The organism is Vibrio campbellii CAIM 519 = NBRC 15631 = ATCC 25920, assembly GCF_002163755.1.
GTDB classification, from domain to species: domain Bacteria; phylum Pseudomonadota; class Gammaproteobacteria; order Enterobacterales; family Vibrionaceae; genus Vibrio; species Vibrio campbellii.
Genome location: NZ_CP015863.1, coordinates 1,038,085 through 1,095,755, shown reverse-complemented (window position 1 = coordinate 1,095,755; position 57,671 = coordinate 1,038,085). Strand labels below are relative to the sequence as shown.

The 57,671-nt window shown below is 43.7% G+C and carries 43 protein-coding genes, 1 other RNA gene and 1 pseudogene (2 of these 45 only partly in view); 15 read left to right on the top strand and 30 right to left on the bottom strand.

Annotated features, from left to right (window positions below; all coding sequences use genetic code 11):
* A protein-coding gene (locus tag A8140_RS05280) for a COG3014 family protein (RefSeq protein ID WP_005532014.1) crosses the window boundary here: on the bottom strand, positions 1–176 show its beginning. It extends 1,219 nt beyond the left edge of the window; only the first 176 of its 1,395 coding nucleotides appear in the window; its start codon is at positions 174–176; its stop codon lies beyond the left edge, outside the window.
* Positions 177–246: 70 nt separating this feature from the next.
* A complete protein-coding gene (hinT, locus tag A8140_RS05275; protein ID WP_005431651.1) occupies positions 247–597 on the bottom strand; it encodes a purine nucleoside phosphoramidase in 351 nt (116 codons plus the stop codon).
* 235 nt (positions 598–832) lie between these two features.
* Here hinT and A8140_RS05270 point away from each other — a divergent pair, with 235 nt between their 5' ends.
* Both A8140_RS05270 and A8140_RS05265 read left to right on the top strand, forming a co-directional pair.
* Positions 833–2,824 carry a methyl-accepting chemotaxis protein gene (locus A8140_RS05270; protein ID WP_005532016.1) on the top strand — a complete coding sequence of 664 codons (1,992 nt, stop codon included), beginning with the start codon at positions 833–835 and terminating at the stop codon, positions 2,822–2,824.
* A gap of 166 nt (positions 2,825–2,990) precedes the next feature.
* Positions 2,991–4,151 (top strand): DUF1887 family protein, encoded by a 1,161-nt coding sequence (locus tag A8140_RS05265; RefSeq protein WP_005431680.1) that lies wholly within the window; start codon positions 2,991–2,993, stop codon positions 4,149–4,151.
* Positions 4,152–4,305: 154 nt separating this feature from the next.
* On the opposite strand, the gene udp is transcribed toward A8140_RS05265, so the two are convergent.
* From udp to A8140_RS05240, 5 genes are all read right to left on the bottom strand, one after another.
* The gene (gene udp, locus A8140_RS05260) at positions 4,306–5,064 is read right to left on the bottom strand and encodes a uridine phosphorylase (protein ID WP_005437517.1); all 759 of its coding nucleotides are present in this window, start codon (positions 5,062–5,064) and stop codon (positions 4,306–4,308) included.
* A 320-nt stretch (positions 5,065–5,384) separates the two neighbouring features.
* Positions 5,385–7,691 carry a zinc/cadmium/mercury/lead-transporting ATPase gene (locus A8140_RS05255; RefSeq protein WP_005532019.1) on the bottom strand — a complete coding sequence of 769 codons (2,307 nt, stop codon included), beginning with the start codon at positions 7,689–7,691 and terminating at the stop codon, positions 5,385–5,387.
* Positions 7,692–7,791: 100 nt separating this feature from the next.
* Positions 7,792–9,243, bottom strand: coding sequence for an MATE family efflux transporter (locus A8140_RS05250; protein WP_005532021.1), 1,452 nt, complete (start codon positions 9,241–9,243; stop codon positions 7,792–7,794).
* A 63-nt stretch (positions 9,244–9,306) separates the two neighbouring features.
* Positions 9,307–9,726 (bottom strand): CBS domain-containing protein, encoded by a 420-nt coding sequence (locus tag A8140_RS05245; protein ID WP_005431646.1) that lies wholly within the window; start codon positions 9,724–9,726, stop codon positions 9,307–9,309.
* Between the two features lie 342 nt (positions 9,727–10,068).
* A complete protein-coding gene (locus A8140_RS05240) occupies positions 10,069–11,688 on the bottom strand; it encodes an NAD(P)/FAD-dependent oxidoreductase (protein ID WP_005532023.1) in 1,620 nt (539 codons plus the stop codon).
* 230 nt (positions 11,689–11,918) lie between these two features.
* On the opposite strand from A8140_RS05240, the gene fdxA reads away from it, so the two are divergent.
* The gene (gene fdxA / locus A8140_RS05235; protein WP_005431654.1) at positions 11,919–12,242 is read left to right on the top strand and encodes a ferredoxin FdxA; all 324 of its coding nucleotides are present in this window, start codon (positions 11,919–11,921) and stop codon (positions 12,240–12,242) included.
* A 91-nt stretch (positions 12,243–12,333) separates the two neighbouring features.
* Here the strand turns inward: fdxA and A8140_RS05230 are convergent, their stop codons facing one another.
* Positions 12,334–13,068 carry an RNA methyltransferase gene (locus tag A8140_RS05230; protein ID WP_005532025.1) on the bottom strand — a complete coding sequence of 245 codons (735 nt, stop codon included), beginning with the start codon at positions 13,066–13,068 and terminating at the stop codon, positions 12,334–12,336.
* Between the two features lie 422 nt (positions 13,069–13,490).
* Here A8140_RS05230 and A8140_RS05225 point away from each other — a divergent pair.
* Positions 13,491–13,586 (top strand): annotated as a pseudogene (locus tag A8140_RS05225) (carboxypeptidase); the annotation flags it as partial.
* Positions 13,587–13,641: 55 nt separating this feature from the next.
* Here A8140_RS05225 and A8140_RS05220 read toward each other — a convergent pair.
* From A8140_RS05220 to A8140_RS05210, 3 genes are all read right to left on the bottom strand, one after another.
* Positions 13,642–15,150: a hypothetical protein gene (locus A8140_RS05220; RefSeq protein ID WP_152429125.1), complete on the bottom strand. Its 1,509-nt coding sequence runs from the start codon at positions 15,148–15,150 to the stop codon at positions 13,642–13,644.
* 1,168 nt (positions 15,151–16,318) lie between these two features.
* Positions 16,319–16,717 (bottom strand): AbrB/MazE/SpoVT family DNA-binding domain-containing protein, encoded by a 399-nt coding sequence (locus A8140_RS05215; RefSeq protein WP_005532031.1) that lies wholly within the window; start codon positions 16,715–16,717, stop codon positions 16,319–16,321.
* A 130-nt stretch (positions 16,718–16,847) separates the two neighbouring features.
* Positions 16,848–17,747 (bottom strand): LysR family transcriptional regulator, encoded by a 900-nt coding sequence (locus A8140_RS05210; protein WP_227740715.1) that lies wholly within the window; start codon positions 17,745–17,747, stop codon positions 16,848–16,850.
* A gap of 102 nt (positions 17,748–17,849) precedes the next feature.
* Here A8140_RS05210 and A8140_RS05205 point away from each other — a divergent pair, with 102 nt between their 5' ends.
* From A8140_RS05205 to A8140_RS05190, 4 genes are all read left to right on the top strand, one after another.
* Entirely contained in the window at positions 17,850–18,491 is a 642-nt protein-coding gene (locus A8140_RS05205; RefSeq protein WP_005532035.1) for a glutathione S-transferase family protein, read from the top strand.
* Between the two features lie 812 nt (positions 18,492–19,303).
* On the top strand, positions 19,304–21,019 hold the full coding sequence (locus A8140_RS05200; RefSeq protein WP_033000172.1) for a hypothetical protein: 1,716 nt from the start codon (positions 19,304–19,306) through the stop codon (positions 21,017–21,019).
* 2 nt (positions 21,020–21,021) lie between these two features.
* The gene (locus A8140_RS05195) at positions 21,022–22,101 is read left to right on the top strand and encodes a TolB-like translocation protein (protein ID WP_005532039.1); all 1,080 of its coding nucleotides are present in this window, start codon (positions 21,022–21,024) and stop codon (positions 22,099–22,101) included.
* Positions 22,101–26,843: an OmpA family protein gene (locus tag A8140_RS05190; RefSeq protein ID WP_005532041.1), complete on the top strand. Its 4,743-nt coding sequence runs from the start codon at positions 22,101–22,103 to the stop codon at positions 26,841–26,843. Before A8140_RS05195 ends, A8140_RS05190 begins: the two co-directional genes overlap by 1 nt.
* A 512-nt stretch (positions 26,844–27,355) precedes the next feature.
* Here the strand turns inward: A8140_RS05190 and cas6f are convergent.
* The 6 genes from cas6f to A8140_RS05160 all read right to left on the bottom strand — a co-directional run bounded on the left by cas6f (position 27,356) and on the right by A8140_RS05160 (position 35,671).
* Complete coding sequence (gene cas6f, locus A8140_RS05185) at positions 27,356–27,961, bottom strand: type I-F CRISPR-associated endoribonuclease Cas6/Csy4 (RefSeq protein ID WP_038863243.1); 606 nt, start codon at positions 27,959–27,961, stop codon at positions 27,356–27,358.
* Between the two features lie 9 nt (positions 27,962–27,970).
* Positions 27,971–29,002 (bottom strand): type I-F CRISPR-associated protein Csy3, encoded by a 1,032-nt coding sequence (csy3, locus tag A8140_RS05180; RefSeq protein ID WP_005535622.1) that lies wholly within the window; start codon positions 29,000–29,002, stop codon positions 27,971–27,973.
* Positions 29,003–29,008: 6 nt separating this feature from the next.
* Entirely contained in the window at positions 29,009–31,096 is a 2,088-nt protein-coding gene (locus A8140_RS05175; RefSeq protein ID WP_005535624.1) for a type I-F CRISPR-associated protein Csy2, read from the bottom strand.
* A gap of 2 nt (positions 31,097–31,098) precedes the next feature.
* Positions 31,099–32,310: a TniQ family protein gene (locus tag A8140_RS05170; protein WP_005535626.1), complete on the bottom strand. Its 1,212-nt coding sequence runs from the start codon at positions 32,308–32,310 to the stop codon at positions 31,099–31,101.
* A 290-nt stretch (positions 32,311–32,600) separates the two neighbouring features.
* Positions 32,601–33,977 (bottom strand): UvrD-helicase domain-containing protein, encoded by a 1,377-nt coding sequence (locus A8140_RS05165; RefSeq protein ID WP_005535628.1) that lies wholly within the window; start codon positions 33,975–33,977, stop codon positions 32,601–32,603.
* Complete coding sequence (locus tag A8140_RS05160) at positions 33,974–35,671, bottom strand: ATP-dependent nuclease (RefSeq protein WP_005535630.1); 1,698 nt, start codon at positions 35,669–35,671, stop codon at positions 33,974–33,976. Before A8140_RS05160 ends, A8140_RS05165 begins: the two co-directional genes overlap by 4 nt.
* A gap of 590 nt (positions 35,672–36,261) precedes the next feature.
* On the opposite strand from A8140_RS05160, the gene A8140_RS05155 reads away from it, so the two are divergent.
* Positions 36,262–36,828, top strand: coding sequence for an SLATT domain-containing protein (locus tag A8140_RS05155; protein ID WP_033000587.1), 567 nt, complete (start codon positions 36,262–36,264; stop codon positions 36,826–36,828).
* Positions 36,828–38,162 carry a reverse transcriptase/maturase family protein gene (locus tag A8140_RS05150; protein ID WP_005535635.1) on the top strand — a complete coding sequence of 445 codons (1,335 nt, stop codon included), beginning with the start codon at positions 36,828–36,830 and terminating at the stop codon, positions 38,160–38,162. The genes A8140_RS05155 and A8140_RS05150 overlap by 1 nt, the downstream gene beginning before the upstream one ends.
* Positions 38,163–39,232: 1,070 nt before the next feature.
* Here A8140_RS05150 and A8140_RS05145 read toward each other — a convergent pair.
* Complete coding sequence (locus A8140_RS05145; RefSeq protein WP_005535640.1) at positions 39,233–40,615, bottom strand: DEAD/DEAH box helicase; 1,383 nt, start codon at positions 40,613–40,615, stop codon at positions 39,233–39,235.
* On the bottom strand, positions 40,609–41,154 hold the full coding sequence (locus A8140_RS05140) for a hypothetical protein (protein WP_005535641.1): 546 nt from the start codon (positions 41,152–41,154) through the stop codon (positions 40,609–40,611). Before A8140_RS05140 ends, A8140_RS05145 begins: the two co-directional genes overlap by 7 nt.
* Before the next feature lie 101 nt (positions 41,155–41,255).
* On the opposite strand from A8140_RS05140, the gene A8140_RS05135 reads away from it, so the two are divergent.
* The gene (locus tag A8140_RS05135; RefSeq protein ID WP_005535642.1) at positions 41,256–41,564 is read left to right on the top strand and encodes a helix-turn-helix domain-containing protein; all 309 of its coding nucleotides are present in this window, start codon (positions 41,256–41,258) and stop codon (positions 41,562–41,564) included.
* Between the two features lie 3 nt (positions 41,565–41,567).
* Here the strand turns inward: A8140_RS05135 and A8140_RS05130 are convergent, their stop codons facing one another.
* The 6 genes from A8140_RS05130 to A8140_RS05105 all read right to left on the bottom strand — a co-directional run bounded on the left by A8140_RS05130 (position 41,568) and on the right by A8140_RS05105 (position 48,391).
* Complete coding sequence (locus tag A8140_RS05130) at positions 41,568–42,662, bottom strand: TniB family NTP-binding protein (protein WP_005535643.1); 1,095 nt, start codon at positions 42,660–42,662, stop codon at positions 41,568–41,570.
* Positions 42,631–44,496: a Mu transposase C-terminal domain-containing protein gene (locus A8140_RS05125; RefSeq protein WP_038863241.1), complete on the bottom strand. Its 1,866-nt coding sequence runs from the start codon at positions 44,494–44,496 to the stop codon at positions 42,631–42,633. The genes A8140_RS05130 and A8140_RS05125 overlap by 32 nt, the downstream gene beginning before the upstream one ends.
* A 2-nt stretch (positions 44,497–44,498) precedes the next feature.
* Complete coding sequence (locus A8140_RS05120; RefSeq protein ID WP_005529859.1) at positions 44,499–45,122, bottom strand: TnsA endonuclease N-terminal domain-containing protein; 624 nt, start codon at positions 45,120–45,122, stop codon at positions 44,499–44,501.
* Between the two features lie 119 nt (positions 45,123–45,241).
* Positions 45,242–45,338: signal recognition particle sRNA small type (ffs, locus tag A8140_RS05115), an RNA gene on the bottom strand.
* Positions 45,339–45,480: 142 nt separating this feature from the next.
* Entirely contained in the window at positions 45,481–47,478 is a 1,998-nt protein-coding gene (locus tag A8140_RS05110; RefSeq protein ID WP_005529861.1) for a GGDEF domain-containing protein, read from the bottom strand.
* 169 nt (positions 47,479–47,647) lie between these two features.
* Positions 47,648–48,391, bottom strand: coding sequence for a VP0952 family biofilm-associated protein (locus tag A8140_RS05105; protein WP_005529863.1), 744 nt, complete (start codon positions 48,389–48,391; stop codon positions 47,648–47,650).
* A 272-nt stretch (positions 48,392–48,663) separates the two neighbouring features.
* On the opposite strand from A8140_RS05105, the gene A8140_RS05100 reads away from it, so the two are divergent.
* Positions 48,664–48,966: a DNA base-flipping protein gene (locus tag A8140_RS05100; protein WP_005529865.1), complete on the top strand. Its 303-nt coding sequence runs from the start codon at positions 48,664–48,666 to the stop codon at positions 48,964–48,966.
* Positions 48,967–49,004: 38 nt separating this feature from the next.
* Here A8140_RS05100 and A8140_RS05095 read toward each other — a convergent pair whose 3' ends face one another.
* Positions 49,005–49,442, bottom strand: coding sequence for a YbaY family lipoprotein (locus tag A8140_RS05095; RefSeq protein ID WP_005529868.1), 438 nt, complete (start codon positions 49,440–49,442; stop codon positions 49,005–49,007).
* 167 nt (positions 49,443–49,609) lie between these two features.
* Here A8140_RS05095 and tesB point away from each other — a divergent pair, with 167 nt between their 5' ends.
* On the top strand, positions 49,610–50,470 hold the full coding sequence (gene tesB, locus A8140_RS05090; RefSeq protein WP_005529870.1) for an acyl-CoA thioesterase II: 861 nt from the start codon (positions 49,610–49,612) through the stop codon (positions 50,468–50,470).
* A 55-nt stretch (positions 50,471–50,525) separates the two neighbouring features.
* On the opposite strand, the gene A8140_RS05085 is transcribed toward tesB, so the two are convergent.
* Positions 50,526–50,993: an Lrp/AsnC family transcriptional regulator gene (locus A8140_RS05085; protein WP_005529872.1), complete on the bottom strand. Its 468-nt coding sequence runs from the start codon at positions 50,991–50,993 to the stop codon at positions 50,526–50,528.
* Between the two features lie 145 nt (positions 50,994–51,138).
* Here A8140_RS05085 and A8140_RS05080 point away from each other — a divergent pair, with 145 nt between their 5' ends.
* Positions 51,139–52,233: a PLP-dependent cysteine synthase family protein gene (locus A8140_RS05080; RefSeq protein WP_005529874.1), complete on the top strand. Its 1,095-nt coding sequence runs from the start codon at positions 51,139–51,141 to the stop codon at positions 52,231–52,233.
* Positions 52,234–52,311: 78 nt separating this feature from the next.
* Here A8140_RS05080 and A8140_RS05075 read toward each other — a convergent pair whose 3' ends face one another.
* On the bottom strand, positions 52,312–52,629 hold the full coding sequence (locus A8140_RS05075; RefSeq protein WP_005431642.1) for a DUF1244 domain-containing protein: 318 nt from the start codon (positions 52,627–52,629) through the stop codon (positions 52,312–52,314).
* 204 nt (positions 52,630–52,833) lie between these two features.
* Here A8140_RS05075 and A8140_RS05070 point away from each other — a divergent pair, with 204 nt between their 5' ends.
* Positions 52,834–53,409, top strand: coding sequence for a porin family protein (locus tag A8140_RS05070; RefSeq protein ID WP_005529876.1), 576 nt, complete (start codon positions 52,834–52,836; stop codon positions 53,407–53,409).
* Positions 53,410–53,499: 90 nt separating this feature from the next.
* On the opposite strand, the gene vmeF is transcribed toward A8140_RS05070, so the two are convergent.
* Both vmeF and A8140_RS05060 read right to left on the bottom strand, forming a co-directional pair.
* On the bottom strand, positions 53,500–56,613 hold the full coding sequence (gene vmeF, locus A8140_RS05065) for a multidrug efflux RND transporter permease subunit VmeF (RefSeq protein WP_005529878.1): 3,114 nt from the start codon (positions 56,611–56,613) through the stop codon (positions 53,500–53,502).
* Positions 56,613–57,671: the 3' portion of an efflux RND transporter periplasmic adaptor subunit gene (locus tag A8140_RS05060; RefSeq protein ID WP_005529880.1), read on the bottom strand. The gene runs 48 nt beyond the window's last position; 1,059 of the gene's 1,107 nt are visible here — the last part of the coding sequence; its start codon lies off the right edge, out of view; its stop codon occupies positions 56,613–56,615. The genes vmeF and A8140_RS05060 overlap by 1 nt, the downstream gene beginning before the upstream one ends.

Genomic DNA, 57,671 nt, shown 5'->3' with positions numbered 1-57,671 from the left:
ACATCACTCGATTGCAGTTGCTCAGCTTTGGCATATTCGCCTGCAACCACAGCTTGATAAACTTCTTTATTTTGGTCGCTATAATGACTGAACAGATTGCCAGCGGATAAGTTTGCACATCCTGTAGCAAGCAGGACCCAGCTCATCAATCCGAATAGCTTCACACCATGTTTCACATTTATCTCCACAAATGTGTTGTTCAAGGAAGGAAGAAGTGGATGAATCACCTCACCCACTCCTAAAAGATTAACTCAATACCATAGGGCCTAAAGGACGACCACCCACTAGGTGCATATGAATATGATAGACTTCCTGACCGCCATGTGAGTTACAGTTTACAATCAAACGGTAACCGTCTTCTGCAATGCCTTCTTCTTTAGCGAGCTTCTTCGCAACCGTGAACATACGGCCCATCATTGCCTCATCTTCCACTTCCACGTCATTGGTTGTCGGGATCAGTTTGTTCGGAATGATAAGGATATGGCTTGGCGCACGCGGATTGATATCACGAAATGCCGTTACTAAATCATCTTGGTAAAGGACATCTGCTGGGATTTCTTTGCGAATAATTTTGCTAAAGATGGTTTCTTCCGCCATGGGTACTCCATTTTATAAGGTGTGTAACCTATTTAGTATGCGCTAAGCCAAAAGCGAGCTCAATAAAAAACAGTGTTCACTTAACAATATCAATATAAGTCGTAACGTTGAAGCTTTTTTTGTCGTGTGCGTCATAAAACGTGCGTCGCAAACTCAATACAATCCGATGAATTTTGTTACTTTTTTAAGACAATTCTAATTTATGTTGTCTATTTTTGGGAGAGGAAGCTCACTTATGCGGGGTTCAGTAATTAAAAGGATGTATGCAGGCTTTGCGCTGATCATCGTCTTATTCGCAGTCACGATTGCCATTATGATGGGGGGCATGAATGATATTCACGGTAAGTTTGAGACTGTATCCAAGTCTTCTCTGCCGCTTGTCTCTTTATCTAACCAAACCAGTGTAGAGCTTCTTTCTGCCGACAAATCTTTTAAAGACTTCCTGACCACAGAGAATAAACAACGCATGGATCAGATGCGTCAGGAATTTGCCAAATCTCAACAAAGCTTCGAAGCAACATTGAGCCAACTTCAAGTTGCAAGCCAAATCTACCCTTCCCTTGCCGAACCTTTTTCTCAGCTTAAAGAACTTGAGCAGAGCTACTTTACCGAAGCAAAGGAAGCCATAGATAACTACGAAGCGATGTTCGCTGCACAAGAAGAAGTGCAAAAATCTTCTCGTCGCTTCCAACAACTCAATACTGAGCTATCTGTGGGTCTAAAAGAATACGTGGCGGATCAATCCAGCATCTCAGTTAAAGTAATGGCGAAAAGCTACTTTATTAAGCTGAAAGATGCAGAAGTAATTACGTCAGATGCGCTGGCAAGCTCAAATCCTGAGTTTGTAACGCAAGCCGTAGCAAAAAACCGCAAGGCGGTGACGCACCTGAATTACGCTTTCCGCGGTTTGGTGACTCAACTTCCTGAACTTAAAGAAGCCTTCGGCGAGTCTGTTGAACAATTTACCCGTGACGTAGGTATGCGTGGTGGTGTATTAGACCAACACAATAACTATCTATCGGCACGTGCGGCGCTTTACAACAACATCGCTAACCTTGCCACCAAAGTTGACTCAAGCATGTCGATTCTTGAGCAGTTCACTACAACCGCAACCAATAAGCTGAACGAATCTCTTGCAGACGCAGGCGACATCTACTCAGCAGGCGTTACCAAAGCGATTGTGATTGGCGTCATTGTGGTGTTGTTTGCAACGGCTATCGGTTACCACATTGCTCATAGTGTTCGTGAGCCACTGACTCGTATTCTGAAGGCATTAGAAGGTCTGACAGAAGGCGACATGACGCAACGCATTGATATTCGTTACAACAACGAATTCAGCCGTGTGAGTGGCCATATCAATACGCTGGCAGACAGCCTACATAACATCCTTGTTAAGCTGAACGACGCATCAGAAAACCTAGCGTCTACAGCCTCAACGAACGAGCAGACTTCTTCTCAAGCACAAGCTCAGTTGAACTCTCAGCGTGAGCAAACCGCAAACGTAGCCACGGCAATGACAGAGATGTCTCACTCAGTGCAAGAAGTCGCGCAAAGTGCTCAAGGCTCGTTAGAGATGGTACAGCGTGTTGAGACGGCTTCAGATCAAGGCCGTAACGTCATGAACAGCAACATCTCGACCATCAACCAGCTTGAGACACGCTTAAACGAATCCGTCTCTGCGGTTTCTGAGCTACAAAAAATGAGTGGCCAAATCGGCTCGATTCTGGATGTGATTCGTAATATTGCCGAACAAACCAACCTGCTTGCGCTGAATGCGGCGATCGAAGCGGCACGTGCTGGTGAACAGGGGCGCGGTTTTGCGGTAGTGGCAGATGAAGTTCGCGTGCTGGCTTCCAAGACCACACAATCGACAACTGAGATTGAAGCAATGATCAGTAACCTTCAATCCAGTTCTCAGTCTGCTAACCAAGTTATTCAAAGTTGTATGAGTGATATGGAAATGTCTGTTGAGCAAGCCTCTGAGGCAAACAGCTCAATGGAAGAAATCCAAGCGCTGATCATCGAAATCAGTCAGATGAGTACCCACATATCCCAAGCGGCGGCTGAGCAGAGCGAGACTTCCGCGGATATTGCGCGCAGCATTGAAGACATCAATAGCATTGCTGACCAGAGCTACCATGCGATGTCCAGCATCGCGCAAACCAGTGAATCTTTAACTCAACTGGCACATCAACAAAACGAACTGGTTCATCGATTTAAACTATAAAGTTTTATGTAAAAACTAGAAAATTAATTGCAACCAACTGTATAAGGGCGACTTTTTTATTAAAGTCGCCCTTGTTTTTTATGAGCTGTGTCTACATATGGTTTATATGGCCTGCTCATCCCTTTTCTTTTCTCTTTTCGAGCAAGCCAAATAAGAAGGAAAACCTATGGCTGTTCATGTTGGTATTATCGACCAAGATCCAGTGAGATTAGTCACTCCTCTTTTGGATAATCGCACTGTAAGTACACATATCGTCTTCATCGGCGACAAAAGCCAATCCGATATGTACGAGCGACTGAGCGCAGTATTAGAGCAGCGAGAAATTACGTCTGAATTCTTTGAAATTCCTTCTGCAGTAAACACTTCTCTGATCAAACAATCTGTCCATCAATTGGCAAAAGACCTCCATGACCGAGGTGAAGAAGTAAAACTCAATGCAAGCTGTGGCCTCCGTCACCGACTGCTTTCCGTGTACGAAGTCTTCCGTACGTACCGCTGGCCAATCTTCGTAGTAGAACCAAACAGCGACAAACTGTGCTGGCTTTACCCAGATGGCAAAGAAGACACGCAAGTGGAAGACCACATTACGATTTCTGATTACCTCACTATTTTCGGTGCGCGCGGTGAATTCCACCACGTAGACCTTCCACCTCAACTCGATCAAAAGCTTTACGAACTGGGTGAACGCTGGGCATCTAACGCGCTGGAGCTTGGCCCTGGCCTTGCAACACTGAACTACCTTGCAACTACTTGTCGTAAAGAACAAAAGCTGGATGTGGAGCTTTCTGAGAAGCAACAAGGCTACCGTGAGCTGAACATGCTACTGACCGATTTGGTTGAAGCGCAAATCGCCACTTACGAAAACGGTGTTCTAACCTTCGCTGACGAAGATGCTCGTCGTTTCTCTAACGGTGAATGGCTAGAAACGCTGGTGCACAGCACAGTGAAACAAATCCAAGACACCATGCCGACGATCCAAGACCGTTCGTTGAATGTGCAGGTTTACCGCAAACTCGGTGAAAGCGAAGTGCGCAATGAACTTGACGTAGCAACGGTGGTAAACAACAAGCTTCACATCATTGAATGTAAGACGAAAGGCATGCGTGATGATGGCGATGACACCCTGTACAAGCTGGAATCGTTACGTGACTTATTAGGTGGCCTGCAAGCGCGAGCGATGCTAGTTAGCTTCCGCCCACTGCGTCACAACGACATCACTCGTGCAGAGGACTTAGGTTTAGCATTGATCGGCCCTGATGAGCTGAAAGATCTCAAAACGCACCTAACCGCATGGTTTAAAGCCGCTGGCGGTTCTGACGAAATCTAATCATTAACATCCGATCAAAAAAAGCAGCCTCGAGCTGCTTTTTTATTGCGGCAGATTTGTTGTTTGAATACTCCGGCAACACTGCCAGATAGAAAAAGCCAGAGGCGAACCTCTGGCTTTTCCCGTTTGTTTAAATGCCAACTAAATGTTGTGCTTAAAGCATCTTACGCGCTGCTTCTACTACAACTTTAATTGAGCGAGCTTCCGTTTCTTTCAGCGTTGAATGATCTGGAATCTCTTTTTGTGTACGGTTGATGATTACACCCGCCACACAACCTGCTTTCAGGCCTGAGCTTGCACACATAGTTAGCAGTGTTGCTGACTCCATTTCGAAGTTCAGAACGCCCATGTCTTGCCACTCTTGCATAGAACCTTGGAAACGCTTAACAACACGGCCAGAGAAAGTGTCGTAACGCTCTTGACCTGGGTAGAAAGTGTCACTTGAAGCAGTCACACCCATATGAACTGTTGCACCAGACTCTTCAACCGCTGCCTTCATTGCTGTTGCGATTTCAAAATCTGCAACTGCTGGGAACTCCATTGGAGCAAAGTGTAGGCTCGCGCCGTCTAGACGAACAGAACCTGTAGTAACGATCATGTCACCCACGTTTACGTGTGGTTGGATTGCACCAGTAGTACCTACACGTAGGAAAGTGCGAACGCCAAGCTGCGCTAACTCTTCTACTGCGATAGAAGTAGATGGGCCACCGATACCAGTAGAACAAACCACAACAGGTTTACCGTCCAGCTCTGCACGGTATAGCGTGTATTCACGGTGACTTGCTAGAAATACTGGGTTTTCCATTTCTTCAGCGATTTTTTGTACGCGTGCTGGATCGCCTGGAATGATTGCTAGAGTAGCACCATTAAGATCCGCTTCAGTAACACCTAAATGGAATACAGCTTGAGACATAAGTCGCTCCTTGTTGTGGCTTATTTTGTAAACAATAAGCTCATTAATAAGTTGTTGGGTACAGATGCACTGTAGCGAACCTTTCACTAACATTGAGTGATCACAGTCACAATGAAACGATGCAATAAATCTACACTTTCAAATAAAAACGGTTTTGATCACACTTTTGGAGCCATAAGATCATTTCGTTGCATACCAATGAGTGATTTACCGAACGAATCATTCACCTTTGTTATCTCCACCTTCAGGACAGAAAAAGCCCAAGGTACGATGACCTCGGGCTATTTATTCAACATTCAAAGATATACGAAAGGTTGATACTACTTCACTTGTTTTGGTTCGAAGCGAAGCAGACGCAGTGCATTCAGTGTGACCAGTGCCGTAGCACCACTATCGGCAAGAACGGCAACCCATAAACCGGTAATACCCAGTAAGCTTGTTACTAAGAACACACCTTTTAGGCCTAATGCTAACGCCACATTCTGACGAATGTTATTCAGCGTCGCACGTGATAGTTCAATCATACCAGCGAGTTCGATCAAACGGTTGTGAGTCAGCGCGGCATCAGCCGTTTCGAGTGCAACGTCAGTACCACCGCCCATCGCAATGCCAATGCTTGAAGCCTTCATCGCTGGTGCGTCGTTAATACCATCGCCTACCATCGCAACGGTACGCTGCGCTGAAATCTCTTCTACATAATGCACTTTGTCTGCTGGTAGCAAACTTGCTTTGTAATCAAGGCCAATTTGGTTCGCAATTGCTTCAGCACAGCGAGGGTTGTCACCTGTTAGCATCACAGATGAAATACCCAGTTTCTTCAATGCAGCAACGGCTTGTTGAGCATCTTGACGAAGCGTGTCCTGCCAAGCAATCAAACCTATCACTTCGTGATCATGGCGTGCGATAACCACGGTTTTACCCTGCCCTTCCAACGCCAAGACTTGCTGCTCTACCTTTTGTGAGATTGGGAAGTCAGCTTTCGATGGTGCAATCACCTGAACCAGTTTGCCTTCAACAAGGCCTGTCACACCAGAACCAACCTGTGCGGTTTTGTCTGCAGCTTCAGGAATGTTGATGCTTTGTTCTTGCGCTTTGTTCACCAAAGAAATTGCTAGCGGGTGGCTTGAGCCAATTTCAATCGACGCCGTCAGGCGAAGCAATTGCTCTTCAGTCACATCAAACGGCACCACATCAGTCACTTGTGGTTTACCTTGTGTCAACGTACCCGTTTTGTCGAAAGCGACCGATTCAACACGACCCAATAGCTCAAGCGCAGCACCACCTTTGATCAGTGCGCCTCGTTTTGCTGCCGCTGCCAAGCCAGAAGTGATCGCCGCTGGCGTAGAGATAACCAAAGCACATGGACATGCAATCAACAGCAATGCTAAACCACGGTATACCCACGTTTCCCAAGGTTGAGCAAACAACAATGGTGGTGTAATGATGACTAATAGAGAAACAAGCATCATCAACGGTGTGTACCAACGGCTGAACTTATCGAGGAAACGTTCAAGTGGTGCTTTGCGTGATTCTGCTTCTTCAATCAAATGTAGTATACGGTCAATCGCGTTCTCACCTTGGCGAGACGTCACTTTGACTTGAACGACTTTATCGACAACCACAGCACCCGCCATGATTTTGCCGCCTTCGTTATGCTCTACGGGAACGGACTCGCCCGTTAATGCACTTTCATCAAAGCTTGCCGCTTGAGTCATCAGCAAACCATCAGCTGGCATACGACCGCCAGGCGCAACTTCAATCACATCACCCGGTTGTAGCTGTGACGCAGGCACTTCTTGACGTTCACCATCTACAATCAGCGTTGTATTCTCTGGAACAAGATCCATCAAAGCTTGAACACCGCTACGAGCACGAGATGATGCATATGCTTCTAACTTTTCACCAATAAGGAAAAGCAATAGCACCATCGCCGCTTCAGCGGTTTCACCGAGGTAAAGCGCACCTAACGCCGCCACACTCATTAATGTTTCAATCGCAAATGGCGTACCAGTACGAGCCAACTTGACCGCTTTCATCGCAACCGGGTATAAGCCGAGCAAACAGGTTAAAGTAAATAGCCAATTACTCAGCGTTGGATTGAAGTCAGAAATGATGCCAGCAAACGCCATCGCACCTGCAATGGATAGGATTTGAACATTGTCTTTGATAACGCCCAACCAACCCTTTTTCTCTGCTTTTGGTTTGGGTGCATCTGTCGAAGCCAATGGGAAACCGGTTTGTTGAGAAACTTGCTCGATGACAGGCGCAAGTGCACGGTTATCCAACTCCACGACCAGTTTTTCAGTCGCGAATAAGACTTTGGCGTTCGTAACCCCCTCAATAGAAGAAATAGCCTTTTCAAGTTTTTGAGCACAAGCAGGACAATCCATACCTGATACTAACCAGCTATGGCGAATGGAGGATTCAAGGGGTTCGGCAGGGCCTTCGTCTTCAACAGAATCCGAGCTACAGCTTCCGCCACTGCAGCAAGAATCTTCCGAAGTTACGACGGTTGCTTGCGTAATATTAAGCGTTGGCTTTGCTGGTGCGCAGCAAGAATCGTTTGCTCCTAGCGCCACCGCAGATTTGACTTTGCCTGTTTGGCAACCTTGATGTTTCGTACACATAATTCACTTTCCTTATTGGTGATAAGTCTCTATTTATTAATAAGAATAAACCTTAGAGCTAACTCCAAGGTCAAGTGTATTTATGTGCATTTCACGAAATTTATGCTTTCTCATCTTCCAAAGCGGTCGCTACCTCATCTATCAACACCGCATCATGGGAACAAAAAGGCTGAGTATTGACGCAAGTGATCGCAGGATCGTCTTCAATGTCTTCTTCTCCGAAGTTTTGCATCAGATCTTTAATGTGTTTGTTCAGCACCACTAACGCCAGCAACCCAAACACTATCGTACCCACTGCTTGCCCATATAACACACCAAGCGCGCCATACCATTGCGATCCAAAGTAAACAAAAGGCAGAGTACCAATTGTTGCTTTACCCAAATTCAACGCCGTGGAATAAAGCGGTTTACCGAGATTATTGAAAGAAGTGTTGGCGACAAACAAAGTCCCATTGAAGACAAACGTAATGGCAACATAGGTGCAAAATGCGATAACAATAATCGCGGCGTCCCCCGTTAGGCTAAACATCGCTACGATGTAATCTTGCAGCACATAAAGCAGAGCACAGACACCTAGGGTGTAAATCGTAGTCACCAGTAAAGAGTCGCTCAGAGTGCGCTTCACACGATCCATACGCTCTGCACCAAAGTTCTGCCCAATGATCGGGCCAACCGCGCCAGAAAGCGCAAAAATAACAGCAAAGCACACTGGCGTTAAACGCCCTATCACGGCAAAACCTGCCACAAAATCTTCACCAAATTGTGCAATGTGTGTGGTCACAATCGCATTACCAATTGGTGTGGCAGTGTTGGTGATAATAGCCGGTATCGCGATCGCCAAGATAGGTTTGAGATTATTTCTGAAGATATCGAAGTCTGGAAGAGACACCAATTTGTGCACGTTAATCAGCGGATAAAGGGAGAAAGCCAATACTGTGAAACGAGCGATCACAGAAGCCGCTGCAGCCCCTTCTACGTTCCATTTAAAGACAAAGATAAACAGTGGATCGAGAATCGCGTTAACAATACCACCAGCTAAAGTTGCCCACATAGAGCGCTTTGCATCACCCGCGGCTCGCAAACCGGCACCTGCCGACATACCCAATGCCAGAATCGGCGCACTTGGCAGTAGAATGTTGAGATACGCTTTAGCACGCTCAGCAGCAACACCCTCAGCACCGATGGCGGCTAATAGCTCTGGGATATGAATGTACATACCAATGGTGATGACCAAGCTGATCATAAAAGCAACCAACATGATACTGCCACTGGTCAGACTAGCGCGTTCAAAGTCCTTTGCGCCAATCGCTTTAGATACCAGGGCGCCCATGGCAATCGACGTGCCGATAGAGGCTGAAGTGGAAAAGAAGATCAACGTTCCTGCAAAGCCGACGGCAGCCGCGAGCTCCACCTGCCCCAGCATACTGATGAAGAGCATATCGAGTAAATCGACGACAAACAGAGCCATCAAACCAACGGAACCGGCTCCAGACATCACCAGAATGTGGCGCATCGTAGAACCTTGGACAAACTTCGCGTCTTGCGTAGACATACTCTTCCTCAACGACAAAAAGACGCCGAGGCGTCTTTCGTCTTAATACTTATTATTTTGATATTAAACGGGATGTTGGAAACATTCGTTTAGCGTTTTGCCGATAGCTCTTAATACATCGCGTCTTGTAATCACACCGACGAGCTTCTCTTTATCATCGACCACAGGATACATTTTAGGTTTACCTATCTGCATCATGTCAGCCAGTTCGATAATAGACATTTCTGGCGACACAGACAGAACATCGTCATGCATACACTCTTCTACTGTATGTGTATCCTGACAGTGATAACTGGCTTTAACGAGTTTGTCTAAAAGGTCTTGCTCAGAAAGGAATCCAATGACTTTCTCGTTTTCGTTAATCACAGGCCCACCTAGAGTAACACTTTGCATCACCTTGTCCAAAGCCGCCGTCAACGACATGTCCTTGGTGAAAGTCACCGCCTGTAACGTCATATAATCTTTAACTTTAAGTGAGTGCATTCTTATCTCCTTAGCGGCACGTTTTTGCTGCCTTTAAGATAAGTGTCGTCTAATTTCTTGATTTTACTAAATGGAAATTAGCAATTTTATTTATAGGTGCTGTCTATTGATCTTTATCCAAATCAATACATAACACAAACCTATAGATATGCAGTTGCATATTTATTTAAAGTCACATGGAAAAACTATTTCGCTGCAAGCAAAGAATATACAAGCTTGAAATCATTCGAGTCAGAAACGAGTCACACAGAAAGACCAAAAAGAAATAACTAGCTATGCAGTACAAACAAAAAAGCCAGCCCCAAATCAGGCTGGCTTTCATTGTATTATCACGCAATAAAATTATGCGTTTTGCATTGCTTCAACGATGTCACGAGCAACGGCTTCCGCTACTTTAATACCATCGATACCCGCAGAAAGGATACCACCCGCGTAGCCAGCACCTTCGCCCGCAGGGAAGAAGCCTTTCAGGTTGATGCTCTGGAAGTCTTTACCACGCTTGATGCAAACTGGAGAAGACGTACGCGTCTCAACACCAGTCAGTAGGCCGTCTTCAGAAGCAAAGCCTTTGATCTTACGATCGAACGCTGGAATAGCTTCACGAATCGCTTCAATAGCAAACGCCGGTAACGCTTTTGATAGGTCAGTCAGTTTGATGCCCGGAGTGAATGATGGCTCAACATCGCCCAGCGCACTTGGATCGCGACCTTTCAGGAAGTCACCAATCTTCTGTGCTGGAGCGTCGTAGTTCTCGCCGCCTAGTGCGTAAGCGCCCGATTCTAGTTCACGCTGGAAGCGGATACCCGCTAGCGGATCTCCCGGGTAATCGACTTCTGGAGAGATGCCCACAACGATGGCGCTGTTCGCGTTGCGTTCTGCACGAGAGTATTGGCTCATACCGTTAGTTACTACGCGACCTTCTTCAGATGTTGCAGCAACTACCGTACCACCAGGGCACATACAGAAGCTGTAAACCGTACGGCCATTCTTACAATGGTGAACCAGTTTGTAGTCTGCCGCACCAAGAATTGGGTGGCCTGCATTTGGACCAAAGCGTGCTTCGTCGATCATCGATTGTTTGTGCTCGATACGGAAACCAACAGAAAACGGCTTCGCTTCCATGTAAACGCCACGGTCGTGCAGCATTTCAAAGGTATCACGAGCACTATGGCCTACCGCTAGTACTACGTGACGAGATTTGATCTCTTCACCGTTTGATAGCGTTACGCCTGTGATTTGACCATCTTCCATATGTAGATCGTCAACACGAGTGCTAAAGCGAATCTCACCACCTAGTTCGATGATTTTCGCGCGCATCTTTTCGATCATGGTAACCAGTTTAAAGGTACCGATGTGCGGCTTACTTACGTATAGAATTTCTTCTGGAGCACCAGCTGCTACAAACTCAGTGATCACTTTACGACCATAGAAGTTTGGATCTTTCACTTGGCTGTAAAGCTTACCATCAGAGAAAGTGCCTGCACCGCCCTCACCAAACTGTACGTTTGATTCTGGGTTTAGTGTGCGCTTACGCCAGAAGCCGAACGTGTCTTTAGTACGCTCACGTACTTCTTTACCACGCTCAACGATGATTGGGTTAAAGCCCATTTGAGCCAAAACCAGACCCGCAAACAAACCACAAGGACCAAAACCGATCACCACAGGGCGCTCTGTTAGGTTCTCTGGTGCTTTCGCTACAAAATTGTATTCCATATCTGGTGTTTGGCGAACGTGCGGATCTTTTTCGAATTTCGCTAACAACGCTTCTTCATCACCTTCAACGATGATGTCTAGCGTGTAGATAAGGTGAATGTTGGTTTTCTTACGAGCATCGTAGCCGCGTCTAAAGACATTAAAAGAGATAACTTTCTCAGCAGCAATGCCAAGCTTTTTAGTAATCGCGTCCAATAGCGCGCCTTCCTCGTGATCAAGAGGAAGTTTAATTTCATTAATACGAATCATGTGATGTCTCGTTATGGTAGGTGTCTTAGCCAAAGCCACACATTTCCCTCCATATCTAAGGAGAAAAAAGATGGTCAGCTCACAATGGCGCGCATTCTACGAGAAATTGATTTGTCTGTCATACTAAATCCAAGTTGCGCGGCGGAATTAACGTAGCGAATGTTGAATTTTGCCTTGGGATGAGTATTATCCCCATTCTTCAATTTTGACTAACTTAAGAGCTGATTATCATGGCGTTTGTCGTAACCGATAACTGTATCCAATGTAAATACACTGACTGTGTCGCGGTATGCCCTGCAGATGCCTTCCACGAAGGCCCGAACTTTATGGTAATCAATCCGATTGAATGCATCGACTGTGGCTTGTGCGTGGACGAATGTGCCGCAGCCGCTATCTTCCAAGAAGACGAGCTACCAGAAGATCAAGTGATCTACAAAGAGCTCAACGCAGAACTTGCTGAAATCTGGCCGGTACAAACCGAAGTGAAGCCAGCAATGGATGAAGCGGAAAAGTGGAATGGTGTGCCAAACAAGTTGGACATGCTAGAAAAATAAGTGCATTAAAACGAAAAAAGCGTAATGAACCTCAACTTGAAAAAGTCTGGCTCGTTACGCTTTTTTTTGTATCTATGATTCGTTGATACGATTAGCTGTGTTGACGACGCATGTTGTCCAGAATAATACCTGTCGCCATTGCTACGTTTAGAGACTCAGCACCACCAAACGCTGGAATAGTGATTTTATCGGTCACAAACTTCGATGCCGCCTCACGTACACCATGAGATTCACTACCCATCAACAAAATGCCGTCTGCTGAGAATTCCGTTTTGTGCACGCTTTCACCTTCAAGGAAAGCGCCATACACCGGCAAGTTTGCATCTTCCAAGTAGCTTGGTAAATCCACTAGACTCACTTGCACACGACCAAAGCTGCCCATGGTTGCGCTAATGGTTTTCGGGTTATATGGGTCGGCACAATCCGTACTCGCGATGATGTGCTTGATACCGTACCAATCCGCAACGCGAATGATCGTACCTAGGTTGCCCGGATCAGAAACACCATCCAATGCTATCATCAAGCCTTTTGCCTGAGGCACTGTTACGTTTGGAATTTCAACCACAGCAATAGCGGCATTGTTGCTCACCAGCGTACTTGCTTTGGTTAGCTCATCCAGTGATGCCTCAATGCACTCGAAACCATTGAGTTCATGACTGTGCTGCTCTAGAAACTCAGCAGTTGCAAAGATTTGCTTTACACTCAACGAACTGTTCGCCAATTCCAGTACATTCTTTTCACCTTGAACCAGAAATAAGCCGTGCGCTTTACGCTGCTTCTTTTGACCCAAAGCACGAAGCAGTTTTAGTTGGTTTTTTGAAATCATGAAAATATCCCAGGTGAAAATGGCATGAACTAGAGCGCCAGATTATAGAATAAAGTGAAATGAACAAAAAGAGACGCCGGAAACGAAAAAGCCTCGCTGTATAAGCGAGGCTTTTAAAGTGATGCTTGCGATATAACTTAGCATAGCCCGAACGGGCTTTCAAATAGTTACAAAACTATTTGCAGCATAAGTTCGCACAAGATTGCATCAAAAGTCTGCATATTTGGCCTAATACTGAAAGTCAATGTTGTAAAATTACCACACTTCTATCAGTCTCTTGAGTGACTTAGTGGGCGTGAACGTAGCAAACTTTTGGACAAAACCTTGCCAGTGACTTTCCTAAATTAGTAAACGGCGGATTAATTTAAATATGGAAAAGTTGTGTAGGCAAATCGCAAGACACACTCTGTAGTTTCTAAGTCAGTTTGCTAACCACCGATGAACTAGTGAAACAAGCGACTGGCGAAACTCTGAAAGCTAGTTACTTTATGGATCATTTGAAAGGTCGTTATCTGTAAACAAAAACGGCTCAGCAGTATTCAAGCTGCCGAGCCGATACCATCACTAGCTTGTCTATACAACTGAAGCTGTTTTAGTTGTTGGCTCTTCCTCTTTCGAGTTGACTTCAGGAGTCGTTGCTACGTCAACTACATCCAACATATCTTTTTCTTTCTTCTCGATTTTATTTCTTTCTTTAGCATTTAGGTGTCGTAACAGTGGGCTGACCAAAGGCACGTTATCTAAACGATTAATTGCATCGGCTAATTTTGAACTTTTATCAATCGCATCAATAATCGGATGATCTGAGTTGTTATAATCAGATATTAGCTTACCTGGGTTTTCGCTGTTAACTTGGAGCAAGTTGAAAAGCAATTTAGTTCTTAACTCACCACTAGTGTCATCTTCGCCAATTGTATCAATCTGATTTGACAAGCCTTCAAACGTTCGGCTCGAAACTTCTTTATGTGTGTACTCTTCAATTAGTCGTTTACTTAGCTTATAGCTCTTGTTTGATGAGTAAGCGACCCATAGGATAGGAGCGTAAACAGGTAGCATCATAGAGTAAATCATCGGAGCATCTTGAATAACGGAAGCAAACTGCTCACTCAAAAATATTACTCGAACCATACTGAATGCAACTGGCAACAAAGAGCACACTATCAACCAGCGAATAGCTTTATTGAACGAAACCTCATGTTTATCTAATTGTTCTTTTTCGACTTTAATTTTGTCGATATATGCACCAGAAAGACCAGCCGTAAGCGCATCGGGAAGAAGTGATTTTATCTGTTCAATAATTGAGCTATATTGCTTTTCACCTTTTGATATGAACAACTCTAACCCTTCTTTGTATTGGCCTTCAATAGAGTCTAGTTTTTCATTGTATCTTTGCTCTACGCTCGAAACTTCCTCGTTTAACGATGCAACATCATTTTTGATTTTAGAATAAGCATCTTCAAGTTCTTCTTTTAAGCCACCTTGTTCTACTTCTTCACCGTTGTCATCTTCATATGTAAAGCCAAAGACTTCACCATGAAGAGTGTCAAATTCATTTTTCTGTTTAGTTGCATTACTCAGCAAAGATTTCAACTTACTTGCAACTAATTCGGTATTGGTTACTTGTTCTGATAACGACTCGACTTTCAACGCCAAGCGATCTTTCTCAGCAACTAAACGATTAAGCTCCTGTAAAGCTTCGTCAATTTCTGCTTTAGATTCTAAGTATTGTTCATGGTATTGAGCTATTGATTCTGATTTATCAAAAGCAGTAGACCCATACTCTTTGATAGTTGCCAGATTCGAGTCTGATTCATCTTTCAATGAAATGACTAGTTCATGAGCATCTTCAACACTTTTGTAAATGGCATCAATCTCACCCAATCGTTCTTCAGCTTTGTTTTTTACTTCGGTGGCTTTGTTCCTAGCTCCCAAAGCTTTGGAATAATGATCTGGTGCGCTCTGCTCCAGCAACTCAAGCTGTTTATTAGTCTTTTCTAATTTTTCTTTAAGAGCATTCATCTCTGTCCAGAGATACTCTTTCTCTTTGTTTAGCTTTTCTGTTAGTCGATCTTCTGTAGTCAAAAACAAAGCTATTACCTACCCTATGCCACAACGTTAATATTGATGTATTTTCTATCAATTCACTTTTAAAATCAAAAGCATGAACAAATGAGCACCAATAACTAAGATGAAATTAAACTTAGACCACGCCAATCACATAGCCTAGATGTTTATCTTGCAGAAGCGAATACGGTAGCCGTTAAAAAGCGATTGAAAAAAGCACTCAAAAACCACTGCCAAGGTGATCAATCGTAAACTCAGTTCATCACTAACAGATGTACTCGTTCGTATGTTTGAACCGAGAGACGCCACCCTACAACTGCTACAACTAATGGGCCGCGTCTTGCCTTTTGCTTCCATTAGTTAAATTATTGCAAATACTGAAATTGAAGAATGAGGCGGATGTCGAGTTAACTGATTTTGGGGCATAGGCGAGTTAGCTCGACTCAGGATGATTTTGACTCAGGATGATTTGCTAAACCATCGGTACTTGCAGTATGGTTTGTTTGGAACAGTGGTCAGAAAGTAAAGGCACACCTATAAAGCCAATAAAGCAAATTTCGAAAGCTCGAAGTGCGAAAATTGAAAGCATGAAAGCAATTAAAGCTGCTTACCTGAAGGCTAAGGCTGAAGGAAGCATCAAGACTTACCGAATTACGCGAACCCGTTAGCGAGCATGTAGAGGTAGATTTAAGCTCTGGTTGCTTTGTTGTTGAGTTTAAGGATAGACTAGGTTCTATCAATGACAGCGGGACTTTTTCAGTACATTGATGTCTACTCTGATGAGTCGCAGGCCGCGCCGCGATAGCCAAAGACCTCCGCCTTTCAATAGCCCTGTTCTCTTACGCTCATAGAGTATTGACCGCAGGTAGCGCGTTATAGAGCCACTATTTAGTGGCTCTTGTCGTATCTGAGCGTTAGAAAAGCTAAAGTCTTTCCCTTCGAGTTTCCCAAGTTCATATGTGGGTCGTAACAAAGTTCGGGGCATTTTTGATTTTGACTGATTTGTGCAACAGACTGTTGCACAATTAGAAGATTGGATTGGAGTTGTTGCAGAATTTGCAACAACTTACGCTTTCCTCGAAGCCTTAGTATTTGATACTAGAAAAGTATGTATCCGAGTGTTAGGCCCACAACCATTATGATGATACTGGTTAACGTCATATTGTTGTCGACCCATTCATCAAGCTTACTCATTCGAAGTTCCTCTTTCTTTGCTAATCATGTCAAAACCATGTTCAACTCCATAAATTACTTCACGTAGAAGTGCCTTATTTGGTGAATTCAAATTAGCAATGACTCGACCAATTGCATTACCCAAGTCACAAAACTCAATATCACCATCTGGAAGGCTATCAAGTGCTAACTTGAGGTTTGAAAGAAAAATATCAGGGTTCAGCAAATCTAAACTAGGTTCATCGAAAACCTCATTTCGGTTGGCCATGAAATCATCTGTAACCCTTTCTCCCCCGTCGGCGAAGGATATCCAATCAGGTTTTGTTTCGCTCTTTGCAAGCAAATCACTGTGGGTATTATAAGGAGTCATCCCTTCTAGCAACTCTTTTTCGGTCAACTTTTTCTTACTCATCGCATACAACCTGACAGGATATTTAGATTAGTTGCAGTATAGCAAAATCAGCTAGACTGCCGTTAGAACGAATACGCTGAAACAAACTTCGGGGCAGATTCGTGTCAGGCCCCCTTGGTAAAACGACGTGTCAGTTGCTCTCAATCGCACCAAGTTTATCAATAACAAAATCTAAAAATACTTTCACTCGTTCAGGTTGATAAGCACCTCCACGGTATAGAGCGTTCAGCGGATACTTAAGTGGTTTAAAACCGATATCAAGTTTTTGCAGGAGTCCCTTTTCCACATAAGTTGCAGCGATAATATCGGGTTGATAGCTTGCTCCAACCGCTGAGAGCGTCAACTGGCGGATAAGCCGTGGACTATTGCTTTTGAAAACGGCGTGTACTGCGAGATTATGACAAGCATTACTTTGCTTCATAACGCTATCCACAGGCCAACGAGCTGTTGAGTGAAGGTTGCTGTCGATAAGGCAAGGTAATTGTTTTAATTCCATATCATCGCAGCACTGTTTTGCTAACTCAGGCGCGGCATAAACTGAACTTTGAAGGGACATTACTTTACGATATTTTAAGTTGGAGTCTTCGAGTTCACTAGCACGAAAAGCGATGTCTATGCCTTGCTCGACTAAATCCAGTTTTTGATTAGTAACGATGATATCAATCTGAATATCTGGATATCGCGCGTGGAACTCTGGAATAATTGGGCTTAATAATTCCTCAGCAAAACCCTGTGAAGCCGTTACACGAATAGAGCCATAAGCTTCTTTATTATTTGAGTGGAGTTGATGGTATAGCTGGTCAAACTTAGCCAGAACCTGTTGTGCTTGCAGGTAGTACTCTTGGCCTGCCTGATTAACTGAAAGCTTGCGAGTGGTGCGATGAAACAGTTTGACTCCGAGCTGCTCTTCTACACGGTTTACGTATTTGGAGGTCAGGGATTTAGAAATACCTAAACGTTCAGAAGCAGCGGTAAATGAGCCTGTTTCTATCACAGCCACAACTGTTCTCATTCCATCGATAGTGTCCATAAATTATCAACATTCTGGAAATTATCATTCCATGTTAGCGGGGTTTTTCTTCTTCGCAACTTGTTCTTAAATGTAGAACAGACAACGAGCTAGGAGAAAACAATGATAAAACTATACTGGCACCCCATGTCAGGGCACGCACACCGCGCTCACATGCTATTAAATATCCTCGAATTGGACTTTGAACTCATTACCGTCGATTTACCGACTGGGGAACATAAAAGGCCAGAGTTTTTGGCACTTAACCCCTTTGGACAAATACCAGTTTTAGTCGATGGTGAAATCGTCATTTCTGATTCAAACGCGATCTTGGTTTATCTTGCTACCGTTTATGATAGAGAACAGATATGGCTTCCAAAGTCGCCTCTACTACGTGCGCATATCGAGCAGTTTCTTTCCCTAGCTGCTCATCGACTAGCTAACTCAATAGCCAAACTTCGCGCAGCGAACTTATTCAATCGCAGCATAGACAGTGCACCGCTCACTCATGAAGCACATAAGCTTCTCAAACAACTCCAGACTTACCAAAACGGCCGTCAATGGTTGGTCGGAACAAAGCCTACTATTGCGGACTTAGCCCTCTACAGTTATATCAAGTTAGCGCCAGAAGGTGGGATAAGTTTAGCTGACTACCCTGTTTTGCAAGCTTGGCTCAAACGAGTAGAAGGGCTATCTGGCTTTGTGCCTATGCAACTTTCGAATGTCGGTCTACGGAATGAGACACTAAATAGTGATGTTATCTAAATCCATTGATAATTGCTCAACTCACTTTACCTTTACTATCTAGCTAATCGTTTTTAGGTATTGGGTACCCCTTTAAAGTAGAGTGAGTTACCCACTCACTCTTGCTTTGTTACGTTTTAATTGGTTCGAACTTAGGTTATTGAGAGTTAAGAAGATCTGTTTTTTTACTTGTTTCTTATTTCGATCAAAAATGAATAAAAGTAATCCCAAAAGCAGCTTCCTGAATTAGTGTATTAATCAGGCGTAACTTCGAATGGGGCAAAGACGAGTTTGCTGAGATCGGCGTCAGCACGTCTTTGGACATAAATGTCTTGCATATCACAATGACTTTTTCATGAACATCTTCGGGTAAGACATTACAAGTTGCATTCCCACATCCCAACCTGATATCACTTCTCACATTTCATCACTCAAGTAGTATTGTTGACTCTTTGCCCCTATTAGAGCTTCCACTCACGAGCAACTAAGCGGCTTTTTTATTCCCTGTAGAGTAGAAATAGTGATTAAGATCTCGTTTTTTTATATTCAATTTAGCGACTCACGATGTGAATATGACGGCTACTTTGTCACTCATAGCCGATTTAATGTGGTAATTTTCAAAATTTAGCTGTTATTGGTGGTTTTTTTACCTAATGTAAAGCGGGCTTTTTATTATTTTTTAATTGAAATACATCTGGTTAGAGCAAATAATGGAAATACCCCATACATGGGTAAACGATTATCAATCACCAAATCGTTAAAATTAAGTCTTATCAGCTTAACTTATCACCGTGGCCACTTTGTTTTAACGACTTGGCCACGGAGATCTGCCAATGCATCCATCTATAAGATTCATCAACAGCGCCAAGCTCTCTCGGTCTGATCTTGCTTGTCTGCTCACCCCCGAAGAATGCGTACAACAATTTTCTCGATTTCGGAATCCAACTGATGTTGTGAAAAGTTTGCCTCGCGAGTTAGCACAGCGCGTCTCACTAACGGCAAAAAAATCGACAGCGGGCTTACTCAGTGCGTTGCAAAAGGAGCTTGTTCAAGCGAACTGGATTGCACTCACGAATACACCAAACCATCATTCCCTTGATGATGCTCGATTTCGGAATGCGCCTAGACTTAAATCTCGTATTGAGACATTGGCTGACATAAAAGAGAGCCGCACACCTAAAGCATCCTACAAGCCCGTTACCGACGATGTCACCTTGGTGCGTAACTACGCTCACGTGCCTTACGAACCTAGCCCAGAACATAAGATAGTGGTGGAGTTTGCGGGACAATGGTCAAGCCATGCCGCGTGTCTAATGTTACTAAAATCAGAAGATCAGGCACCGAAAGTCACCAATGCACGAAGCGACATGGAGAATCAACACCGTAGCCTTGCCACATTTGCAGGATTGAGTGAAGAAGCAAGGGACCTCTGTATTAAAGTCCCGTGTTCTAATCAACCGCAACCCATTACTCTGCCGCTCGCAACCGCACTTACACCCGTTGAAAAAGACGCCGCTATGGAAGAATGGGATAATGTATTGATACCTGTTCTCCCTATGCTTGAAAGTGGTGGAGGATCTGAGTTGTGCTCTTCTGGGTATTTCTATGTGATTTGGAACAACAAGGTGTGGCGCGAAGTAGAGGTGGCGCCGAACGGTTACTTTGCTGACGTCGATTTAGAGTACTACCGTAATGCCGAACCAGAGGGCGGCAAAGCGTTCCGCCACGTCAATATTGATGGTGCCAATTTAGTGACTGAGTATTATGTTGGGGAAGAGCCGTTTGAGCTGTATCAAGCTGGCAGTAAAGTATATTCAGGCACACTCAATGTGGACCAAGGTGCGCGCGTCTTCCGTTTGACGGAAGAAGAAGTTGAGGTGGCATTTCCAACATTAGACATCGAGCCTATTACAGTTAAAACAGTAAAAAGCCCAAGTAAAGCTGGGGACGGTGACGATAGAGTCGCACAAGGTACGCCTTTACCTCACATTTGGGTCCCTTACAAAATCAATGGAGAGATCCAGTCAGAGTGCTATCTGCACTACTCTCCACTTCAATTAACACTCGCTGAGCTTTCGAATTTAGAGAGTGATCCTAGTTCAATCGCCAAGCCATTGGCTGAGTTGAAGGTATACAGTGATTCGCAGAGTTTCGATAATACTGGGACCGTGATCATTCCGGTTGGCACGGCAAAAGAGAGTGCATTTGGGGCAGCGTTAATCAACAGTTTTACACAAAGTAATATCGCCGGATTTAAAATGGCGCCATGCGGCGACTTACCGACGATACGCTATTTACATGAGCCTTTGGTCGATCAGCCTGATGATTTCTTTGCGCTACGCAATGTTGAGCACGATTGGATAGCGAAGTCATTTTTCCGCTCTACAAAAATCGATGATGAAGGATATATGACGCATCGATTTGCGTTTCCTCCCGAAGAAGTTGAGACCGTTGATATTGTCCGAGCAGTGCATGCGAACAGCTCCACTGGCCTTCAGCGTTTGGTGGTCTTAGAAGAAAACGTACCAATTTCAGAATTCCTAGGTTAAATATGAAAAAACTACTATCTCTTTGTTTGGCGGTACTTACGCTCACGGCGTGTACCGACGATGGCCGCACCTACGTTGGCGAACATAACTACTACACGATGGAGCCGACGGAAATCGCGGAAAGCCCATCAAGTACCTATCAGGCAGGCAAGTTCCCTCGTTATCATGTATTTCGTGCTAAAGAGTGGCCACGTGAAGATTTGAACGACGCCAGCTCATACGATTTACCGCGCGTGCAATTTACTTGGGCCAATTTATCGGAGAGGAGCGTGCTAGAAAAAGGCGCACCGGCTTACACCGATTATGAAGGACGAGTAAAAGTCTGGAGTATGAAGACCGACGGTACCGACTTACGTTTGGTCACGGATCTACCATTCAAAGATACTAACCGCGATATTGTTTACAAGAAAACCAGTCGTTCACCAAATAACCGCTACGTAGCGATGAATGCAGGAACGCAGGTAAAGGTCTTTGATATCAAAGAGCAAAAAATGATTAACCTGCCTCATCAATTACATGGTCCATCTGGTTATATTTGGGCGGAGGACAGCAGTTACCTGTATTACCGTACAGGACAAGTAGGGCGTGTGGTTTATAAGTGGGATGTGAAAACTGGTCAAGTCGAAAAAACAGATATATCAATTTCAGGCGTAGGCTTGATTAAAGATGGTTTGCTTTACCACGTTGGTACAGTTGGATCGAGCATAAGAGATGAAAAGACTAATAAGGTACTCACTCAAGTACAGTGGGGAGATAATTTACCACTTTCTGCTGTAAAAACCACCTATCAAGCGATAAGTCCTGAAGGCGATAAAACATGGGCGGCGGGATCGCGCAATGCCTTTTATGTAGATTTAAAAGAAGGTGTTGAGAAACCAAGAGAAGGTGCAATGCAGTTTGCGATTGGTTTAAACAGTAAGTACGCCTTAACCAACTACAATGCCATGCGCATGTCAGTTAAAAATAACCAGACCAAACAAACTTGGGAATGGCGAGCTCTAAGCAATAACGGTACGCGCGACCCCGCGATTGTGTACAACGTCTCTGCAAACCATGGCGATTGGTTTAAGGAGACCAAGTAATGGGCTTTCAATTTGACCAAGAAGTGTATTTATTTGGGGCTTTTTTTGAAGGTGAAAAGATAGGGGATAACGTAATTTTCCCAACTTGGCACCAAGAATCGGACTTGACCGAGAAAACAGAACTAAACGGTAAAATCCGCCCTATTCCTCAGACGCCGATTATGGTGAACGCGATAGCGGGTGTGGATGCTCAGCTTTGGGGCACCACTCTAGAAGGAAAAATCGTTGAGTTAGGCATGGGAGAGCCTTTATCGAAATCTGCAGCGCAGCCTCTTAATGGCGAAAAGGTCGATGGGGAAGAGCCTGCAACTGAAGATAAAGAAAACTTCATGATTTTGCATCCAGGTGCGCGCAAAGAGAATATCCAAAAAGACATCGATTATGAGTTGAGCTTCCCGCCGATTAGCTGGCTGTCACAGATGATTGCCCCGCCGGATTACAAAGACGGAGGCGCATCTGATGTCGCGACATTAGCAGAAAACATCAAACATTTTGCGACGACCATCGACGGGGTTGCTAATGGTAAGCGTCAAACAGGGGTTAAGTTTAAGCTGACTAAGATCAAACCATCTCAATTGGCAGCAAAATATGAAGAGGAAACGGATGGCAAGCTGAGTGAAGAGCAGAAAGCCTATAACAGTTGGTATGACAAACAACAAAATAAACCATACCTACAAGGCTTTATTGTTCCTCGTGTGCATACCTGTGCGGTGCTATTTACTGACCCATTTTATGCTGGCGCAGAGGTCACGCTGGTACAGCCCTTAAAACAGATTAAGCCTGGAGAGTCTGAGACTGCCGGTGAAACGATTATCGCCACACAAACGGTTACCAGAAGGATGCCAGAATGGGACAACAGGAGAGAGAACGATGTCTTACCCAGCGCACTTTTACACTTGGATCCCATTGATGCGAAAGACGGGTTCTATCTCATTCGGGTCGCCTTTCGCGAGCAAGAGTGGCTGGAGTTTGAAAAAGAACTGTATCAGCGGCTGAAGTTACCTGAGAGCGTCATTAGGGCCAATGTAAAAAGATCCAAAGCGTATATAGGAAACACCGATAAGCTTCAAGATGTCTACACTTACGAGCTGCATGAGCGGCTAATTTTTAAAGAGACTGCAGGCATTGGCAAAATGGCGTGTGTGTGTGGTGATATGATCACCCTTGAAGAGACGCTGATACAACAATTTCCCAGCCAGTTACCCGAGTACAGTGTGTACGCTAGCAAGGGCGTCACGTATCACAACCAGTCTAAACCTGGTATGGCCTCGTTATCACTGAGCTCGGCTATCATGAAAACCTACGATTCATTGAGCTCGGATTTTCTCTCTATCGAGGGTGCCAAAGTGTACGGCACCTTTGGTGATATGGCCAAAACCATTGGTCAGGCATTATGGGAAAATGCCGAAACGGGTAACTTGCCCGACTTCATTATGAGCGGGTTGTCTTTGAAGGCAGCGTTCGCGGCATGTAAAGATGCTCAACAGACGATTGATATTTCAAAAACTCTTGTGGCGCTACCATTAAGCGTAAAAGATTATAGAAAGCTTATCCTTAAAAAAACAGTCATCGACATTCCATATATAAAACAAGCATTCAAGGATAACGGTCAAACCCAAATATTCCGAGGTTTGGGCCGCTTATCCAAAGATTTTCTGTCTGGCACCAATCAAGCTTTACCTGTGATACAACTCGGGTTAAGCGCGATGGAGACCAAAGAGCAGTATGATAAACACATTGATGCACTCGAAGATGCCGAACAAGCCCACGACAGCCTCAAAGCGTATGCCAAACAGTACCTTTCTGCGATTGCTTATTTGCGACGCTCTGATGAGAAGGAACGATGGGAGACAAAAGCCACCGAGGTACAGGGTTTTCTGGGAAATGAAGCAAAAATCTACACCGATGCTATGGGCGTCGTGGTGCGGATCAACTTCAAATTTAACTCAGCTGAGTTTGAGAACGAGGTAAAAGCACTCAACAGTAATTATGAGGAGCTTTGTGAAAAACTGCGTAACCTATTGGTCGAGAACCCTGATTATCAGATTGCATTGATTGGCCATGGTGGCCCTATCAGTAGCCAGGAGAAAAACCTGATCGTCTCACAAAGACGAATCGATACAATAAAAGATCGGATTTTAAATGGGACTCAAGGTGACGAAAGAATAAAGCTTGAACGTAGACTCGTCACACAAGCCAAAGGTAAAGCTGAATTATTACCTAAGGAAGGCGGTTACCACGACCATGGTGACCGTTCGGATACAGCCGACATTGCTATAAACCGAAGAGTGGAAGTTCGCTTGGTTATCCCTGATTTCTCAATTTCTCTGCCGCCGAGTCGAACAGGTACCCTCGCCTTAAACCGGGCTCACCAATATTGGGAAGGGTTTAAAATTACCGCAAAAGAGGCTCAAAAAGAGGCCTTCTTCTCTGCGATTGATGTGCTTGCTACCGTCGCGCTTTGGACCCCAGCTTCCCCTATCGCCGCATATTATTTAGCAGGTAGCACAGCCGGCAAATTGCTTGGCGCTGCTACGGATTTTTATGGCGACTTGTTTGGTGATCAGACGTTTAAAAAATTAAAAGATACTTACAACACAAAAAGCATGCTCAAGACCCTTAGCATGATTAACCAAGAGTTGATCGTGTTGTACGAGGAAGTGGATACAAAACTTGAACAGAAAGAGTTAAAGCCAAGCGAGATAGCCGGTTTTCTCGAGAGCCAGGTTAATCACGACGAGCTACTTAAACGCTTTTTACTGCGAGCCTACGCTCTGAACTCATTGGTCGAGCTGTTAGCCATTTTAAGTAGCATGGATGGTGTGCTCCGTAGCTTTGATAATCTGATAGAACAGTACGAAGTGGACTTGTTCATCGAGCAATACGTGATGAGCGACAATTGGTCCATTCCTGTCAATATGGGCAATACGCTCGCTTTAAACTGGATTAATCGCAAAAAGGCGTTTAACTCTTCATTGTCCCATACGGTAAGCAGTTTGGCCTTTGATCAAGGTCGTCAGGTGCATGGCTCCTTTAACACTGGTTTCCCAGTACAAAGTCAGTTGTATTTAAACGACAAGACAGCGGACATGATCGATATCAATCTAGCCAAAAAAGAAGGCTTAAAAGCGTTTTGCAACGACTTTAATCTAACCAAGGTCGAACTCGAGGAGAAAGACATTGGCTTTAGCCGCTTATTGGTTAAAGAAGGGAACAACTGGCAACCTTACGTAGATTGGGTGAGAGAGGAAAGCGGACGCAAACTCAGACCGCAAACCCGCGTTATGCTGCAAGTGATCTTAACAGGAGAAGGCGAGCATCACTCTAAGAGTATGTTCTTACAAGAGGTGTCTTACAGCACCGAAGTCATCGGATTTAATACCAATGGCCCTGCATTTGATGTGTTGTTTACTAAAAAGAACGCGCAAGAATTACAAGATCCTGACGGCGCAGTAGCAAAGTACTTTAAACAGCATTCACAATCCGAGCTACATTCCCTTGAGTTTGAACCGACCTATACATTCGGCCATGTATACATCCATGGTTTAAAACCGCTCTGCCCTTATGTGAAAGGCATCGATTCGCTGAAAGCACTTATCAAAGGCCAATCAGTATTTGAGCACGTGCTCGACAATGATGGTTTTGACCAAATGGAATATACCTTCAGTCTCGCGAAACACGATTTAGCACTTGGCGTACGGATGGTCGGTACCAATAACCAATTTAGACTTGAATACCTCACCGCGAAATACGGGACATCGAAAGCTTCAAGCCCTCAGACAAGTCACTTTGATGGCCAAATAGAAGTGCTGAGCCAGTTTGAAGATACAGACTTCTTAATCGAAGATTTTGTAATGAGTGAATCGTCGTCAGCCCGCGATAACACACCACAAGTTATCGGCGATCAACTAACAGTACTGCAAGGGATTGAAATTGATGGTCAACTAAAGTGGGGAGAAGATTGGACAGAGCAAGCATTAGCCAGTGAGTTTGATTGGAACAAAGAAACCTCGTTTGCCGTCTGTTTTGCCCTATTCGGCGATGAGCTAGCAAGCCAAGAGTACGAGACTATGCGACTGAATTGGCGTGAACTGATGATGAAATTGAAGTTAAAAGACGGACCAACCATACACAGCGCAATGCATTATTGTGGGGAAATGAGTATCGCAACACATACGACCGTCGTCCCATCAAACAATAATTACAACGGTATGCAAAACGAGATAGTCTTTAAACTAGCGCATGACAAAACACAAAGTACGCACAACCATGATGACCTTGCACAAAGCGCCATTGACTTTTTACAAGACAATACTGCGCAGTACAGCCAGTCATTGAAAAGCAGTGACCGCAAGCATGTGTATATCGTGCGTTTCAAGTTTACTTACGTTTCCCCTACGGGAACCTTGGTAGATGGCATGCGCCCATATGGAGACATTATCGCGGGTAAAAACCTTAAACCTTTGACAGTAACATTTGAATCATTACAGCAATCAGCGCTTAATGAAGGGTATCCGCTACCTGGTATCGATGTGAGGCTGCCACCTATCAAGGACTACATGGATAAACCATGGACGCGTATCCTCAATGAAAAAGAGCCATCGAGTATTTCGGTAAGAAATCACTGGGGGAACTTAGAAAGCCCAGAACAAAAACGAGAGTTCGTTAATAAATGGATAACAGAGCAAGGGCTCTCGCTCAAAGCCCCTCAAGTTGAACTGCTCCAAATCAAAGAGATTTGAGCGTAAACCAAAAGAAAAAGGCGTCATTATGACGCCTTTTTCTTTTGTCCTAATAGAGATGTTCTATACAGTTGTTTTGACACTACCCAATTAGTGACTGCTAATGTTTTGGGATAAAAGCTCTGGAACTAGTAAATTAGATACCAATCATCTGCGCTACCTAAGACGCCAGAACCACAAAATAGTTGAGGCCGACTGCAGTTCCGTGCTGAAGTAAAAAAAACCATCAAGCCGAAACTCAATGGTTTTGATTATTAACTGCTTGTTCAGCAGGCTGGTTGCTTTCTTCCTGGCCTATTCTTAGCTGCCTATTCGGCAGGACACGGACGCGTCAAACTCAGCAATACACGCAAGATTTTCTTAGCTGCCTATTCGGCAGGACACTGTAGAATATAGTCTCTAACCACCTGATTCTGCGTGCTTAACGTCACAATTCACCAAAATACCCTTTTTCTTCTTGCATCTGTAAGTCATTGTTTTTGAATCTCTAAAAAAGAGCTCTAAAAAAAGGGTCAAACACGTAACTCTGGAACCGTGCCTTTTCTTTCTTGATTGGTGGCTAAACCGTAGCTATTAAAGTTCGCTGCACCGCGCTCACTAACAAGCTCCTTTTGTACAAACAACATATAATCTCCCCCAGATGAAGCGCTGGAGATTGGTATTCGATGGAAGCTATCGATGACACGCTCTTCGTTCGTTACTGGCAACGATGGTTCAAAACCAGATAGTTCGGCTCTCGCCATGCTACGTTTGATTCTGCGTTTCTTAGAACCTAAAAAGCTTTTCCCAATCGTTTGGTTACGGACAAACCTCACCTCAATCGCAGAGTCTGGCACTTCACAAACACTAGAAATCTCAAACAGACCTTCATTTACCATCAAAGAAAAATAGGGCTGAAAAGAGAGTCCAACCATCACCTCCTTATCATCAGCAACAAAAGCTATAGTTTGACCAACCGTAACGTCACTCCAGTCGGGAAAACTCACGCCTACCCTATTCATCGCTTGTTGGTTATTGACCATAAATAAGTGCATTTGGGATATGCACCGTCCTGCTAATAGCTCATAGTCGGCTTGTTCAGGCATGTAACGTATTGAGAAGTAGTAACGCTTCGTCATAGCTACTCCTTACTTCGCTTTGGAACAATTGAAGAGGCCGCCTTTGATCAAGACCGACATAATAAAGTGCACGTCATTTGGGATGGTCTGAGAAGCTATCATTGTCTCAATCCAATTCTCTGTATTTCTGACTAACTGGTAAAAGTCATTTCCATAGGAAACATGTCGCCTTGCTATAACGTACTCTCGGTCAGCTCCATACTCATTCACTCTTAATGGCTTATCTGCTTCTTCATGCCACCAATCATCAATCGATTGCAACGCTGCACCAATTTTCTGACCATGAAAAGCAACAGTTTCTTTTCCGTTAAATAATTCTACGGTAGCTAACTGCTTAGTAGGAGCACTATCTTCTCGATCATCCAAGAACTCTTGGCTTGGGTAAACCTCATCCCCCCAACCAACTCCAATTTTAGCTTTGACATCCATGTAGAAATATTCGGTCGGGTCAGATAGGGCTCGCATCAAATAAGCGGTAAGTTTTTCTAGGCATTCTGCTGACGCCTCATCCCAATGACCATACCAAGAAAGCTTTGTTGCGTTTTCTACAATCAAGGTTTGTGAATCACTGGTGGTCACTTCTATCGACAATTTTCGACACTCTCTGTTTCTCCAAAGCCAAGTACCAAGCAGTATATTCTTCGCGTATCTATGTGCGAGCTCCTGATACCCATTGAGCTCTTTATAAGTGTTAGCCAGTAACGAAAGTTTAGAGCGCACTTCGTCATCACTACAGGTATCTGGAGTTAGAGAGTTGGCTCGAATTCGAAGGGGAAATGCGCAGTAGATATCATCAATCCCAGGTTTGACATAACACTCTTCGATGAACTGAGGATTGGAATGAGCTAAATCTTGTGGAGCAACATTCTTTTCTACGAACTTACTCCCTTTATATGCTTCTGCATAACCACCTTTTGGTGCGCGCAACCTAGTTCTATCAATTTCGAGGGGGCACATCTCACCACTTTTAGATAGATAGTAGAAATATGCTTTGCCAGCAGAGAGTGATCGAACGTAGTTCAGCTGAGTGCAAAGTTCCATAAACGATTAATCCCTATAGTTTTTTATAAGAATAGTTTCGCTACTGCATTCTATCGACCAAAAGGCATGGTTGAAAAAGTGATCTCTTCCACTAAAACGTACTTCTATCGGATTCACTTTCTTAGCTAACCCTATCGCATTCTCTGCATAGGCGTGACAATCGGTGATCGAGTTGCGCCGTTTAGTTGGACGTTCTAACAAATGGTAGCCAATAGAAACTGGCAAATTATCAGCGCCTTTAGTCAATAAACGCTCTAGTTCATCAAAGTTACTCGGCTGGTTCTCACTTGGATATAACCATCGCCCGTAGGCTGGCAAACCTTTTATGACATGGAAAAGCTCGCTCCTACTGGTGAACGTCCTTAGCCACTCAATCTGCGTCGAGAGCTGTGGTTGGTATAATGCCCCTCCGGCGAAAGCAACGGGAAGTGCCGTTTTAAGAGCTGTCTTAAAATCTGAAATTCGGCTTTCACTATGAACTCTAATAACTAAGTCTATTTCTAGGTCCGCCAATCGTTCACTACGAATGGTAGGTCGTTTCGCGTTTGAAACCGTTCTAGCTTTAGCGACCGAGTTAGGCTCGGTAAGCTTCGCGGTCGATTGAATGTTCTCACTTCGAACATAAAAAGAGAAACTCGAAAACTCAAACGGGGAATCACAATTAACTAGCTTGTTAAACTCTCTTTGGTAATGGTGCATGAACCCCCAAATAGCCGCCAAAGAAGGAGCACCACACAAATATGGGCTACTCATTGCGACCGCGTCTTGCACTCTCATTGATGACAAATAGATATACTGCTCACCCGTTACCTTATCTTCATTGCCATTAGGTTTGCTGAGTTGTTCAAGGGTCCATACAATTTGGGCTTTGACGACCTGCATAAGCTTAGGGTGATAAGCAAACTTTGCGGCATACTTATTATTCTGAAACGTGAGATGCAAGTGACGGTTAAACTCACTGGCTAAGGAGCTTAGGTCCGATTCTGGTAGCGCCAAAAAGGCCTGAGCTAAAGTGTCATCATGTTCCAATTGCTGTTGATTAGGGTCAGCATCAACGATATCTCTTAACTCAATTAATGGGAGCATCCAAAGGGCTATCTGCTTTCGCAATATCTTACTTCTAACCTTACGATCACTCTCTCTCTGCTTCTGTGTTTTTGATGGCTCTGAACCAATTAGATGATTTAAAACCTGACAAACTTTGGTATTAGTTACCTGATAGTCATCAAAGTAGTGACCACTCTTTTTTCGACTTTCAGGTAACGTTCCACCTCTCGCTGGTTTGATGTCTAGCGGGTAGTTTAGGGCTTTCATATTCCCACCTAAACTGCCACACAAGTTCCCGATACTTGCAGAATTTGGCAGTGACGAAGACACAAAGCTAAGCTTACTTTCTCGATTTCTCGATCTCACTTCTAACTCGCTCTGAATGGCATGGCTGACCACTGGGGTCACCGAAATATAACCATCCTCCCAAGGAAACCGTAGCTGCTTACTGTAAGAGCTGACACTATCGGGAAAATGATTATCAGGGAGCAGCTCTTCAATTGTATGTTTTAAGCGAGCAAGTGACTTAGCACTTAGACCGAATTCTTTGAGCAACTCAATCCAAATAGAGCTTTCTTGCTTGATAAGTGAAAGGATGCATACGGACTGTGATTGCCAACTAAAAGGATTCAATAACCACAATGTATGGCGATACACTGCAGAGTTATGTGCCCACCCCAAGCGCTGCTCTAATACTCCGCTTGAAATGAATACCTCGGTTGTCGTAAGAGCCTGTGCAACTATCCGCTGATCTTTAACTCGGCAGTCTGGAAACTTGAGATTATGAGTGTGGAACCATTTGATTTCATCAAGGGACGCATCTAGGTTCTCAGCCGCTTTTAAATGCCTTTTAGCACGAGCTAAATCCAACCAATCCGAGCATCTATCCGCTTGATGGCTTGAACTGAGATTGAGCAAGATCGTTAATGCCTCTTTTTCAAACCCTTCAACACAGACATCTTCCGTATAGGGCATGAACATCTTCTTTAGCGTAACCTGCTTTACTGCTTCGTCTTCAATTGCCAATAAGTCACATAATTTCGTCATAATTACCACTCAGGTAGATATACGCTTAAACCATCACTTTCAGAGCTCATTCGAGTCAGCTTTGTTTCGATGACACTTCTCAGAGTAAACGCTGATTCATGACTCGCTATCTTTGTATGCATTCGCGGCCTAATAGCGGCTTTGATCTCACCAAACTCATACAGCCGATATACCTCGTCTGTTGTACAAGAAAGCAATGTAGAAGCATCTAGGGGGCTGAGCAGTACATCACCGATATTTCCTTTTGCGTTTGAGGGCACTTTTGCCATTAGCTTTGTAAAGTAAGCTAACACCTGTGTCAGTACGATATTGTGACTCAACTGCCGACTAGGTAACTGACGACAATCTTTAAGCAGAGCGCCAAAGGCTTTATTGAAAAACATCTTCTTCCAATCTTTTACTCGAACAAGTTCTGCCTTCTCTTTCAAGGTTTCGAGGTCTTGCCACAGCTCCGTTGGCCAAGCGCAACAATATTCAACAAATGATTCAAAACTGAGGTCATCGATATCACCATAGCGATTTACATACCAAAGTAAAAAGCCATAGCGCTCAGATAACGTCATTTCTCCCTTTAGTAATCCCAAGGGTTTTGAATCATTCCCTGACAACCATTGAGAGACCAACACCTCAGCCTCTGGCGCACCCTCTACTGGCGAGTTTCGGAGTTCATAACCGCATTCACACTGAATAATACTCTCGGTGCTTTGGTATTCAAGTCTCGACTTACACTCAGGACAGTGATGAACCAGTATACAGCCATGGTGTTCACAAGCTTGGTGAGAGATAAATTGCCACTGCTGGCGAATGTAAGGTGCTTCGTCAATACACAGAGGGCAAATAGGCGTAAAGCGCTTACGAAGAAAAGCATATGGATAGTCATAACCGAATCTATGCACAGCTTTGTACTGCGGAGAGAATTGAGCTTTCGAATGTGATAGCGCGAGACGCAATACACCAAAGTTATTGAGCTTTAGTTGGTTCTCAAGATGAATAAGAACCCGCACTCGCATTTGGCTTGTGGTTTGAGCGTGGTAGATATTGACTCGGTTGAGTTCTAAGGGAAAGGCACCAGCAATCGCTTCATGCTGATCCATCGTGTCAAACCAGATATCTTCGGCAAAATGAGAAAATCGCTCGTAGCCTTGTTCTTGCGATAAGCGTAAGAAGAGGCTTTCGAGCGATTCGTCAGGGTAAAGTTGAATGTCCGTTTTCACATGTCACCACTAAAACTTAGAATATCTAAGTTTTAGTATCGGAGATATTTCATGCATTGCAACCATAGAGGCCAACATAATTTGAAAAAATGCCTATAAACTCATTCAAAATACGACAGAATCGCTTGGTGATCACAAACTATGATGCGAAAGAACTAAAAAAATTCTGCCCCAAAATGAGTTGCAACAAGTGTCAAAGAGAATTATTTACAGGGTCACTAGATATCACACATTTTTTGATGTCTGACTTCTACTATTAGACTCCATGGGTGTTTGTGGACAGATGTATACTAGTTATGAGTAACGAATCCCAGTTCACCTATGGAATCCCTAACAGCCGCCATATCTTCTTTAGCGAGTAAATCGTGATCTAAAGCTAACACCAGCCTCTTTTTGGCACGAGTAAGAGCGACATAGATTTTTTTCCATTCTTTATTAAATCGATTTGCTTTGCTAATACCATTTTGAGTTAAGTATTTCAGAGTATTAGGGCTAAGTATGATTACACACACATCAGCATCCAATCCCTTGATAGATTCGATACTTTGGACTTTGAATTGAACATCATTTTTTGTGCATGAATTGCATAGCTCATGTAATTGGGCGAAGTGCTGTTTATTAAGAGCCAATGAATGCCGAGCAATGAGTTTACTTATGGCTTTCTTATTATCTTCATTGATCGCATCGTCCATAAAGTCAGAAAAAGCTGCTTTAACAAACAAAGCTTTGTCTTTCTTGTGGTTAGAATCACGAATCATTTCCTCGATCTCTCGTGGGAATGAGTGTTTGTGTTTAGATGAAGTTGTATAGCGACCATTCTTTTTGTCGATACAAACAAGCTGTTTTGTATCTAAGTAGTGCGTTAGTAGATCGTCATATCGCCCGTCCGTCGATTCAATGTACATGAGTTCACCAACCATTTCTGATAGTGACTCTTGTTGCTGATTTTCATAACAGAAGCTGTTTGAGACAGTTAGTATCTCTCTGGGGACTCGCCTAGTTTGATTGTTGATCGGTAGTATGGTCGCGTATTTTTTTTGAGCTAATTTTTGAATGAAAGCCTCAAGATCTTGGGGAAACTTGATTGCTTGTTTTGGATCTCCGATCATGTATATGTCAATATCGTTGCTGCCTAGAACTTCGAAAAAGCGAAGTGCATCTTTATCTAAGTCTTGGACTTCGTCGATGAATATCTTGTCAAAACAGCTTCCTAGAATAGCCAAAAGTCTGCGGACTTTAGCTTTCTTCGCTCTGTTGTTGTGCTTGCTGGTGGTTTCATCAACAATTTGTTTAGCGATGTTGTAGACGCTCTCGGCATGAATGATATTTTTATCTTTTAATCGCTTTAAGTGCCAGTTTTTGAATCTAGCATCGCTCGGTAACATCATTATTGATGCGTCGTTATACACATCTCCGAGAGTGAATGACGAGAATGGGTAGATGATTTCGTTTAACAAGAAGCTATGTACGGTCTGTATACAGAGATTCGACGGAATAAAGCCATGCTGTTTGATTATCTCTTGCTCTATCTTCGCTGTTGCAGAGTTTGTGTACGTCAGTGCAAATGTCTTTTTGTGACTAGTACAAGCTTCGATGTGCTCTATCAAAGTCTTTGCTAAACCATAAGTTTTTCCAGCACCTGCACCAGCAATCTGTACTTCTATCATGATACCGCCTCGATAACCTCAGCGATGTGAGCTGGTAACTTGATATCCAGCGGATTCTCTTCATCAACCATCGCATCACATACATCAAGCATTCTTGCTGTCTTACCATTAATCATGTATTTGGATACTGCGTCGAGGTCGCCTTCCATTTCGAATAAATCATTTAGTAAAGCTAGGTTGTCTTCTGCTTCTACTAAATCAATTTCAAGTGTGTAGTTTGTTGTTGTTCTTACAGTGACATTCGCATGCGCTGTGTCATAGGCATCATGTTTGGCTTTAGCCGCATCTGAATTGTCATAATCACGGACAACACCAATTTTCTTGTTCTGATTATCTTTGTTCAAGGCTAGCCATATATCTAAGAAAGTGGCGTAACCACGTTGACCAATTGGAATAATATCAATGTCGTTGAGGGATGGCTGTTTAGACAGATAAGTGCTGATTAGCATTTCTTCAGTCGGACCTTCTACGAGAATGACTTTGTTCGCAAACAGCAGCTTTAAGATGTCGAAGTTAGGTCTCTTTCTTAGGTAATCAACTAGCTTAGTTGGAGTATCAGACAGACTAATTGCTTTCTCGCCAGTAAACGCCAACACATTAGAGATCTTTAGCTTGTTGATGATCGATGGGTTATGGGTCGAAATGATAGTTTGTACAAGCGAGCCACTATTGCTTGAGCTTTTCTCAATGAAGTCTCTTACTAAACGAAGGTTGTTAACGCTCAAGTGTGCTTCTGGTTCTTCTATACAGCACAAGTTGAATGTATCACCACATGACTTGTAGTAAGCAAACAAGATGAGTATGTAGATAAGATTTCGTTGTCCTAAGCCTTTTTGGTACAGAAATTCATTCCCGTATTTCAAAGTGATGTTCGATAAGATGTTCTTCAAGTTAGGCAGGTTAGGAGTGCACTCAAGCTGTTTGATAATACTGTCGTAATTCTCAAAATCGTCATTAGTTCTAATGACTTTGTCGAATGTTTCAGTCTTTTCAATAGCACTAAAAAACTCAGAGTAGGCGGTATTGATCTGACCTTTGTCGTCATCGTTGAGAGTGTTCATAAGCAGTTTGGTGAAAATGCTATTGGACTTCATTGAGCTGCTTTCTGAGAAGTCATCTCGCTCTGCATTGATGCTATGGAGACTGACGTGTTTTAAGTCACTGTATGCGATAGGCTTTTCGTTGTTCACAGAGACGACTTGGTAGTCGTATAGCTCAACGGGTAGAGTAAACCAGTTAATATCATCTAAAATCTTACCAGCGAACGATTTCTTCACGACCTCAAGCAAATCTTTGTCGTCTTTAGGCTTAAAGTCGTATCTGATTTTGTAAGTCTCTTTATCTCCATCTGCAACAACCCACTTAGCTAACAGTGCTGTTTCATAAGCATCTTTCGGATCAGCGAACTCTACGGTTACTGATACTTTAGGGATCTTTTTAAGCTGATTCTCTTCGGTGTCATCATTGACAACGGACGTTAGAAAATCAATAACGGAATCTTTGTTGAAATCAGAAACACTCAAACGCTTCTGGTTGAAGTCTATTAGGTTGCCGCTTAACGGTAACGAAAGTGCGGTGAAAAAGTTCGTCTTACCAGTATCGTTTTCACCAATAACAACTGTCAGTTGTTGAAGTTTAGCTTCGAAAGTGCGGAAACTACGGTAGTTGTTAATCGTTACCTTTCTGATGTACATAGGAATTCCCCTAAAAAAGCATACAAGCGCATATGCCACTAATGTACTACAGGTTATGTGGTTATTGTATTGTTCCTACTACTTGTTGGTGCCTAAGTGTGATCGCAAGTAACTCACAAATGTTCAGAGGTGTGCTAAAGCTAATCGTGGCAAACACACCTTTGCCCCTTTCCTTGCTAGTTATCCTAATAGGGTAACTTCCAACAATTCACTTTATCATACTTTTTCTAATGGATAAGCAAAGGCAAGGCTAAAGCATTTTCGTCTACTTTAATGCTACTGATGGTATAAAAATTTGAATGTGTTTTGGAAAGTTTATATTCAATTGTCCCCATCACTATAGTAAGGACAAGGCCCTAACATCTTAATATAACAATCAAAATATTATCAGATGCCACTTCAAACAATTGTATGCAATTCAGCGAAGTGCTACCATCACCGCGCCCTGTCGGTGTGTATGTCTACAAGCCTCCAAAAGAGGTGATTCTAATCATGAAGCGAATTATCGCTTACTTCCTTTGTGGAGTAGCTCTTTTTAAGGGCGTTAACGGTCTTAAAGTATTCCCGCAGGGCATTCATTCGGAGTATCTATGAATAAAGATAATATTTGGTGGACACGAAAAAACTGGATTAATGCCGAAAAAAGATTAAATAGCATGGCTACATGGTCAAACTTAGCTCTTTTTTGGTATTCACTATGTGGCGTTTTTGCTTCAGTGCTAGTGTTAGGAGCGGAGCAACCAGACATCACCTCAAAGCTGTTTATCTGCTTTTCTGTATTTGTTTTTTGTGCTTCTCTTTTATCGTCATTAGGGCGCTATGCTGATAGAGCCGCAAAACTAAAAAGTGGCTATATTCAGCTACAAGCATTGCATGCAAAAGTTAAACACAAACAATCTTTAACTGAAGAAGATGAAGCAAGGTACACGCAGATCCTTGACTCCTGCGAAAACCATTTTTGGTCTGACTTCACTAACTCAAAAGTAGAAGCTTATCTAAATACCAAAGATAAAAGCGAACTCACGATAGTAGCGACCAAACTGGACTTTGTCTTATATTTTGGAATGCGTATTGTCAAAGTTATCAGCCTTGCAGCAATAATCTTAGCACCTGTGCTGTTAATCTATTTTTCTATTTTTAAAGACGTTACTAATTGATGACAACTTCGATATCCGAAACCTTTACTTCTGAAAACTTAAGAGCCATATACTTAACACATTTTGCACTATCGAAAGTTACCGGAGTGGACTGTATTCAACCAAAGCATTTCTCTAAGGTACAAAGCCAAGAACTCCATACCATTGTCACTAAAGTTTACTTTAGCAATTACAATTTCACTAGATACAAAGAAAAATTGATATCTAAAGGGGCCAATAAGCCTCCTAGACAAATTGCTATCCCCACTCTAAGAGATCGAATTACTTTAAAGGCTCTCAATAATTATCTACAGAAAAACTTTGGACAAAAATTAAGTGTTCAAGTACCTCAACAAGCAACTAGAGAAGTAAAAAAAGCTCTTGATTCTGGTCTTTACGAAACTGCAATAAAAATAGACATAAAAGACTTCTACCCTACTATTAATCATCAAAGTCTTTTGCATCAACTAGAGAAGCTAGGTGCAGAACAAGAAGCAATAAAGCTTGTTCATGCAGCTATATCTACAGGATTTCAGAAGAATCAAAGTAATGAAATCGGTGTCCCACAAGGCTTGTCTATCTCAAACGTACTTGCTGAAATCTATATGATGGAGGTAGACGAGAGACTGAAAAAACCAGGCATCTTCTATAAAAGATATGTCGATGATGTACTTATTTTTTGTAAAGAAAAAGATGCTCAAAAAATCTATAAAGATTTTGTTCAAGAGGCGACAAAGATAGGCTTGAACGTTCACGATCTCGAACAAAACTCGGACAAGACAACTATAACCCCTATAGATCAAGAATTCTCTTATCTAGGCTATGTATATAACCCAACAATACATAAAAAAGAAGTGTCAGTTTCAGTAAGAGATGCGAGTAGAAAGCGGTTTCAAGACTCCATAGCCGCTCTTTTTACCTCTTATGCAAATGCAGGAAAACACCGCTCAAAAGCACTTCTATTCTGGAAGCTTAATTTGAGAATAACCGGATGTATAGCAAGCAATAAATGTAAGGGATGGTTATTCTTTTTTTCTGAAATTGACGATATGAAAATGCTTTTTGAACTCGACAACATGATAAAGCATCTTTGCGTTAGAAATCGTGTGGATTATAAGAACGTTAAAAAACTCACTAGAGCAATACATGAAGTTAAGCATCATAAATGGAAGAGTAACTACTTCCCAAATTTTGATTCATACAAAATCAAAAGTATGAAAGAAGTCATTTCTCATGATGTGGGAATTCCAGTCCATAAACTGAAGTTATCGGACAATGAAATTAAGGACCGATTTTGGTCTATCGTAAATAGAGAAGTTAAGTCAATGGAAACGGACATTTCAAGCTTCTCCTAAGTAAAACTATTCGACTAATCTTAAACATCAAACTGGATGCTAAGCTACGCGGTTTTACGTATTTTTAGTAATTAACGAGCTGCTAAATTAGTAAGTTTGTTGACTCATTTTTTTTCGTGCGACGTGAAGTCGCATGAAGCGCTGTTCACCGCGATAAGAGTGAACCGTTTGTATCACCAGACGACCCTAAGGCTCTGAATAAAGCAGCGAGCCTGACAATGTAACGAAGTTTGGCACTGTGCCAAACGGGAGCAGAACCGTGAGGGAATGCTCCTCCTGATAACCACGAATTGGGTGAGTGCTAGGGAATCAGTATGATGAACGAAAGTGAATCCATGTAAGGTGCGTTATACGTGAAGCAGCGGAAGTGGTTAATACGCTGTGGCCAAACGGCGATGGGAGTAGGAAAGAGGTTGGACAATGCTCTTTCGTGATCGATAGGCTCCTCGCACTATAGTGGGCATCTACCCTGATATTGCGCGACATGCGGAACACGGTAAGCCAGTATCGTTCCTTCGGGAAAGCTGTCTGTGAAGAGAGCCGATAGCGGTGCTGGTAAAGGAGGTTGGAAAAAGCGAATGCTGCATTGTAATGATGCAGATACAAACGGATGTTTGACACGAAAGTGTGCTCACTTCCAACTGGTCTCCCATTGCAAGATGATTTGGAAAACTTTATTTAAGAAGGAACGCAGATGATCTCTTCTCATGAAGTGAGTGCCCCTTCTGGCAGCACCCAATGGCAATCCATCGACTGGAAAGCGGTTGAGCATCATGATCCGCCCCAGCAGTTTTGGACACTGAGTTAAGTGAATTTCCATACTTGAAGTTATCCGTACTTTACTAATTTAGGAAATTCACTGAAACATTTCTGTCCAAAAGTTTGTTGCAAACGTGTCTACTATGTCTGTGATCACCGAGCGGTAATGTTATTGGTTATCTAGGGCACAAATTATTGGAGCCGAGAGTATCTCAAGCCGCCGCAGTACTACTTGGTTGACTTTGCAGCGGACCCGATTACTAGAGAAGTGCTACAGGCAAAACACTGAAAGAGATTGAAGCGGAATCTATTTAGATAAATGCAGCGATGACTCGCTGTTTAAATTGGCCTAACCTCAGCTCATCCATGGCTAAAGTGAGTCCTACATTATTTGAGTCAATAACATCTGAAGCTTCTCCCCAACTAAGTAAGCTTGGTTGGGGTCGATTAGATTGAACGCTTTCCGATAAGGCACTAGGTGGTAGGCGCTTTTCATCAGTAACACTCGGCACATTATTCTCTTGTTTAATGTACATACAGCTATCAGGAATATCCTGCTCAATTCTTTCAGCAAACCCAATCAAACTTTCTTCAGCGAAGGTATACAACCATGCTTCTTGGTTGGGTGAATCATTAACTCTCAATATCCTTCCAAGGACTTGCCTAAAGTAAAGTTCCGTTTTGACCGAACTCATATGGCAGCAAACCTGCAACCGAGGGATATCCGTGCCTTCACTTATCATTCCAACACTGACTATCCACTGAACATTCGAGTGACGAAAAGACTCAATTTCATTTAACGGATTATCATGGTGATAAGTCACGATGCATGCTGATTGATGAAAGCGCTCAATCAGTCGCTTTTGAATATGTTTAGCGTGCTTGATAGAAGCAGCGACGACTAAACCACCTGCATTTGGGGACTCTTGCCTTATTTGGGCTAGCTTTTGGCAACCACTATTCAATATGTAGTTCATAGCGTCTTCATTGTGAATGACACTGTGATAAGAGACATCAGATTGTTTAAGGCAATCAAGAATAGAAGCGAAGTGTTGATTGTCCCTGCCAGCATTAACACTCAGGTGTTCATTATCAATTAAAACGATTTTAGGGCGGCGACACACCTTATCAACAACTGCCTGTTGCAAGCCATATTGATAATCACAAATGAGCATACCATCAGGGTCGGAATACTCGGCCATAACTATCGGTAACCGATCAGAACGCCAAGGAGTGCCCGACAGCGCTAATGTGTAACGGGCAAAACCTTGGATCTTACTGACAATTTCTAACCCCCATGAATTTGACCTACCCTCATCATCAAACGAGCAATGGTGGATCTCATCAAATACGACTAGTACCCGATATTTACTGACGGTGTTCCAGAAGTTTTCATCTAAAAAACGGATGGATTGATAGGTATAAGACCCACCTAAAGAGCCCAAGCCTCCATTAAAGGAACATTCCAGTTTCCATGAAAAGGTATTTTTCATCCCTTCAGCGACCGAAAGTGATGGTGAGAAACAGAGAACTAAGTCAATCATACCTTCTTGAAAAAGACGCTTAGCAACCTCTGCTGCCATAACGGTTTTACCAGCACCAGGAGTGGCTTGACAGAAAAAATGTGGGCGTCGATTTGATGAAAACTTATTGATAGCCAGCTCTACGCACTCAGCTTGCCATGTTCTTAACATTGGGAAGCCTTGCTTTGGGCTACTTGCATCCAGTTGGTTAGTGCATTGATTTTGCCCAATAGCTTAGCTGATCGCTCTCTCGCTGCATTGAATAACGGTTCCATATCATGCTTGTTGTTTGGAAAACGCGTTAACAAAGATTGGTATTCCTCAATCTCGCCCAGAGTAATCGCTAACTCACCTTCATGTTGTTTTTTCTCTTGTTCTAGTGCATTTAGAGAGAACTCCGGAGTTTGAACAGTTATTGAATCAACTTTAGCTTTCTTATTTCTAGCTGCTCGAGGCTCAATTATAAGTGCTTTGAATTCATTAGTTTGATGGTAACGCTTGCCTCTGCGAGTCCCAATGACAGAAAGCCAGCCTTTCTCCTCAAGTGATAGAAGTTGCTTATAAACATACTTTCGAGCTTCATCACTGCTCGTAAAGGTTGAAGTACTATTTAACAAAGCATCCCTAGCTTCTATAACAGAGAAATCATCCATCCCTTTTTCAATCAATAGGTTAAACATATCAGGGTTAATTCTGGTTACTTTCTTCATGTGACTCTTGCACGCAATAAAAACTTAGGATTGCTAAGTATACAAAAATCAGTAAAACTTAGACAATCTAAGTTATCTAAAGGTTGAAAAGAAATGTGTAAGTGCAGAAAGACAACCCAATCCCAGCGAGGCTCAAAGCTGCGCGTAAAAAAGCCAAGATCACCCAAAAAGATTTAGGGGTGAAAATTGGCATGGAACCAAGTTCGGCTAGTGGGCGAATGAACCATTATGAGAAAGGTAGACACGTACCCGATATTGGTACGCTTGAACGTATGGCTGAAGAGTTAGGTGTGCCGCTAAACTACTTTTTCTGTAGGAACGAATTGAGTGCTGAACTGGCGTGTGCCATTGATAAGATGAGTGATGAAGAGAAGGCGGTGTTACTTAAAAGTCTAAAGAGTGAGAGCTAATACTTAAGCTTTAAGTCCATTTTTGCTCAGTAACATACTCAATGGAATTGCATCCGTAAATCGCGGAGCAAGTATCTTATCTTCTACGGCAATGGCATTCAGGTTGTAAGACGATCCAGAGTCAATTTGATGAAGACGAAGCTCCTCGATAGAACAATTAAAAGGGTTGTCCAAGTAGGGAAACTTAAATGAAAAGGTACGTGACAATATCGCTTTATCTATCGTATCAACGTTCTCACTGAAACTCATAAGTAATGCGTCTTTCAAGAAGTGCTTTAACGCTCGGCACTCCCCTCTACACATAATAAACAAAGGATATAACACTTCATTTTTTGTAAGCACTGGCGGTTCATCAAAGCCCATTCTCGCACTCAAACCAGCAACAAATTTAGCAAAGTGCTTTTTTTGCTCCAAGTCAAAACTATAAGATACCGTTCCACTCGAATGGCTGTTAGCTTTCAACAGCTTGAAATAGTTAATCTTTCGTCTCCAACTTAATCGTGAGTTCCATTGTGGCTCTGTCGCTATTACATCAGCATATGGCATACCAACCAGCACAAACGAGACTTTTGCTTCTTCACTTATATATTTGAACGTATTAGCAATAGCTTGCCTTTCTTCTGCTGTAGAAAACTCCACAAGCTCTTGAATTTCATTGACAATAATCAGCTCTACAGATTTACGCTGAAGTTGCTTTACGACAGCTTCGCCAAGTGCAATTTCATTCCGTCGTCGAGGGCTTCTTCCACCTAACTTTCCCCCCAAATCAACTAAAAACTGCGTAAGCGTGTTCTGTTCATTTATGCGGCTTGGCACTCTGGTGCTAAGAACTGGTTGTTTACTCCAAGTTGAACTCGACGGAAAGCGGGATAGATAGTTGTTAATCAGCGCGGTCTTTCCACTTCCGGCCTCTCCAGTTAACAAGAAAGACTCTGGTTCACCGCCAAGAGAGTGGTTAAAACGAAGTTGATCGAAAATAGAGTAGATTTCAGCAATTGCAGGGTATTCAATAAAGCAGGTTTCAAAGGATCTTAACTGTTCAAACTGCCTAGATGTTAAGTTCAAATTAATACCCCTCAATATCTTCAAAATCATCATCAGATAACTGCTCTGAGACATCGAACACTACAGTGGTTTCTTGTTTAACTGGAGTCGTATTGATTGAGCTTGGCCCCTCTGACCCCACATCATTAAACCTTGCTAGCTTCGAAGTGTTACCCGTTTTAGGCAAGCTAGACCTATTACTTTTTGTACTTCGGAACCTATCAGTTTCTTCCTGAATACGTTTTTTCATGTATAGAAATGTATCCGCAAGCGCCTCGTCATCAGCAAGCTGCTTAGTATTGAGCCTGCGTACTTTTTGTATTCGCTCGTGTTCAAAAAGCGACAGCCCTTTTGTATATCCGCTGTTGTCTACCGCTGGAACTTTTATGTACCTCTTTTCCGACTCTATATAGACATGGATATAGCTGATATCAGCAGGGTCTGTTTTGGTCTTAACAAACAGCTTTTTCCCATTATTGGACGCACAATATTTACGGTATTCAATAAGTTCGGAGGACTGATAGCGTAGGTTATGAAGCCTGATCCCTGCCACTCCAATGGTTCTGTGTCTAAGCAAACCTAGCTCAACTCTCAACTGCTCCTTCTGAGCACCACTGTAGTAGGAAGGAGTCCATTCCGATTGATTCCACTTGTGGTATGGAATGTCACGTTCTCTTGAATCAGGTGCCATATGGTAATAGTCGACAATCCACTTATGAAGTAACTCAAGAAACACGGAAACTCTAACCACCGCATCCTTTTTAGGATTGTAATCTTGAAGTTGAGTAGGATTGGTGAACGTTTTTCCAGGCAATGCGTTTACTAAACCTTTGTTCATCTGATCAAACAGCTTTTCTATCCCAGACTTTCGCCAAGGCTTAGCTGCTTGGCTATATTGGATGTCAGACACTAGAGGCCGTAACGAATCTTCCAAGCTTTGACTCCAAAATTCGGCACCATTATCGACAACTAAACAGTCAATCTTACCGTGGCAAGGCCATTCATTATCAATACATGGATATCTTTGCTTTACCCAACTCTTATCTAATAGCGAGTTCAATAGCGCCTTCCTGACAGAGTCAAAACTAGGCTCTCTAAAGTTGATACTGCACCCTACGATACATTTACTGAAGCGGTCATATAGCATCGTCAGGTAGGGTCGCCCTAAAGGAATATCTAGCTCGTCATCAATCAAAATCACTGGAACTGGAGTATGGTCAATTTCGACAAACTCCATTGGTTTAGTCGCAGCCACCTGTTGACCAACTGACCGAAATTCTCGGTCTGCGTATCGTTTGCCAAACCTTGCAATCGCAACCTCATATGGAGGTAAGTCGTGTATTCGATTGTAAAAAGAGCGCTCTGAAATTGGTTTGATTTTCCCCTCGACAATCCCGCGATTTATTTGAATCACTCGACTCTTATAGTATCGGTATGCTTCTGCGACGCTAAGTCGTTCACGTGTCAGGTATACGTTCTGAATTGCCTCATCAATCAAGGATTGCGAATTTATTTCTTTTTGGCGGTTGCCCTTAAACGAATGTTTCGGAATAAGTGCACATGGGTCTTTACCCGCTTCAAAGTAAGATTTTTTCCAAGTCGCTAAAGTTCGCCAACTCGGAGGAGTGAGCTGTAATTCCGACTCCACGAGACTTAAGATAGGGTTCAAGTTGTTCTCGGTCCATCCGCCATTTAAACGCTTCTCCACGAAAGCGATGATTTTGATACGACGGATAACTTCTTGCTGTACCTTCGGTGATTGAGAATCAATAGTTGAAGAGATTTCAATAGGTTCTTGAATTAGATCTATTGGAAGTGGCTGAGGCTCTCCTTCTGAAGCTTCAAACTCATCAAAGAACCCAAATATGTTATCGGAGTCCGATGGCATAGTTAGCACCAAACATAGGTTTCGAGCCCAAAGTTAATGCCGTTTAGGTCTGTTTTAACTTGTCCCGAAGAGATCCAAGGTAGAGTAGAGATAAGTGTGTCCTGCTCCGATAAACCGAAATACAAAGACACCTCTTGTAACTTCACCATTTGCTTGCGTTGAATAAACTCCAAAACTAGCTTTTGAAACTCAGTCACGGTTCGCAATCCGGAGTAACGGTGTAGTAGCTTGAAGTTATCTAAAGTTGGTCCCATTCTAATTTGCTTCTCAGTAACTAAAACTAAGCGTCTGTTAAAGTCATTCAATGCAACTCTTTGTTTCTCTTTAAATCGGTCCCTGAAGTCAGGTTTGAGAATCTGGCTAGAGTGTTTCACTTCGAAGAAAGTTGAATGGTCATCGTGATCTGTCGCCAAAAAGTCGGGGGTATATCGACACTTTCGATTATTGAATTGATAGTGGAAACCAAAAGGTTGGGAGGTGAAGCTTTTGATGTCTACGTTGTATTCAAGGTGAAAACAGAAATCAAATTCTAAAATGGACAGAGTGCGAACGACAGCATCATTCTTCAAGCTCATGAACTTACAGATGTTGTGTACGTGGGATGACTTTTTGGTTTGGTCGAACATAGCAAAATGACTTTTGTTGTAAACCTACAACAAAAAAATAGACTATGAAGACTTATGGTGCAAATATGAAGAAAGCCTGCAATTTATGCGAACATATATTGCAGGCTTCATAAAGGGTGGGACCCCAGCCACATCCCGGCACACAAGTCACACGCTGCGGCTGCTTCCTTCCGGACCTGACCGAGTTCACGAGCTATTGTTGCGAGAGGACCAAGGCCCCATAATTCTGTTTTGAGAGCGTGTCTCAAATGATGTGAGGATTATTCAGCATCGCCTGTCGGATTGCAAGGGCTAAAGCGACGATTTTCTCCTTTTCACTTCCGTTTGGACAAAACTCGGTCAATTCAGCGCATTAGGTTCAAACTAGACAAGGGGTTGATTCCTTGCGATCACGAGAGGCTTGCTTACTTGAGTACATATCTTCATCTGCGAGGTGCAATGCTTGTTCAAGACTGACACTGCGCTCACGCTTAGCAGAAACACCAACTGAGATCGTTACTTGGCTTAAATCACCAAATAGCTCCTCTTTTACTTCTAGGCAGTTAAGCTCTTCTATTGCCCTCGCAAGCTGCATCTCCGTCGGATACCCGAGCAAAATAAACTCGTCACCTCCAATACGATAGCTCCTGCCCGTCCATACACGATGTATTTTTAGCGACAGCGACTGCAGTACCTTATCTCCGGCTCTGTGTCCGTAGGTATCATTGATTTGCTTAAATTTATTGATATCAAGATACAAAATAGCAAGATCTTTCGGTACGCCTTGGCGGTATTTCACCTGTAAAGAGCGGCGATTTCTCAAGCCAGTTAAATTGTCGGTGTTCGACTGACGGTACAAATACAAACTGACACCCAGAGCGAACACCAGCACAAAAATAAACACCGCTTGCGTTTGGGTGGCTAAGCGAACTTCGTACTCCAATGCCGTGCGCCAGTCTGGTCTCAAATCGTATTGGGCAACAATCTTTTCTAGATCTAACATAGAAATCGCACGACTAAAATAAGGGGAGAGAATTTCGCCACGTTCATTATTTGTTAAACCAACAGACAATTCAGACTGGTAGAATTGACCAATAGCATCATCTTGTTCTATTGGGATCAGTTCACTCAGGCGCAGGAAGTGATTGAACATCACTGTGTCCATTGCAATGTAGTCAATCTCTCTGGCAAGTAGCGCATCCAACATCGCCTGCTGTGAATCAAAACGATTGAGTTCCTTTAATGGCAACATTTGCGTCAGCATCTGATCAAAGAAATCATCCTTCACGACACCAATGCGCTCTGATATCAATTGGGACACATGAGAATACACATTTGGCTTGTATCCAAGGCGTTTTACCATCACAGAGGTTGGTTGATAATGGTACTCAGGGAAGTAACTGAACGCACGTCGCTCACGGCTGATGGTCAGCGGCGCAAGCATATCGAACTCCCCTTCAATGAACTGGTTATACATCGATTCCCAGCTCTCGTTTGGTTTGCTGATCACCACGCAATTCAGAGCCAAGATTTCACAACTCTTAAGCACCACATCGGCGGTCATCCCCTCTACGCTTCCATCCGAGCGATAAACCACATAAGGGAAAATAGATTCAAATTTAATCGTAAACGGTTTTTCGAGATCGATAGGCAACTTCTTAATTGATTCACGTAACGCGGTCTGCCTCAGTTTGAATTGGTACAAGGCTACCTTTTCACGCAGCAATTTCTGAACTTCTTCGCTTTGAATAAAGTCAGCAAACTGTGCAAGAACTTCGAGGTTTGCGCCTTTCTGACTCACAATAGAAACGGGTTTGATTGAGATATGGTCGTTCAGCAGTGTTGCATCAAACCCTTCTAATAGCATAGGCTTGAGCTGGTTGATGGCATCCACTACGCCATCAACCTTACGAGAGCGAAGCAATGACACCGCTTCCTCATGCCCTTGATATGGTACTAGGAGCAACTCTGGATAGTTTTGCTGGATCAGCGCTTCATAGATGGTGCCTTTAGGCACACCAACAACATTCGCTTCACTCAGCGTCATGCCGCTCAAACCATAAAGATAGGTGTATTCAATATTGGTTGGGCGTGAATAACTGAACTTCTGAGCGCGTTCTTGAGTGAAAGTAATATTCGCAGCGAAATCACTATCACCGCGAGCAACAGAATCTAAAATCCCATCAAAGCTCGAATAATTAACATATTCAATTGAGACATCAAATTTTTCCGCCACCGCATCAAACAGGACACGTGTAACGACATCATCCGCTTCTGTCGCTACCTTATAATGGGAGGCATACTCTGGTTCTGCTTTGAGACTCAGACTCAATAGAAAGCAAGCAAAAACCAACAGTTTCTGAACTACTTTAATCATGACTAATTTTTCTAAGAGACACAATATTTGTGAGACTCATATTGAATTTTTATTATTAAATACAAAATAAATATGACGGGCAAAAAATATAACATCCGGCCCATTATTTCATAAAAAAATCAATAGTCTGCCGCACAGGTCACTATCTAATCAGTAATGCTGTAACTATTTATGATTCCGCTTGCTCATCACTAGTACGTAAGATGTAGTCCGTCACCCAAGCGGTACCGAGTAAGCATATCCAAACCACAAATACAGGGTTAGGTACATCAATATTTGGACTGACAACTAAGGCCGCAAAGCCGACAGTCGGTAATGTCCAACAAAGTAGTTTCCCCCAGCGCATTGAATTTTTAATCTTCGTCAGCGCTTCCATCGACGCCAAAATACCAGTGATACTCAGTGCAACCAGAACAGCATAAGGCAGATCAGCCAGCCACAACGGCAAGAGAAACAGTAATGACCACCAGCTGTGCTTCTCTGAAGGTTTCCAATGATTTGCCGCCCACCACATGACGATCACTGAAAGGGTTTGCACCATCGTGAGCCAAGCAGAGCCATCTAACTTGCCTGATTGCTGCGTAACCATAATGCCCACTTGCAAAGTCAACACTATCAAGCCTGCCGTAAGTAAAACACCCAGCGAACTGCGGCGAGAGAAAACCACCATGAGTAGAGGGAAAAGGATCAGGACGCCCACCGATAACGCAATCGGCTGCATTGATAAGGTCACGCCATAAACAGTCATGGCGCCGAGCAGAATCAGACCAGCAAGGCCACCTTGTGGCAGTATCCACAATGCGGGAATCATTAAGGCGATAACCGGAATCTCTCCTTCGCTCAAACTGATGGCACGAGCGCACACCACAGCAAGAAGAGTCGTAACAAGAAATTGAAGTGTCGAAAAAATCATAGCGCCTCCTGGCTTCCCCAACCAACTTGGTAACTCAACGGCATGTCAAACTGGGCATTAAAAATCGTTGAGCGGGTCTATATGTAAACTAAGCGAGAGCTTGTTTTTGTCTTTCTAACTTACTCGAATGATCAATTACGGCTCAAAAAAAGAAACAACAAAAACGGTGGAGAGAGATGAGCAGCAAATGATGTTAAGGAGCAAGAGCTGATAGCGAAGTACAAGTCTTGTGTATTACCATTCCTTGGTAAACAACAGTGGACACTTTCAGTATGGACCAATTTTTAATGCAAATCTTTGCTGTAATTCACCAAATTCCTAACGGGCGAGTTTCGACTTACGGTGAGATCGCAAAAATGGCAGGCTATCCGGGCTACGCAAGACACGTCGGTAAAGCGCTTGGAAATTTACCGGAAGGCAGCAAACTGCCATGGTTTCGCGTCATCAACAGTCAGGGCAAGATTTCGTTAAAAGGCCGAGACCTTGAAAGACAAAAGCAAAAGCTTGAAGCGGAAGGCATTGAAGTGTCTGAAATCGGAAAAGTGTCGCTCAGAAAATACAAATGGCAGCCTTAGGCTGCCATTTTCAAATCCATTGGGTTAACAGTTAACTATTAACGTGTGCCAACCAAACGGATATTTGCTTCATGCGTTTGCTCAGCATCAGTAATCACTGGGATGCTTGTATCATTAATGAAACGTAGCTTGCCATCCACTTCGATACGAGCACGCAGGCTGTAACGGTGATTTGGCTGAATATCGTTGCTGTTATAGCTTAGCTCAAATGCTAGAGGAGGTACTTGTTTACCCTCTGTTTCGAACGTTTGTTTCGCAAGCACTTTTGCCGGCGCATCCGCTAAAGAAACATCTTCTAGCGCGACGATCACAACTGCGTGTGGAGGCAGTGCGATACGCTCACGGTAAGCCACTGTACCTGTAATAGTCTTCATAGACGCTTCAGCCGATTCCATTTCTGTTGTTTGAGAAGTTTGGCAACCCACTAGTGCAGCACCGAATAGTAAAGCAGTAACAAGTAGTAGTGTTTTTTTCATAGTTTCCTCAACGGGTGTATCAATTCGCGCTAAGTATAGAGGGAGATTATAAAACTGTCTGCTGTACGACGATGTATTTGACAATAGTTTGACTAAGTTAGAAATTACCAAACAGTTGATTTTGTTTCATAATTGAAGCAACGATAAAAACAAGGTGAGGACACATCATGAGTAAACCATTAAGAGAGCTACTCAGCCTACTACAACTCGAAAAACTAGAAGAAGGCTTGTTCCGCGGACAAAGCGAGAACCTAGGTTTACCTCAAGTTTATGGTGGTCAAGTTATTGGACAAGCGCTATCCGCAGCGCGTTACACCGTAGAAGATGCACGCACCGTACACTCTTTCCATAGTTATTTTTTATACCCTGGTGATCCAGAGAAACCAATCATCTATGACGTTGAGAACCTACGCGATGGCCGCAGCTTCAGCACTCGTCGAGTCAAAGCGATCCAAAATGGTCGTCCGATTTTCTACCTAACGGCGTCTTATCACGGTGATGCACCTGGGTTTGATCATCAAAACACCATGCCTGATATTCCTGGGCCAGAGCATTTCCCTTCAGAAACCGAGCTTGCAAGCCATATTGCCGAGTTCCTTCCCGAACGCCTACGCAAAACATTCTGTGGCGAAAAGCCGATCGAAACTCGCCCGGTTAACATCGTCAATCCACTCAATCCAAAGAAAACCGAACCAAAGCAATACCTTTGGATTCGTGCCAACGGAGAGATGCCAGAGAACCAACTGATTCACCAATATCTGCTTGCCTACGCATCCGATTGGGGATTTTTGACCACCGCACTTCATTCACACGAAGTGTCTTTAATGACGCCAAACTTCCAAGTCGCCACCATTGACCACTCTATATGGTTCCATAGACCATTTAAGATGGATGAGTGGTTGCTGTACGCAATTGAAAGCCCGACAGCGAGCAATACGCGAGGTTTGGTTCGTGGTGAGATCTACAACCAGCAAGGTCACCTTGTTGCGACCGCAGTTCAGGAAGGTGTGATGCGCTTTACCAAATAACGCATCGAATTGAGCTTAAGAGGAGTAACGGCGTACTCCTTTTTGTTGGGTTGGCTCAAACTCCGTACAATGGCAGTTCGGTGGTGTATTTGATCGGCTCCATCGCAAAGGTAGAGGTCACATTGGATAAGCCTTTCACGCTGTTGACCAATCGCTTATAAAACTCATCAAAACGCTTCATGTCTTTTACCACAACCTTCATCATGTAGTCGTACTCCCCCGCCATGCGATAGAACTCCATCACTTCTGGGAAATCACTGACCGTAGTCACGAAATGGTGATACCAATCTTCTGAGTGGTCACTGATTTTGAGCTGCACAAATGCAATAAACGATAAATCCAGCTTCTGAGCACTTAACAACGCCACTCGCTTCTCGATATAGCCTTCATCTTCGAGCTTTTTTAAACGCTTCCAGCAAGGTGTGGTGGTGAGATTGACTCGCTCGGCCAAGTCATTTAATGACAAGGTTCCATCGTTTTGGAGTAAAGAAAGTAAGTGTTTGTCGATTTTGTCTAAGCTCATTCCTAGCCACTTCCTGATTTAGAGAAAACTTTTCTACCAAAAATGAATAACAAAACAATAATAGCAAAGTTTTTCTCTATAGTTATAGGTAGATTATCCCTAAAGACAAAAACAACTACCCTACAAATTTTCGAGGAGTCACGTTATGTGTACTGACCACAACTGGATCAACAATGCTGTACGCAAAATCGAAGCAGACTTTCAACGTTCAGCAGATACTCACCTATTCAAATTAGACCTACCATCTCTGGAAGGCATAGACATCTATCTAAAAGATGAGAGCACACACCCAACAGGCTCTTTGAAGCACCGCTTGGCGCGTTCGCTATTTCTTTACGCGATTTGTAATGGTTGGGTTGGTCCAGAAACCACAGTGATCGAAGCATCATCAGGCAGTACTGCCGTTTCTGAAGCGTACTTCGCGCGCCTACTTGGTTTGCCATTTATCGCGGTTATGCCAAAAACCACAGCGCGTAGGAAAATTGAACAAATCGAATTCTACGGCGGTAAAGCACACCTTGTTGACCGCTCAGACCAAATTTATGACGAGTCTCGTCGCCTAGCAAAAGAGCTAAACGGTCACTACATGGACCAATTTACTTACGCTGAGCGTGCAACTGACTGGCGTGGTAACAACAACATCGCGAACTCAATCTTTAACCAAATGGAGCTAGAAGATCACCCAATCCCAAGCTGGGTGGTAATGAGCCCAGGCACTGGTGGTACATCAGCAACGATTGGCCGTTTCATCCGTTACCAAAAATACGACACAAAACTGTGTGTGGTTGATCCTGATGACTCTGTGTTCTATGACTACTTCCAGTCTGGCAACGCAGACATCAAGGGCGAAAACGGCAGCAAGATCGAAGGTATCGGTCGCCCACGTGTAGAACCTAGCTTTATCGCTGGCGTTGTAGACGAAATGCGCAAAATCCCTGACGCGGCAAGTGTGGCAACAGCACATTGGTTATCTGGCTTGATTGGTCGTAAAGTTGGCGCATCGACAGGTACCAACCTATACGGCGTGCTTCAGCTTGCATGTGAAATGAAGCAACGCGGTGAGACAGGTTCTATCGTGACGCTACTGTGTGACTCAGGTGAACGTTACCTCGATACTTACTACAACACTGAGTGGGTAAAAGAAAATATCGGTGACATTCAACCTTACCTAGCACAGCTTAAAACCGTTCAAACAAAAGGTTGCGTTGAACCAGCATGTTGTAGCCCAACCACTAAATAAAATTAGACGTCACATACAAAAACAGCCCGCTCATTCAGCGGGCTGTTTTTTATTATCTTTGATCTACTCTAAGAAGCGTTACTTCTTCTGACGAGCTTCAAATGCTGCCAGTTGTTCTGGTGTCGCTTTTGGTTGGTGGTTTTGTTTCCACTCATCATAGGTCATGCCATAAACACGTTCACGAGCGTCATCGATGTCGATATCCACGCCAAGGTCTTCCGCTTCTGCCTTGTACCATTTACTGAAACAGTTACGACAGAAGCCAGCAAGGATCATAAGGTCGATGTTTTGCACATCTTTGTTTGCATCCAAATGCGCTAATAGACGGCGAAATGTCGCTGCGTCCAGTTTGTCTTGCTCTTCTTGGGTTAGATTTTTGTATTTGAATTCAGCCACTTTACTTTCCTTTTATTTGTCTCGCAGTTCATCACAGAGAAGTGAGTAAGTTTGATAAGTCTAAAATTTGCGCCATTACAACAAATTTTTCTCTAAAGCCCCCCGCACTCACCCAAGAGACTGATATGATAACTGCCAGCTATCTTATTGATTAAATTAATACTAATTCTAAAAACGGTCTTTCACAAAGGTTATCGCCAAGTTATGAAAAACGCCATCCTATTATTATCTGCATTGACCATGAGTCTGCCAACTTTCGCCGCTCAAGAGCAAACCCATCAATCCTACCTATACCTAGGTACAGGTAATGTCGGCTTTGATACGCCGGATTTTGGTTCTGATCGCGACAGTGGTTGGTCAACACCTCACATTACGGTTGGCTGGGGTTATCATGTAAACCAATACCTCGCATTTGAAGGGGTACTGCGCTACTCACAAAATGAACTTAAGAATGATGCTCTAAAAACTGACTTAGATCTTCACTACTACCAAGCTGGCATGTCCGCTGTGGTCACGAGTGATAACTTGGGCGATACGCCACTTTCACTGTTTGGTCGCGTAACAGCGCTTGGCACTCAAGCTGAAATGTACGTACCAAACGAACAAAAAGTAGCAGATGATACTGGCGCGCTATTCAACATCGGTGCAGGTATCCACTGGGATATGAGTAAAGATATCTGGCTACGTGCTGAATACATTTACAACGTTGCAGACATGGGTTTTGATGACTTCTACGACAGTTATGAAGGTGTACAGCTAAGCTTGAGTAAACGCTTTTAATAGAACGCTTCCAAGCTGGCTTTAAAACCCAGAATTGAAGACAAAGAAAAGCCGAGTTCATTGCCTCGGCTTTTATGTTTGAGAGTTCTATTAAGGATGCGCGATACGCCCTTTTGTATCGTGGCTAAGCGCTTTATTCAGCTTAGCTTCAACATGGCCAGGTGAACGCGTCTTCGCTGAGATCAATCGGTACATCGCAGGGATAACGAACAGGGTAACTAACGTCGCAAAACCCATACCGAAGAAGATAACGGTACCAACAGCCACACGGCTTTCATAACCCGCACCAGTCGACATAATCAGTGGAATCGCACCAGCCAAAGTAGTAAATGCTGTCATCATGATCGGGCGTAGACGACGTGCTGCCGCATCCGTGATCGCTTTTTCAAACTCAATGCCGCGGTCACGCAACTGGTTAGCAAACTCAACGATCAAAATGCCGTTCTTGGTTACCATACCGATCAACATGATCATGCCTATCTGACTATATATGTTCATCCCTTGGCCCATCACCACCAAACCGAGGAAGCCGCCAAATACGCCCATCGGTACAGTGAACATTACCACCAGCGGGTTAACGAAACTTTCGAACTGCGCTGCCAGTACTAAATACGCCACTAACAGTGCTAATGCGAATACGACCGCTACGCTAGCTTGATTCTCTTTGAAGTCTTTTGATTCACCAGAGTAACTCACTGAAATATCACCCGGGAGGCTATCAATCGCTTCTTGATCGAGGAAGTCCAATGCCTCACCCAGAGTGTAGCCTTCCGACAAGTTCGCAGTAATGGTGATCGACTTTTGCTTGTTGTAGTGAGACAAACGGATCGATGCCGCCACTTCTTCAATCTTGGTTACCGTGTCCAAGGTCACCAGCTCACCGCTCGTGGTTCGCAAGTATATCTGGCTTAAATCTGCCGCGTTATTGAAGCTGTTTTCATCACCGCGTAGGTAAACATCATACTCTTCACCGCGGTCGACATAAGTAGTTTCACTCTTACCACCAAGCATGATTTCTAGCGTTTCAGAGATGTCTTGAACACTTACGCCAAGTTCAGCCGCGCGGCGTTTATCAACCGAGACTAACAGTTCTGGTGTTTTCTCAGAGTAATCAATCTCCGCACCTTCCATCATTGGTGATTCTTCAGCCTTGTTCTTAAGCATTTCCGCCCAGACTAAAAGCTCATCGTAATCCGAACCGCCGAGCACGAACTGCACTGGCTCACTCGAACCACCGCGGAAACCCGGCATGAATGGGAAAACACGAACATCAGGAATATCTGCCAGTGACTTACGTACTTGGTTCAGCGCTTCTTGTGCGGTGACGTCACGTTCGTTCCAATCTTCAAGGATCATGATAACGAAACCCGTTTGGTCACCCGCTTGGCCACCGAACGCTGGCGTTTGGATGCTGAATGATTTCAGGAAACCCTGGCCTAAAAGCGGCATCAAACGATCTTCTACGATGTCCATGTTTGCCGACATACGGTTGTATGACGTTGCATCCGCCCCACGTACGAAGGCAAAGATGACACCACGGTCTTCTTGTGGGGTTAACTGTGCCGGTACTTGATTCATCAAGCCGTAGCTGCCGCCCATACACGCAACGATAACCAAAGGTGCCGCCCAACGGACTTTCAACGCACCGCGCAGCGCTTTGCGATATCCCGCTTCCAACTTAGCAAACAATTTATCAACCGCTTGGTTAAATCGATTAGGTTTCACGTTCGCTTTGAGGATCTGACTGCCTAGAACAGGTGTAAGTGTCAAGGCAATCAGTGACGAGAAGATCACCGACATAGCCAGCAATACAGAGAACTCAGTAAACAGCAAACCGACCATGCCATCCATAAAGGAAATCGGCAGGAATACCATCACAAGAACCAACGTGGTTGCGATAACCGCAAAGCCTACTTCTCGCGTACCTTTATAAGCCGCCAATAATGGCGACTCACCACGCTCAATATGGTGGAAGATGTTCTCAACGACTACGATAGCATCGTCCACAACCAGACCAATAGACAGGATCAGTGCCATCAAAGTAATCAGATTGATAGAGAAGCCAAAGTAGTAAGCCGCAATGAACGAAGAAATCAGTGAAACGGGTACCGTCACCGCCGGAATCAGAGTCGCACGCGCCTGACCGATGAAGATGTACAGAACCAGAATTACCAGACCACCGGTAATAAAGAGGGTGCTGTAAACCTCATCAATTGAGCGCTCGATAAAAACGGTAGCGTCATAATCGATCGCTAGACGAGTCCCATCAGGCAGGAACTTCTGAATCTTATCCACTTCGGAGCGAACAGCTTGTGCTACTTCTAACGGGTTTGCATCAGACTGAGGCACAACACCTAAGCTGATGTTAACCACACCATCACTCTTAAAGGTCGAGTTTTCGTTTTCTGCGCCGATGAACACATCCGCCACATCTTTTAGATAGATAGGTGTGTTATCACTTGCGCGTTTCACGACAAGGTATTGGAAGTCTTCTGGCGTGTTATACGTACGTGCGGTTCGCACCGACATTACAGTTGAGTCATTACGAACTTCACCACCCGGGCTTTCTAAGTTTTCACTTCGAAGTGCAGAGGTAATGTCAGATGCCGTGACCGAGCGCCCCGCCATCAAATCTGGCTTGAGCTTCACGTACATCACTTTATACAAACCACCAGACAGATCGATGGAGCTAACACCCGAGATCAGACTGAAGCGATCCATCAGGACACGCTCGGCGTAATCAGTCAGCTGAGTACGGTCCATCTCAGACGAGCTAAGGTTAATATAGAGGGAAGCTTCACCCGAACCGTTGTTCTTGAATACTACAGGATCGTCGGCTTCATCCGGTAATGAACGTTGAGCTCGAGCAACCGCATCACGCACATCACTGACACCGGTATTGAGGTCATAGCCCAATTCAAAGGTGATAGTAATACGCGACATGCTGTTTCGCGTGGTGGAACTGATTTCATCGATACCGCTGATACCCGAAAGTTGATCTTCTAGTACCGACGTAATTTGACTTTCAATAATGGTTGCAGAAGCGCCCTCGTAACGAGTACTGATCGATACAACCGGGCTTTCGATGTCTGGCATTTCACGTACTGCAAGCTTGGTAAACGACACAAAACCGAATACACACAGCAGCATGCTCAATACCAACGCCGCAACGGGGCGCTTAACGGAAACGTCAGAAAGTAACATTAGTTCACTTCCTTAGCCGCTTCGTCTTGCAAGCCTTTCAAACTCTTCTCACCATTTGCGTCGGCCATTTTCGCTTTACCAGGTGCGACGATCTCTTTGACTTCAACACCATCGCGCATGTTCACAATGCCTTGCACAACGATCTTGTCACCAATCTCTACACCAGATTCAATCACAACTTCGTTGTCGACACGAGCCCCAAGGAACACTTCTTGACGCTTCGCCTTATTGTTTTCATCAATCACGTAAACAAAGCGTTTAGTGCCTGAGTATTCCAAGGCTTGAACTGGGATAATTGGTGCTTCAATAGCAGGGAATACGAGGGCCGCTTGCATCAACATGCCCGGCTTCAGGTGATTTTCAGGGTTGTCGAATTCAATACGGATGCGAAGGTTCAAAGTTTCCGCACTGATACGAGTATCGATACCCGTTACTTTACCGACAAAGTCCAAACCACTCCACGCACTAGTGGTCGCATGTACATCCATTCCTACCGATAGCATAGAGAGATAGCGCTCCGGAACTTGGAGATCCAATTCCATCACCGACAGGTCATCCAGAGTGAGTAGCTCTGAGCCTGCGCTGACCATTTTTCCTCGGCTAAAATCGATAAAACCAACGGTACCGGCAAAAGGTGCACTGATATTTAGATCCGATAAATTGGCTTTTGCTGCGTCAAGACGTGCTTCGGCAATCTCTACGCTCGCTTTTTGTGCATCAATTTCAGTTTGAGTGATGGCATTACGTTTAACCAAACGCTGAAACTCTTTTAACTTACGTTGTTCATCTTTCAGATACGCTTTTGCTTCTACTAAAGCTGCTTGTGCTTTATCGTCGTTTAACAGAATAAGAAGCTGGTCTTGTTGCACGTTTTGGTTGGCTTTTACGGCGATCTCTTTCACCTTGCCTGAAACCTCAGAAGCAACAACCACCGACTCTGCAGCTTCAAGCTTGCCGATCAGTGATAAAGACTGGTTGATTTGATGCGTCTCTACTTGCTCAGTTACCACGGTAACTGTCGATGGACCACGTTTTGCTGCAAAAGCGGCTGGTGATGC

Coding starts and splice junctions, on each gene's coding strand:
- hinT (WP_005431651.1), bottom strand. CDS start 597: ATGGCGGAAGAAACCATCTTTAGCAAAATTATTCGCAAAGAAATCCCA.
- A8140_RS05270 (WP_005532016.1), top strand. CDS start 833: ATGCGGGGTTCAGTAATTAAAAGGATGTATGCAGGCTTTGCGCTGATC.
- A8140_RS05265 (WP_005431680.1), top strand. CDS start 2,991: ATGGCTGTTCATGTTGGTATTATCGACCAAGATCCAGTGAGATTAGTC.
- udp (WP_005437517.1), bottom strand. CDS start 5,064: ATGTCTCAAGCTGTATTCCATTTAGGTGTTACTGAAGCGGATCTTAAT.
- A8140_RS05255 (WP_005532019.1), bottom strand. CDS start 7,691: ATGTGTACGAAACATCAAGGTTGCCAAACAGGCAAAGTCAAATCTGCG.
- A8140_RS05250 (WP_005532021.1), bottom strand. CDS start 9,243: ATGTCTACGCAAGACGCGAAGTTTGTCCAAGGTTCTACGATGCGCCAC.
- A8140_RS05245 (WP_005431646.1), bottom strand. CDS start 9,726: ATGCACTCACTTAAAGTTAAAGATTATATGACGTTACAGGCGGTGACT.
- A8140_RS05240 (WP_005532023.1), bottom strand. CDS start 11,688: ATGATTCGTATTAATGAAATTAAACTTCCTCTTGATCACGAGGAAGGC.
- fdxA (WP_005431654.1), top strand. CDS start 11,919: ATGGCGTTTGTCGTAACCGATAACTGTATCCAATGTAAATACACTGAC.
- A8140_RS05230 (WP_005532025.1), bottom strand. CDS start 13,068: ATGATTTCAAAAAACCAACTAAAACTGCTTCGTGCTTTGGGTCAAAAG.
- A8140_RS05215 (WP_005532031.1), bottom strand. CDS start 16,717: ATGAGTAAGAAAAAGTTGACCGAAAAAGAGTTGCTAGAAGGGATGACT.
- A8140_RS05210 (WP_227740715.1), bottom strand. CDS start 17,747: ATGGACACTATCGATGGAATGAGAACAGTTGTGGCTGTGATAGAAACA.
- A8140_RS05205 (WP_005532035.1), top strand. CDS start 17,850: ATGATAAAACTATACTGGCACCCCATGTCAGGGCACGCACACCGCGCT.
- A8140_RS05200 (WP_033000172.1), top strand. CDS start 19,304: ATGCATCCATCTATAAGATTCATCAACAGCGCCAAGCTCTCTCGGTCT.
- A8140_RS05195 (WP_005532039.1), top strand. CDS start 21,022: ATGAAAAAACTACTATCTCTTTGTTTGGCGGTACTTACGCTCACGGCG.
- A8140_RS05190 (WP_005532041.1), top strand. CDS start 22,101: ATGGGCTTTCAATTTGACCAAGAAGTGTATTTATTTGGGGCTTTTTTT.
- cas6f (WP_038863243.1), bottom strand. CDS start 27,961: ATGACGAAGCGTTACTACTTCTCAATACGTTACATGCCTGAACAAGCC.
- csy3 (WP_005535622.1), bottom strand. CDS start 29,002: ATGGAACTTTGCACTCAGCTGAACTACGTTCGATCACTCTCTGCTGGC.
- A8140_RS05175 (WP_005535624.1), bottom strand. CDS start 31,096: ATGACGAAATTATGTGACTTATTGGCAATTGAAGACGAAGCAGTAAAG.
- A8140_RS05165 (WP_005535628.1), bottom strand. CDS start 33,977: ATGATAGAAGTACAGATTGCTGGTGCAGGTGCTGGAAAAACTTATGGT.
- A8140_RS05160 (WP_005535630.1), bottom strand. CDS start 35,671: ATGTACATCAGAAAGGTAACGATTAACAACTACCGTAGTTTCCGCACT.
- A8140_RS05155 (WP_033000587.1), top strand. CDS start 36,262: ATGAATAAAGATAATATTTGGTGGACACGAAAAAACTGGATTAATGCC.
- A8140_RS05150 (WP_005535635.1), top strand. CDS start 36,828: ATGACAACTTCGATATCCGAAACCTTTACTTCTGAAAACTTAAGAGCC.
- A8140_RS05145 (WP_005535640.1), bottom strand. CDS start 40,615: ATGTTAAGAACATGGCAAGCTGAGTGCGTAGAGCTGGCTATCAATAAG.
- A8140_RS05140 (WP_005535641.1), bottom strand. CDS start 41,154: ATGAAGAAAGTAACCAGAATTAACCCTGATATGTTTAACCTATTGATT.
- A8140_RS05130 (WP_005535643.1), bottom strand. CDS start 42,662: ATGATGATTTTGAAGATATTGAGGGGTATTAATTTGAACTTAACATCT.
- A8140_RS05125 (WP_038863241.1), bottom strand. CDS start 44,496: ATGCCATCGGACTCCGATAACATATTTGGGTTCTTTGATGAGTTTGAA.
- A8140_RS05120 (WP_005529859.1), bottom strand. CDS start 45,122: ATGTTCGACCAAACCAAAAAGTCATCCCACGTACACAACATCTGTAAG.
- A8140_RS05110 (WP_005529861.1), bottom strand. CDS start 47,478: ATGATTAAAGTAGTTCAGAAACTGTTGGTTTTTGCTTGCTTTCTATTG.
- A8140_RS05105 (WP_005529863.1), bottom strand. CDS start 48,391: ATGATTTTTTCGACACTTCAATTTCTTGTTACGACTCTTCTTGCTGTG.
- A8140_RS05100 (WP_005529865.1), top strand. CDS start 48,664: ATGGACCAATTTTTAATGCAAATCTTTGCTGTAATTCACCAAATTCCT.
- A8140_RS05095 (WP_005529868.1), bottom strand. CDS start 49,442: ATGAAAAAAACACTACTACTTGTTACTGCTTTACTATTCGGTGCTGCA.
- tesB (WP_005529870.1), top strand. CDS start 49,610: ATGAGTAAACCATTAAGAGAGCTACTCAGCCTACTACAACTCGAAAAA.
- A8140_RS05085 (WP_005529872.1), bottom strand. CDS start 50,993: ATGAGCTTAGACAAAATCGACAAACACTTACTTTCTTTACTCCAAAAC.
- A8140_RS05080 (WP_005529874.1), top strand. CDS start 51,139: ATGTGTACTGACCACAACTGGATCAACAATGCTGTACGCAAAATCGAA.
- A8140_RS05070 (WP_005529876.1), top strand. CDS start 52,834: ATGAAAAACGCCATCCTATTATTATCTGCATTGACCATGAGTCTGCCA.
- vmeF (WP_005529878.1), bottom strand. CDS start 56,613: ATGTTACTTTCTGACGTTTCCGTTAAGCGCCCCGTTGCGGCGTTGGTA.